The following is a 48,892-nucleotide window of genomic DNA, read 5'->3' as shown; positions in this document are numbered from 1 at the left end:
AAGTTGATTCGGTATACAATCACGATATCTGCTTTCTTACCCACTTCAAGAGAACCTATTTGGTCTTCCATATGGAGGGCTTTTGCGCCGCCTAATGTCGCCATCTCAATGACTTGTTCAGGGATCATAATGGTGCGGTCTGAGTGCTTTAAGCGTTGCATGTTTGCTGCGTAGCTTAATGTGCGCATGATATCGACTTGGTTAGAGCTCATTGGACCGTCGGTTCCTAAGCCAATTCGCATGTCGGCACGATACATCTCCCATGCAGGTGCGATTCCCGTCGCGCCTTTAGCGTTTGCCATTGGATTGTATGAGATACCCGCGTCAGCTTGCTTGAGAAGCTTTTGGTCATTTTCTGAAAGGTGGATGCCGTGAGCAATCACTACGCGCTCGTCTAGCACACCGATTTCATCCATGTATTCAACTGGCGATGTCGCTTTGGTTTCATCTTTGATGCGCTTTTCTTCATTAGGGAATTCAGCAACGTGAATCAGCACCGGCACATCGTATTGAGCAGACAGTTTATTGATTTCTTGGAGCTTATCTTTGCTCACGGTGTACACTGCATGTGGCGCATAAGCAGGCGTGATTAGCTCATCGTTTTTGTATTGTTCGATAAAGCCTTTGGCGTATTCAATGCCGCCATAAGGTTCTTTGGCATCGACCACAGGGAACTTAATCACGGTTTCACCGAGCACAGCGCGTAAGCCGACTTCTTTGGTTGCCTTTGCCATTTCGTCCATGTGGTAGTACATATCGGCGTAAGTTGTCACACCGCTTTGTGCCAATTCGATAGAGCCAAGCTTGGTTGCATTGTAAATCAGTTCACGGCTTAGCTTTTCAGCTTCTAGAGGGAAGAAGTAAGCGAACAAGCGGTTCGAGATGCCCTCTTCGCCTAAGCCACGAAACGCAATCATAGGGAGGTGGTTATGAGCATTGACCATGCCCGGCATAACAATCCCGTCTTGAGCATCAATCACCTTTTCAGCGCGGTATTGAGTGATCAAACCCTCGTTACCGACTGCGATGATTTGGTCGTTTTTCACCACTACGACACCGTCTTCAATGACATCCATTTCTGAATTGATCGTTAGAACCTGTCCGTTGGTGATGATCAGATCGGCGTTGTATGTTTGCGTCGCGACCGTCGAACCACAGCCTGCCAGTAGAACTGCGCTGATGGTGCATGCCAAGCTTTTGAGCGTCATTGCTAAACCTATATGTTGTGCGTGTAATATTGTTAGCAGGTTAGTCTTTTCCTTTAGAAAAAAGAGCACCGCTAAATTTTTGCGACACTATAACCTTACCTTTAAATAAAATGGCATACCTAATCGAGCCGAATTCAAGATAAATGAGTTATTGCACAACAGGTCACAAAATCGTGCTTCACGAACCTTTGTGATTAGCTTTGAGCTCAGCTTGTGAACTGCTCTTCGCTCGTTCAGCCGAACCTTTAGAAAAGAATAGCGCATACATCGAAGGAATCACCAACAGTACGACAGGCAACGAGAACAGCAAACCATAACCTAATGTGAGCGACATTGGCCCCATAAACACGTCCGTTCCGCCTAACCCATAGGCTAGAGGAAGCAAGCCAGCAACCGTGGTCAGTGATGTCATCACAATCGGGCGCAGGCGACTGACCGCGGCTTGAGTCACTGCATCTATTGCCTCTAAATCTTCGGTTCTTAGCTCGTTGATTCGGTTAATTAGCACTAATGAGTTATTCACCACCACGCCAGTCATGCCGAGAACACCAATCAAACCAAACAAAGACATCGGCTGCATGTGAACCACGAGTGCCATCAATGACGCCATAATCGCAAACGGGATAACCGCCATAATCAGCAGTGGTTGCAACAGTGAATTGAACATCACCGCCAACACGAAATAGATCGCCACCATTGCCGCGGGGAACACCACCATAAAGCCACTCATGGTTTCGTTGGTGCTTTCTGCTTCGCCGCCAACGCTGATGGTCACGTTCGATGGGTATTGACCATTGAGCTCTGTGACTAGCTCATCGGATAACGCGACAGGGCTAATGATCTCGTCAGATAAAGCCGCTGATACCGTCACTTCACGCTCCCCGTTGTAATGTTTAATCAGACGCGGAATTCCTATCTGTTCAACCGTTGCCAATCGACTGAGCGGTACTTGCTGCCCATCTGCGGTGTAGATTTTAGTCGTTTTCAGTTTCTCGATATCGCGGAATTGCTCGTCCAATACCACACGAATATCGACCTCTTGATCGCCAAGCCAAGTGGATGTCACGCTGTTACCATCAAAGCCGACTCGCAGTGCATTCGATAAGTCACTCACCGTTAAGTTGTATTTCGCCAGCCAGTGATATTGAGGAACGATATTCAGCTGAGGATCTTTCAGTGCCTCACTGTGATTGACGCTTGTCACTCCTTGGTAATCTTCTAGCCAAGCCATCACCAAATCCACGGTTTGATTGCGTTCGCTCTCGGTTCCGCCAAGAACTCGAACCTCGACAGGCTCACCGGGAGGCGGACCACCAGCATCAATTGAGAACTTAATAAACATACCTTCAGACACCACTTTCAACTCTTCATTAAGTGCCGCAATAATCTGTTCTGCTGAACGGCTGCGCTGGTCAAAGTTCGTTAAATTAATGACGCCTTGCGACACTGGTGATGAGTAAACCAATTCATAGCTAACCAGCTCCGTTTCTGGCAGAGATTCGACCGCTTGCTCTATCGACAGATGGGCTTCTCGCACCTTGCTTAGCGGCGTGCCTGCCTTCACTTCGGTGTACACCTCAATGTATTTACCCGCTTCTGTTGGGAAGATATCCACTTTCAACGAAGACACCAAAAAGCCAGAAACGGCGAAGCCAACCAACGCCAATCCAATCACTGACTTCTTATAGTTCAGGGCGAAATTGAGCAGCGAACGATAGTGGTTCGCTATCCATTCAAATCGATCCTTTTCTTGAGATTTTTGGTTGCTCTCTTTTGCAGAAGCCAAGTGTGCAGGCAGTGTGAGCGTACATTCAATGAATGAGAACACGAGCGCTGCGATTACGGTAATCGGAATCACGGCAACCGCCTTGCCCATAGTGCCCGGAATAAACATCATCGGGATAAACACTAAAGCAGTGGTTACTAAGCTCGCCATCAATGGCTTGATCACCTTTAGCGTCCCCGACACCGCAGCATCGACACCTTTTTTACCCGCTTCTTTTTCTTGAAAAATACTTTCTGCGATGATCACCGAATCATCAACGATAATACCGATCACCAACAACAGTGCAGCCAATGTGATGCTGTCTAAATTCAGCCCCATAATCGGCAAAACGATCATCACACCGAACACACAAAACGGGATAGAAACCGACACCCAAAAGGCGACACGTCGTTGCAGAATCATACTCAAGATCAGCAAAACCAACACCAAACCGATTGCACCATTAGTTGCTACAATCGAGAACTTCTCGCTCATGTCTTTACCAAGGTCGAGGCTGGTCTGGAAGATGAATTGATCGCCAACGCGTTCGCTTTCTTTGGCTAACAAAGCCTTGATACTGTCGATGGTAGCAGTCACATCGGCGCTGCCACTGTTTGTGATTGAGAAAATCACCGCCGGTTTCCCGCTCAAAACAGGATCTTCAGTTGCGCGCGCAAAGGTATCAATCACCGTTGCCACATCAGACACACGCACAACCTGACCAGAATCCAGCGCCTTGATTACGATGTCAGAAATATCACCGGTCGAGGCCACTTTGGTCATGGTGACGATCTTCTGCTCTTGACTCCACGACTCTACAAAACCACCCGATTGCGACAAATTGTGTTGCTCTATCGCGGTACTGACGTCATTGAAGGCAACTTGGTAACGACGTGCTTTTTCCGGGTCAACTTCAACCCAAAACTCTCGATCGTTAAACCCAGAAAGCTTGATAGCACCAACGCCACCAAGGTTGTTGATTCTCTTTTCTAGCTGATACGCGTAGTGCTGCAATGAAGCGGGATCGGTGTTGCTGTCTGATAAGCTCACGCCAAAATGGTACACATCCAAAGAAGAGGTTTTCTGCTGAGTCACAACTGGTGGCGCATCTATATCTTTCGGTAGGTTTCCGACTCTATCGACCGCCTGCTGAATATCTCGCAAGATCACCGCTGCGTCTTCACCGGGTAAATATTCGACCTCAATGAAAGATCGCCCTTCTGATGATTCAGATGAAAAATAGGCAATGCCATCCACTGAGCGAAGTTCTTTCTCTATCGGGTTGGTGATGTTGAGTTCAATGTCTTGAGCCGTTGCACCGGGATAGATGGTTTCAATTTCCGCCGTGTCCATTGCAACATCGGGATACTCTTGTAAATTGAGCTGAATTAACGACATAACACCCGTCAGCAACACCATTACCGTAATAATTCGAGCTAAGAATTGACGATTCGCGAAGTATGCTAAAAAGTTCATCTCTACTGCCCTTTACCTTGATTCGAGTTCGCTGTTGCTTGAGCCGTTGTGATATTTTTCACCGCAAGATCTGTCGAGGCGTACACCGACATACCCGGCTTAAATTGATGCCCTTGGTTGGTGATCTCAACCAAGACTGGGTAGGTCAGATTTTGCATCTCGACACCAATGCGCTGCACGTTCGCTTCCATCTTGAGTTCTGGGTTGGTTTCAGACCACACCACCACTTCCTGGCCTACCGTGAAATGCTTTAAGTCATACTCACTCGCCATGAATGACAAGGTGACTTTATCGATATTAACTACCTCATAGAGCAAATCACCTTCACTCACCCAAGCGCCTGATTGCGCAGGTTTGTTAGAGATATAGCCCGAGATAAGAGACTCAATTTGCGTATTTTCGAGATCAACTTGAGATTGTTGATAGTCAATTTGAGCAACAGAAACAGCCGCTTTGGCACTAAGAAACTCGGCACGTGCTGTATCTAACTCTCCTATTGAAAGGCTGTTCTTTTTGATGAGTGCTTGATAGCGGTTATAGGTTGCTTTCCGTAATGCAAGATCCGCTTCTGCAAGCGCAAGATTGGCCTTCGCTTTGTTAACACTAAACTTAAAATCATCGACTTTAATTTGAGCAAGTAGTTGCCGTTGGTTTACAGCATCTCCCACTTCAAGGTTATTCATCTCAACAACGCCAGGCACCTCAGCCACAATACTGTGTTTGTTCAACCCTTGAACATGGCCGATCAGCTCTGTTGCTTGAGCTGTTGATACTTGAGTTGTAAAAACTCCGAGAAGTGCTGCAAGCGCGATGATTTTAGTTTTCATAATTCGACCCTCACCTATTGATGCGATCTATTATTGAACTGACTTTGTCGAATTAAAGTCAAAGTCGATGCTAGATTTATAAAGAATTTGATGAAATTTCATTTTTTTGATTAACGCTATCCATTAGAGATAAGTTCGACATGATTTTAGGTTGGCTACATTTTGGGTAGGGGCAGGTCTTTGGATCGGATAGATACTTGAACGCAGTCGTATTTTGGTTGTTGAAGACAATATCGAACGACAAGGCATTATTGCCGACTTCTAAAGGTCACTCTTCCATAAAGCAACGCATACAAAAAAGGACATCGAGTGACGTCCTTATTTTTATGAAATTGAGTTCGACTAGCTAACTAAGCTTTTCCTTTCACACCACAGCCTTTAATCACTAGCTGCGTGATGAATTCAGCGGCATCGGCATAGTCTTTATCATCGAGCTGGTCTTTCTGCATCACGCTGCAAATCTGCCAGCCAAAATCGGCGTAGGTTTGAGTGGCCGCCCAAATGGTGAACATCAAGTGATGAGCGGGAACATCGTCCATTAAGCCTTGCGCCGACCATGTCGAGAACTTATCAAGAATCATCTGGGATTGCTTATACAGCTCGTCACCAATCTCTTTCGGCAACACTTTCGCGCCAGACATCACTTCATTGGCAAACACTTTAGAGGCGTGCGGATGATCGCGAGAAATAATCAGCTTGGTTTGAATATATTGAGATAGGGCCTCAACAGGATCGCTGAGCTCTTCAATTGGACGAGATGCTTCTAGTAAAGGCTGAGTGACGGTTTCAAGCACAGCGTTGTAGAGCTTATCTTTAGAGCTGAAATAATAGAATACATTAGGCTTGGGAATGTCGGCCGCTTTCGCGATATCGGCCATTTTTGTTGCAGCATAACCATGAGTGGCGAATTGTTCACACGCGACTTCGATGATTAAATCTTGATTCTTTTGTCTGATCCTAGACATATTGCATCCTTTACAGCTCGTTACTGAAATCATAGTAATCAACGTGCTTCATTAGTCCAGAAGATAATTTCAGAACTCAAGGTCACCGCATTGATAACAATAAAATGGCCGCTCTATTTGTTAAGAAGCGACCATTCCATACTGTGTTTTTGAACTGTTCAAATTAAAGAATCAATATTGCGCGGAAGTCATTCACATTGGTCAACGTCGGGCCCGTGGTAAGAAGCACATCGAGTTGTTTGAAGAAATCGTAGCTGTTGTTCGCATCGAGATAGTCTTGCGCTTTAAGCGACAGGCTCGAACCTTGTTGCCATGTTTGAGGTGTGATCCACGCGCCCGCATTGTCTTCCACGCCATCAATTCCGTCGGTATCAGCAGCCAATGCGAATATGTTGTCTTGGCCCTTAAGCTCGTTATATAGGCTCAACAAGAACTCACAGTTACGCCCACCGCGACCATTGCCTTTAACGGTTACCGTGGTTTCGCCGCCAGAAAGTATCACGCAAGGCGTCTCAAATGGGTGCTTGTGGTTGGCGACTTGCTTAGCTAGCGCAGCGTGAACTTTCGCGACATCTCGCGCCTCTCCCTCTATACAATCACTCAACACATAAGCGGGAATACCTAAGCCTTCAGCCTCTGCCGCAGCGGATTCCAATGCCGACATCGGGGTGGCGATAATATGGTGTTCGGCGTTTTTCCAGCACTCATCATCCGGTTTCACGGTTTCTGACTCTGGGTTGTTCAACCATTCAAATGCCGAAGGTGGTGTTTCAATTCGATAGCGTTCCAGTATTGCCATAGCATCAAAGCGAGTGGTGGTGTCTGGCACGGTCGGGCCCGATGCAATCACACTGATGTCATCGCCCGGCACATCTGAAATCGCCAAAGAGACCACTCTTGCTGGGTAAGCAGCTTTCGCTAATCGCCCACCTTTGATAGAAGATAAATGCTTACGAACGCAGTTCATCTCATCAATGGCGGCGCCCGATTTAAGCAACGCTTTATTGATTTGTTGCTTCTCTGCCAAACTGATATCGTCACCGGGCAAGCTTAGTAATGCAGAGCCACCGCCTGACAGTAGGCAAATAACCGTGTCGTCAGCGCTCAAGCCACTCACCAATTGCAGCATACGTTGGCTCACTTCTAAGCCCATCGCATCTGGCACGGGGTGCGCAGCTTCAATCACTTCGATATGTTCGCAAGGGGCGGTGTGCTCATAACGAGTCACCACCAAGCCTTCAAGGTCACGCAGTGCAAGGTCTTGTTGTTTCTTTGCCTGCCAAACCGCTTCAAGCTCTGCAGCCATTGATGCGGCCGCTTTTCCTGCTCCTATCACCACAGTACGCCCGGCTTGATTAGCAGAACGATAAAAAATGTCTTGAGGAAGAAAAGGTTCGATGTGATTTTTAGGTAGCGCCTGATTAACAGCACTTGAGAAAAGGGTTTGCAGAAACTGCTTAGCATCAATGTCCATCAGCCACTCCTTAGTTGACGGAGAAAAAAAGAACCCCGATACAAGGCCAAAGGGTGCCTGCTAAGATCAAGTTGGAAAGGAACAACTTCAACCTCTGCCTCGTATCAGGAACGCGTATAAAAGGAGACGAAACTACGCGATTTATAAACAAACTGTTGGGCTACGAATCGATAGCAGCCCTAATTAATTAACGGATAATCGGTTGATTGACTAACCACTAAACGGACAAACCGTTAACTAGATTAACGAATCGAGTGGTCAGAACGTTTCTCAATCGCTTGGATAAGCGCAGAGTGGTCCCAACCTTCGCCACCCATTTCGGCACACTCGCCAAACAACTCTTGAGCGTTAGCCGTATTAGGTAGTGCAACCCCTAGCTCTTGTGCGCCCGTTAGCGCTAAGTTGAGGTCTTTTTGGTGAAGTGAGATTCTAAAGCCCGGGTCGAATGTGCCTTCAACCATACGCTCACCGTGCACTTCCAATATCTTAGAGTTAGCAAAGCCACCTAATAGCGCTTGACGAACTCGTGCTGGATCAGCACCAGCTTTTGAAGCGAAGACTAACGCCTCAGACACGGCTTCGATATTCAGAGCAACGATGATTTGGTTTGCGACCTTACAGGTTTGACCTGCACCGTTATCACCCACCAGCGTGATGTTCTTACCCATGATTTCAAATAGCGGACGTGCTTTGTCAAAGGCGTCTTGCTCACCGCCCACCATGATAGTCAGCGCTGCATTAATAGCGCCTACTTCGCCACCTGATACCGGTGCATCAAGGTATGAAGCACCACCTTCATTGATTCGCGCTGCAATTGCTTTGGTCGCGATTGGCGAGATCGAACTCATGTCGATAACCAGTTTCCCCGTTGCGCCACCCGCCGTTAGGCCTTTCTCGACGCCGTTGTCACCAAACAGGACATCTTCAACTTGTGGTGTATTCGGCACCATTAAGATAACGATATCTGCTGCTTCAGCCGCTTCCGCTGGTGAATGACAGACCGTTGCGCCCGCTGCCACAAGGTCGGCAGGTGCTGCATTAAAGTGATCCGACAGAATCAAATCGTGACCTGCTTTTTGAAGGTTACTCGCCATAGGTTTACCCATGATGCCAGTTCCGATAAATGCAATTTTAGACATGTTGTTCTCCTTAACGTTTGAGGGTTACCAGACTCAATTAACGGTACTGGTGCAGCCAACCAAGGCCTTCTGTCGTTGTTGTTTTTGGCTTGTATTCGCAGCCAACCCAGCCTTGATAGCCAAGCTCATCAAGATAATTGAGCACGAATGGGTAGTTGATTTCGCCAGTACCCGGTTCGTGTCGGCCTGGATTATCCGCCAGTTGCACGTGTGCGATTTGGCCAATATTTTGTTGCATGGTCGGCGTAAGATCGCCTTCCATAATTTGCATGTGATAAATATCGTATTGGATAGAAAGGTTATCGCTCCCTACCTCTTTGATGATCGCTTTGGCTTGCTCAGTCGTGTTCAAGAAGAAGCCCGGAATATCGCGAGTATTGATTGCTTCAATCACTAAGCAGATGCCTTCTGCTGCTAGCGCGTTCGCCGCGTAATGCAGGTTAATCACAAACGCCGATTGCGCGTCTTGTTGGGTCACACCTTGCGGAACAATCCCCGCCAAGCAATTCACTTGAGTACAACCGAGCGCTTTTGCGTAAGCGATGGCTTTAGGTACACCCGCTTGAAACTCTTCAACTCGCGCTGGGTCGACCGCGATACCACGGTCGCCAGCGTCCCAATCACCCGCAGGCAGGTTAAATAGCACTTGCTCTAGGTTATTAGCGTCGAGCTTGGCTTTGATTGCCTGAGCATCAAAGGCGTAAGGGAAAAGGTATTCCACACCTTGAAAGCCCGCTTCTGCGGCGGCTTCAAAGCGGTCCATAAAATCAACTTCCGTGAATAACATTGACAAGTTTGCTGCAAATTTTGCCATGACTCTGTCCTTATTCTTTATTTTTGAAAATCTGGTTATTTGTAGTAGAGCCTCGCTATATTGGAGGCTTTTCCGTAGAGCTAAGCCTCAGCTCTACGGATACACATGACTTAATGATTACTTGTACGCCAGCGCAGTTGGAGCATCGCCGCGGCTTTCGGCAAGTGGCTCAAATTCGTTGATGGCATTGATCTCTACGCCCATCGCAATGTTGGTTACTCGCTCAAGAATCAGCTCAACGACCACTGGCACCTTGTGCTTGTTCATCAGCTCTTTGGCTTGCTCAAACGCTGCCGCAATTTGCTCTGGTTCACGAACTCGAATTGCCTTACAACCTAGGCCTTCAACAACGGCAACATGGTCAACACCGTAGCCTTCAAGCTCTGGTGCATTCTGGTTATCGAACGCCAGTTGTACACAATAGTCGATATCAAATTGGCGCTGTGCTTGACGAATCAAACCTAAGTAGGAGTTGTTCACCAACACATGAATGTATGGCAAGTTGAACTGAGCACCTACCGCCAGTTCTTCAATCATGAATTGGAAATCGTAATCACCAGAGATAGCAACAATATCGCGATTTGGATCGGCTGCTCGTACACCTAATGCGGCTGGTGTTGTCCAACCCAATGGGCCAGCCTGACCACAGTTGATCCAGTTACGCGGCTTATAAACATGCAGGAACTGAGCGGCGGCGATTTGCGACAAACCAATGGTGCTCACATAGCAAGTATCACGACCAAATGCCTTGTTCATCTCTTCATAAACACGCATTGGTTTCATTGGTGCTTCATCGAAATTGGTTTTACGCAGCATGGTCGATTTGCGTTCCTGACACTCACTAGCCCAAGCATTTCGGTTCGGCAACTTGCCAGCGTCACGCCACTCCTGCGCCACTTCAACCATTAGCTCTAGTGCTGCTTTCGCATCAGAGACAATGCCTAAATCTGGGCAGAACACGCGGCCGATTTGAGTCGGTTCAATGTCCACATGTACGAACTTGCGGCCTTCAGTGTAAACATCCACAGAACCGGTATGACGGTTAGCCCAGCGGTTACCCACACCAAACACAAAGTCAGAGTTGAGCATGGTTTCGTTACCGTAACGGTGGGAAGTTTGTAGCCCCACCATGCCCGCCATTAAGTCATGATCATCCGGGATCGATCCCCAACCCATTAAGGTTGGAATCACAGGAACACCAGTGATCTCGGCAAACTGTTGCAACAATTCGGACGCGCCAGCGTTAATCACGCCACCACCCGATACAATCAACGGTTTTTCCGATTGAGACATCATAGTTAACGCTTTCTCAACCTGCGCGCGAGTTGCTTGTGGTTTGTAAGGTTCTAGCGGTTCATAGGTATCGATATCAAATTCAATTTCAGCCAGCTGAACATCAATCGGTAGATCAATCAGGATTGGACCCGGGCGACCCGAACGCATCAAATGAAAGGCTTTTTGGAATGCGCGTGGCACTTGTGCAGGTTCCAGCACCGTGGTTGCCCACTTAGTCACTGGTTTAGCGATAGATTCAATGTCGACCGCTTGGAAATCCTCTTTATGAAGACGAGCACGTGGCGCTTGGCCTGTGATGCATAGAATTGGAATCGAATCTGCAGTCGCAGAATAAAGACCCGTGATCATGTCCGTTCCCGCAGGACCAGAAGTACCAATACACACACCTATATTGCCTTGATTAGTGCGCGTGTACCCTTCAGCCATATGGGATGCACCCTCTACGTGACGAGCTAAGACGTGGTCGATTCCTCCGAGCTTTTTCATAGCCGCATACATAGGATTAATTGCTGCGCCGGGAACACCAAATGCGATGTCTACACCTTCACGTTTAAGCACCTCTACCGCTGCTTCAATCGCTTTCATAATTGCCATTCGAACCTCCAGTTCAGATTGTATACAATTAAACTAACTTTTGTGTACTATGAACCATCCTCGCCATTTATCAACCCCAAAATGAAACAATTTAGTTACATACCGCTGCCATTCTGAGTAAGCACCCACCCTGAAAAGCTTACAATTCATTGCTTTACATAAAATATCTTTACGTGAAAATAAATCACAAAAAGATCAAATGATAAATAAATGTTAAATACCCTTTGCTTGTTTACAATTTATGCAATATAAATATCCTTAAAAAGAGCATTTTGTATACAAAGTGACATCGTATTGTTCAAAGGAGACAACAATGATGAATGACGTAAAAGAGAGAGAAGAAGTACAGTGTATGCAGGTACTCGGGAATATGGACAACTCCGAGTACAAAGAGATCTTGTCTAAAGATGCATTAAAATTCTTAGAAGCTCTCGTCAATAAGTTTGGAGATCGCCGTCATGCCCTGCTAAGTGACCGCGACACAAAACAAGCTCAGTATGACGAGGGAGAGCTACCCAATTTCAGAAAAGACACCATTTCCATTCGTCAGAATAAAGAGTGGAAGGTGGCAACGCCTCCACCAGAACTGCTTGATCGCCGCGTAGAGATCACCGGGCCTATCGAAAGAAAAATGGTGATCAACGCGCTAAACTCAGGCGCGAAAGTCTTCATGTGTTGCTTTGAGGATGCGTCTTCCCCGACTTGGGCCAATATGGTCGAAGGGCAAATCAACCTAAGAGACGCTAACCTTGGCACCATTAGTTATTTCGATGAGAAGAAACAGAAGCGTTACCAATTAAACGACGATCCTGCACTGCTGATCGCTCGCCCACGAGGGATCCACCTTCCTGAGCAATCCATCCAATTCAACAATCAGCCTATCGGCGGTTGCTTGATGGACTTCGCCTTGTACTTTTTCCACAACTATCAATCACGAGCACAACAAGGTTTAGGGGTTTACTACTACATTCCCAAGCTTGAGAGCATGGAAGAAGCACAGTGGTGGGACGATATTTTCAGCTTCACCGAAAACTATTTCCACGTACCCAAAGGCACCATTCGTGCGACGGTTTTGATTGAGACACTTCCAGCCGTATTCCAAATGGAAGAGATCTTGTACGCAATGCGTGATCATATCGTAGCGATGAACTGTGGCCGTTGGGATTACATCTTCAGCTACATCAAAACGCTGAAGAACCATAAAGACCGCATCCTGCCAGATCGTCACGGGATCGGCATGGACCAAGAATTCCTTAACGCCTACAGCCAACTGTTGGTACGCACTTGTCACGCTCGCGGCGCACTGGCGATGGGTGGTATGTCTGCCTTTATTCCAGCAAAAGATCCGCAAGAAATGGCGCGTGTGACCGCCAAGGTTATCGAAGATAAACAAAGAGAATCTCAAAACGGACATGATGGAACATGGGTTGCGCACCCTGCGCTGGTTGATTTGGCAATGTCGATCTTTGATAAGCACTTAGATGGCAAAGTAAACCAAATGGATTTCCAAAGCCCAGAGCATGTGATCAATGCAGACTCGTTGCTAAAGCCTTGTGAGGGCAGTCGCGACGAAGCAGGAGTACGTAAGAATATACGCATCGCGCTGTATTACATCGAAGCTTGGATTCAAGGCTACGGCTGTGTGCCTATCTACGGCCTTATGGAAGATGCCGCGACTGCTGAGATCTCGAGAGCCAATATCTGGCAGTGGATCCACCACGGTGTCACGCTTGATGACGGCCAAACCTTTACCAAATCACTATTCCACTCTTGGCTTTACCAGGAGTTAGACACGATAAAACATGAAGTCGGAGACTCGCGCTACGCAGCAGGTCGATTTGAAGAGACAGCTGATCTTTTCTATCAACTTTCTACAGCCGAAGAGTTCGCCGCCTTCCTAACTTTACCCAGCTATGGGCTATTACAAGAGTCCAGTTAGGACTCTTGTACCGAACTGAATCAGTCAATGATGCTCACCAACAAGAGTCATGATTGGCTGACTTAGCTTGGTACACGGCCCCTTGAAAAACTAGGAGATAACATGGGAAGTTTGACTCTACAACAAGCGTTAACCATTATTGATGGTACCTTACAAGCAGGAAACAAGATCCACACAGAACCTTTGACGGTCGCCGTCTTAGACAGCGGTGGCAAGCTGATTTCTCTGCAACGTCAAGACGGCTCTAGCATGATGCGACCAGACATCGCGATCGCTAAAGCGTGGGGAGCACTCGCTCTGGGCTGTTCCTCTAGAAAACTCGCCCAAGATGCTGACAACCGACCAGCATTTATCTCTGCCGTAAACGTACTCGCACACGGAAACATGGTGCCAGTACCAGGGGGCCTACTGATTCGAGACAAAGATAAAACGGTACTTGGTGCGATTGGGGTCAGCGGTGACATCTCAGACATCGACGAGAGCTGCGCCATTAATGGCATTGGCTGCGCAGAATTGTTTAGCGACGAGATGCTCCAAGCTTAATTCGCCAATTCGCTGTACTTGAAGTTCTTAGACAGGAACAAAAAAACCGAAGCGATTAGGCTTCGGTTTTTATTGAATCTAAAGGAAGATCTGCAAGACTACTCGTACGCACTCAACCATGTTTTCAGAAGTTGGTTGGTGTTCTTCTTCTGACTCGCAGACAATGATTTAACCAGTTTTTTCTGCATTTCGACATGTTCAGTCATCATTTGGTCAATCAGAATAAGACCATCTTTGGTTAACTGCACACTCACGCTGCGTCTGTCTTCTTTGCTGTGTTCACGGCTGATCAGCCCTTTGGCTTCTAGCTTATCAAGGCGATTAGTCATCGCGCCAGATGTCAGCATCATGGATCCAATCAGTTCTGATGGCGTCAGTCGGTAAGGCTTTCCAGAACGTCGCAACGTCGCCAACACATCAAACTCACCCAACTTCATATCGTATTTTTTATGAAGCTCGGCAACTTGCGTCTCCATATACTTGGCAATACGCATAATCCGACCCATCATTGCCATAGGCTCAGTTTCTAGTTCGGGCTTTTCCTTTGCCCATTGCTCTACTACGCGGTCGATAGCATCCATTTGCAATCTCGCTCCGTTGTTAGTCTGATTACTTCAAACTAGTTTAACATAAAGATACTTTACAACCACTAGTTCTCAGTATACAGTTCACACAATAGTTATCTTAACGTAAAGATATTTTAAATGAACATATTATTAGCAATGATCCCCGCGTTCTTTTGGGGAACAACCTATGCAGTGACGCAATTTACGCTACAGGAGTGGCCACCATTATTATTGGGTGCTTTGCGTGCGTTGCCTGCTGGTTTGTTATTGCTAGCAGTAAAGCCAACACTGCCTAAAAAAGGCGAGTGGCAGATCATTTTCACACTGGGCCTTATCAATATTGCGACCTTCTTTGGCTTAATCTTCGTAATGGCGCTAACGCTGCCTTCGGCAATCTCTGGCGTGGGTATGATCTCTGTGCCTGTGTTCGCGATGATCTTCCACTGGGTAGTGAAAAAACAGCGCCCACATCTGATTCAAGCCCTTTCAGGTATTGGCTTGAGCACCTTAGCGTGGGTACTCTTTAACCCAAGCCAAATTGCTCTGAACCCAATAGGTTTAGGCGCAATGTTCGCCGCGATCATGTGTATCGTTATCGGCAGCAGCATTACCAAGTCACTGGGTAACCGCATGCACTGGTGGAAGGTACTCACGTGGCAACTGATTTTGGGTGGTACGATTTTGTCTGTCGCGTCTGGCGTTCATGCATTCATCGACCCGCAGCCTTATGTTAACGCTGTCACTCATTTCGATACTCGTAATGCTATGGGACTCGTGTGGGTGATTGGGCTAAACACTGCACTGGGTTACGGCATGTATGTGTGGTTGCTACAACGTATGTCGGTGGTTGATTTCACCTTCGGTGGCATTGCAAACCCAGTAGCCGGCATCGTGACCGGTATGGTGTTGATGGGTGAATCATTCACTGCAGTACAATACTCGCTAATGACTGGCATGATAGTGATGTCGCTGCTTCCACAACTTATTCTGGCAGTAAGGCAGCCCAAACAAGTTAAGCCTGTTACGCAATAAATACTATCTCTTAAACGTATTGATCAAAAACGCGCCTCATTGTAGGCGCGTTTTTTGTAGCTATGCTGATAGCAATAACCCAACAGCCATTCTCGTGAGTTGATTACTTCCTGAGCAAAATTAGACCTCACAAAGAATAATGACTTTACTTAAACTATCTAAAGTGAATTTATTTTCTATAAAATAATTATATTAGAGATTTAATTTCCACATAAAACGTAAATTAGAGATAAAAAGACAAAACTTTTCTCCGACTACCTTTCTATACTGTGCCACGTCATTAAGGCGCTACAAGCCTATGATTTAAAATAATTATTAATGAGTAGTCACCATGAATTCGAAGTCGCTAACTATCTTGCTTTTTGTCTCTGTTTGCTTAATTTGGGGAACCACTTGGTTCGCTATGGAAGTAGCATTGCATTCTATTCCACCTATTTTTGCTACTGCGTTGCGCTTTTTACTTGCAGCCCCTCTGCTTGCGGTATTGGCGAAAGCCTTCAACCAACCACTGCTGTTCCCTAAAGGTAAGCGCCAATGGCTGCTTATTGTGGCACTGATGTATTTTGCTATTCCGTTCACTTTGATGATCTATGGTGAGCAATACATCTCTTCTGGTCTAGCGTCGATCATCTTCGCCAACATGCCCGTAGCAGTAATGCTGATGTCGGGTTTATTCTTAGGTCTACGATTAGCGAAACATCAAATCTTTGGTTTGGTCACAGCTGTTGTGAGCCTATGTTTAATCCTTGGCAATGAAATGCAAATGGGTGGTGATGACTACCTTATTGGCACGGTTTGCTTAGGCCTTGCTGTTGCGATTCACGCTGTTATGTATGTGCTGGTTCAAAAGCACTGCAAAGGTATTGAAGTACTGACCTACAACGCCGTACCAAGCTTAATTGCCTCCCTATTCTTGTTCGCAGTTTCTGCAATGGGTGAAAGCGTTAATGTTGAATCCTTCACTTGGGATTCAATCTCAGCCGTGGTTTACCTAGGTTTTGTGGCGAGTGTTGGCGGCATTGTGGCTTACTTTAAATTAGGACAGGTTTCGACGCCGTTCCAAGCGTCTATCTGCTTCTTAATCTTCCCAGTGGTTGCGCTACTGATCTCTTGCTACATCAATGGTGAGGTTCTATCTGAACAATCTCTGCTTATGATGATCCCTCTACTTTGTGGCATCTTGCTGACCAAGGCACCGAAGGGAATCTTCAAGCTACGCTCTTCTTTGAAAACAGTAAGTAGCAACTAGGCTAAGCTAATAATCTGTCGATATAACCCTAGGGCTCACAATGAGTCTCTAGGGTTTTATTTAGTTACGACTCCGACTTAAACTTCTCTCTCACTTCCACCGCATATACTTCAGTCTATTCCAACATGAGCACTGGTTCACTGCTCATATCAAATAGCCAATACGCATCAATCGAATGACTTAAAAGTCACTATCGACTACATTAGAAACGCCGAGAACAACGGCTCTAGTCTTAATTGCACCGTCTGTCTTCAACCAAGGAATGTCATGAGAACTCCCATCAAACACATGCGCCTGATTAAAGGTCAACCTTGCAGGGTTGAGGAACTGACTAACAGCGACGACGCGTTCTTAGAACCGCACAGACATGAATACTGGGAGTTGGTGTGGTGCGTGGATAGCTTAGGCAGTCAGAGCATTGATTTTGTAGACTATGACAACAAGGTTGGACGTATTTTTACCATCGCTCCGGGTCAAGTTCACCGATCTGAACTAGTAGGAGAAAGCGCTCGTTTGCTGGTGTTTACCCCAGGCTTTGTCAAAACCAACCATCGCAACACACAGCTGGTCGATACCGTTTTTGCCATGCATCAAAGTCGCCCTCCCTACTTAGATTGCAGTGAAGAAGGCAACCGCTACCTACTGCCTATTTTCACTATGATTAAAGAGGAGTGTGCACGAGAAGAGAGCGACTGGGATTTGGTAGAATCCCTCATGAATAGCTTTTTGCGCTACATATTACGTTTCGCCAGCCAATCATCATTGAAAGGCGAAGTACGCGACAGCCGAGTAAACCAAGTAGTCGATTTGATTGAGCAACACTACACCACCCACAAGAGTTGTGAGTTTTATGCTCAAGCACTGTCGATAACTAACAAACGCATCAATGAGATCGTGAAGGCTGAACGAGGCAAAACGGTCACCCAACTGATCCACGATCGAATCATCTTGGAAGCGAATCGAGAGTTGATCTTTTCGACCAAGACAATTAAAACTATCGCCTTTGAACTTGGCTTCGAAGACCCAGCCTATTTCAGCCGTTTTTACCGAGGGCAGATGAAAGAGTCCCCAGCAGAGTTTCGAACTCGATGTGCAGATAGTGCAACATAATAAGCAGATCATCCCTTTTTAGAACCCAGTTAAGTTCGGATAATGCTCCCTCTTTATTTCATCCAATTTGGTTAAATCCAATTTGTTGGGAGCTAACTCCAGTGGCCATCAACCTAAAAACCGATCCAATATCTAAATCCTTTTATCAATACCTTTGGCCAGCGCTAACCGGCATGGTGATCAAGTCTTTTTTCATCATGGGAGATGCTTGGTTCGTCGGACGCGGTGTTGGCCCTGATGGGCTTGGTGCTATCGCGCTAACCATCCCTGCTTTTTCTATATTTACCGCTATCGCGATGATGGTGGGTATTGGCGGCTCGGCTCTTATGTCGATTGAAGTCGGCAAAGGCAATTCGACGTCGGGTCAAACTCTCTTTAGCCAATCGATGCTGAGTACCGCCGTACTTAGCACCATCTCAGTCAGCATCGCTCTGTATTTTCTGGACGACATTATTGCGTTGATGGGCGCTTCTGGATACATGGCTGAACTGACTCACGATTACCTGTCTGTGATGCTGCCATTCTTTGTTTTGTACTCGTTAGCTTGGGTCATGTCGTGCTTTGTTCGTAATGACACCAACCCAAAACTGGCGACTTACGCGATGTCGATAGGTGCCGTGGTCAACCTAGTGTTGGACTACTTCTTCGTCTTGAAATGGGGCTGGGGAATGAAAGGGGCAGCCTACGGTACAGCCATTGCACAAGGTGTCATCGCTTGTATTTTATTAAGCCACTTTGTACGTAAACAAGGCACCTTGGAACTGAGCTTAAAAGGGATTGGTTTTAACAAACTGCCAAGTATTCTAAAAATAGGCACGCCGACTTTCTTCATTGAAGTGACCGCAGCGATGACAATTTTATTGTTCAACTATGTGTTGCTGCATCAGTTTGGTGAGAATCACATTATCGCCTATGGCTTAACCGCAAACATCGGGGTATTTGCGTTGTTTGTGATGGTCGGAATCGCTCAAGCCTGCCAGCCAATCATCAGCTTTAATCATGGTGCTAATCAGCCAAACCGCATCGAAGCAATTTTTCGTTTAGGTTTAAAAAGTGCAATAGGTAGCGGCTTGGTGTTTATGATTATTGTGTACCTGTGTGCGCCTCAAATCGCAGCTCTATATTTAGGTGATTCGAGTGATTTGATTGGGCTAGCTGCAACCGCCTTAACGTTCTTTTTCTTTGCTGTACCACTAATGGGAGTCAACTTGGTGATCGCCAACCTGTTTCAGGCAACGGCGAAGCCTAAGCAAGCAACACTAATCTCTCTTGGTCGTGGTTTTGTCTTCGTCGCATTAGGCATCGTCATCTTACCTAAGCTATTCCCAGAACAAGGGATTTGGGCAAGTATTCTGTTCGCCGAGACCCTAACCGCGATAGTCAGCCTCAGCATGTTACGCAGCTACAGGAAACGCTTTACAGGCTCTTTAGAAAAACAGGTGGCCTAGGAAGTAATCCGTTTAAAGATACTGCTTCTTGACCATCAAATAGCACATACAAAAAAGCTCCAATAGCGATATTGGAGCTTTTTATTTGCCTCTATCTAGCGTTAACGCCAGCTAAACATTCGCACTTCATTGCCTTCTTCAGGTGTCTTAGGAATGTTTAAAGACAACGCCAAAGAAACCGCCGCCATCGCAGCACCGATGTAGAAAACCGTTGCAGGGGACGATAACCAAATCACACCAAACACGACCGGAATAACAACCGCGGCTATATGGTTGATGGTGAAAGAGACACCAGCGGTTGATGCCATGTCTGCAGGGTCTGCGATTTTCTGGAAGTAAGTTTTGATCGCCAGCGCCAATGCAAAGAACAGGTGATCGATCACGTAAAGTGCCGCCGCCCATTCCGCGCTTTGCACCAAACCATAACCGACAAATACACCGATCAAGCCAACATACTCGAAGATCAACGCTTTACGCTCGCCAACCACACCGATAAATCGACCAATGCGCTTCGCAAACAAGAAGTTAAATAGGTAGTTAACTAAGAACAACAATGTGACGTCGGCAGCCGAATAACCGAACTTCTCTACCATCAAGAAGCCTGCAAATACGGTGAAAATTTGTCGTCTCGCGCCGCTCATAAACGTTAGCGCGTAGTAGAGCCAGTAACGCTTACGCAGTACCAACTTCTTATTCTGTGGCGTCTTGGTCTGAAACTCAGGGAAGCCAAAGGTCATCACCAAAACCAGAATAAAACCAATACCACCAGTGATGCCGTACACCCAAGCAAAATCGAGCTTTAGCTGTTCTAGCATCACCCAGATAGATCCGTAAGTGATTAAGGATGCCAGTGCGCCGACGGAGATCATCTTACCTAGCATCTCAGGCGCTTCTTCTTTACTCAGCCATTGCAGTGACAAAGACTGCTTCAGCGTTTCAAAATAGTGGAAACCCGTCGACATCAAAATAGTGGTAAGCAAAAGGCCTGTCAGTGAAGGGAACAGACCCGTAATCGCGGTGCCCACAGTGAGCATCGCTAACGATATCAACATGAAGCGTTGCTCACGAATGAATGCCAACACAAACACCACGGTAAACGCTAAGAAGCCCGGAATCTCACGCACACTTTGCAGCAAGCCAATATCCGCACCATCAAAGTTCGCTTTCTCAACCACGAAGTTATTAAGCAAAGCCATCCAGCTCGAAAACGCGATAGGTACAACAATCGAAATCAGTAATAAAAAGTTTTGCGGCGTTTTCCAGCTCGCGGTTCTATCGAACATTGACGGACTCCTGTTCGTCTAATTGAGTGAGCACTCGTAAGGTCAACTGCTCAGTATAAGGGTTAATCTTCCAATGCTCTGGGCTCCAGCCTTTTACGAAACGTTGGAAATCGGCCCACGCCACGTAAAACATTGGTCGCCATGCAGCTTCTACCTCATCGAACGAAAGGTGTGGCTGATAGTACTCTAATGCTTCTTTCAAGTGTTGGAAGTAAGTGTCTAAGACTTGTGATTCAAGCTCTGCGCAATCTTGCGGCCTAATCGCGCTGCTCATAAATAGCGCTAGATCTTTCATCGCACAGCCGTGGCCCACATATTGGAAATCGACCGCAGCTGCGCGCTCGCTTTCCGAATCAAAACAAAAATTAGCGAGCTTGGCATCGCCATGGACTAAGGTTTGATATGGACACTCTCTTAATAAACGGTCGATGTGCTTGGCTTGGTTCTTCAATGGTAAATCAGCCAAGGCATTGAGCTCATCAGGGCGAGTATCTAAATGCCAGTAAGTACCTATTTCCCATAATAATGCAGACTGATCTTGGTCGATATTGATGTGCTTTGCGTGAAAGTTAGCAAGCCATTTAAGGCAAGCATCGCGTTGTTTTTGCTCTTCTCGTGTGTAACTAGATGCCTGATAGTCAGAAGCAGCAAGCACATCAAACTGAGAGGTTAACGGAAAACCAATATCCGCTAAGTCTTGCATCACAATTAGCCACTCATTCTCTTCTAGTTCACATTGCAGCCCAACAGGTACAGAGCAGCGCTCGTCCCATTGTTGGGTGAACGACTGATACCAAGCTGTTTCCACTTGGTAAGAGTGTACCTTTCGTTGGTGAGAGAGTTTGGTGTTCCAGCCTCTGGGGTGTTCGGCTTTATCTGGCAACGCGACATGTTTAACAATCACACTCTTGAGTTCAGCACGGCTTGCTTGAGAAAAGACCAAGCGAACTAACTCGCCATATCCACCCCATAGGCGTTGAATCACTTGGACATCAAATCCTTGATGACAACCCAATGAGGTCGCTATTTTTTGATAAAGCTGATTTTCTCTTGAGCTTGCTGTAGCTTGAGCTCGATTATTCGACGATATTGATTGAGACATATTACTCGTTGTTATGCTTTATCGGATAGAAGATGTGACCACTGTGGCTGCCTATTCATGTAGTGAACCACATAGCTACAAACCGGCACAATTTTGAAGCCCGCTTGTTCGATTTCAGGCAATACCGACTCCATCATCACCTTACCAAAGCCCTTGCCTTGCAGTTCATCTGGAATGCGTGTCGACGTGATATGTAGTACATCTCCGTCCTTTTGATACTTAACGACCGCGAACTGGTTGGGTTCTAGCTCTACTGTGATCTGTTTCACTTCTTGATCCCATTTTACTGCCTGCATTCTCAACTCCTGCAAATAATTGATACGACAAACAATAAAAGTTTGAAGTATGAGTTCCTTGTAATAGACTAACGCAAGTGCATATAAATAAAACTAAGTACTTACAAACACAGCAAATAATTCAGTGCAATCGGCTTAATATAAAATCAGCAATGATAAAAGGCACTCTATAAATCTATGTGAGTACGTCCACTAAATCTAGCACGTAATAACCCCTTGTTAGCAAGTTACCAGTATAACTAACAGACGCATGTTGGCGCATGGAGAACTATAATGAACGCACCCCTGAAGAAGCCTTTGGAGCATAATCAGGCACTTCAAGACCCTCGTAATCGCACCGTTTCCACCATCAATAGCACTGATGCATTGGCCATGATTGAGCACGGCAGTGAGCTGACATTAAATGTCTCGACTCCCGTTGGCACGAAGTTTCTCGCCACCACCAAGTTTATCGGAACGCACAGTGATAACTGTATTGTGGTTGAGGTTCCCGAGGTATCCAATGAAGATCTGAACTTTTTCTTTCAAGAAGGTTTTTGGATGACTGCTCGTGCGTATTCTCTACGAGGTGAAGGCGCGCTTATCCACTTTAGAAGCCAAATTCACCATAAAATTGGTGAACCCTTCCCTATTCTGGTGCTTTCGACACCAAGCACGATGCAAGTGACTCAGCTACGTAAAGAGACACGCTATGAAGTGAATCTGGCTTCAAGAATCATCTTCAACGACCAGCGAGCAAACTGTGAGATAAGAGACTTATCGAAAAGTGGTTGTCGTTTCGTGACCTCACCGACCTCTCGTGCGATTCAGATTGCCGATCGAGTGTCTATTGAGATAACCCCTGAGAACTACAACGGCCCACTGATTCCGCCACTGCGAGGCATCGTCTGTAACCTACAGAAATCGACGCACTACGCTCGATACGGTGTTGAATTTGATGATATTGGCCGAGCTAACGCCAAACACTTATTGGCAAAACTGAAGTTCGATGGCACCAAGCTCTGCTTGCGAAACGGGTAACGCCTTTTAAGACGCGACTTTCACCGAATACGGCAAGCAGACCAAATACAAATAGCTCACTGGCAAACCAAATCGTAACCAACAAAAAAGCCATCGACTCTAGAATCGATGGCTTTTGCGTTTTGGCTGTTTGTTTATTTGTTTAGCTATCTAGATATTCAAACTATTTGCGCAGTGCGTTCAGTTTAGCTTGGGCGATACCAAAGATAGTATCAATTGGATAGCTACCCTCATCACTTGCTTCACCAGCGGCTTTGCCTGTGAACAGTTCAATCGCCTCTGTTACATGGTCAATCGCCCAGATATTAAACTCGCCCTTTTCAACCGCTTTCACGATATCGCTGCGCAGCATCAAGTTGTGAACATTAGAACGTGGGATGATCACCCCTTGTTCGTTTGAACGCCCTTTGATTTCACACACATCAAAGAAACCTTCAATTTTCTCGTTCACACCACCAATAGGCTGAGACTCTCCAAATTGGTTCATCGAGCCTGTAATCGCGATATCTTGACGGTTTGGCTGCTTAGAAAACGCTGACACCACCGCACAGAACTCGGCCATACTCGCACTGTCACCATCGACGCCACCATACGATTGCTCGAAGGTGATGTTAGTGGTGAGCGGGACTTTGGCTGTCTTACCAAATACGGAAGAAAGGTAAGCTGACAAGATCATCACCCCTTTCGAGTGAATGCTGCCACCTAGGTCTACGTTTCTTTCAATATCAATCACTTCACCATCACCGTAAGCGGTGGTTGCCGTGATTCGGTTCGGCGCACCAAACATATGATCCGTCGTGCTGAGTACAGACAGCGCATTCACTTGCCCAACCGCTTGACCATCAACATGGATTAGCGTGGTGCCGTTAGTGAAGGTTTCCATCACACTGTCTTGCAGTCGTCCGACACGCATCTGTTGGTTAGATAACGCTTGGTCGACGTGCGTCGCACGAATCAGGTTCGATTTTGAGCCTCTCGCCACGTAGTTTGACTCACGAAGCAGATTCGCAATGTGTGCCGAGTGCAGAGACAATTTACTTTGGTCACCCGCCTGACGAGAGCTGTGCTCAATGATGCGAGCGATCGCTTTGCGGTCACAGTGCAGCATGTTGTTGTCGTGCACGATGCTCGAAATAAAGCGCGCGTAATGCATTTCAGAATCGGGAGTACGCTTCATCTCATCTTCGAAATCGGCTGTCACACGGAACAGTTCACCAAACTCTGCATCGTAGTGTTGCAGCAGTTGGTACGTTCGGTAATCGCCAAACAGGATGATCTTAACGTCCAATGGAATCGGTTCTGGATCAAGCGATACCGCGCCCGTTAAGGTCACCTCTTTTTCTAATGAAGTGAAGCTCAATTGACGTGAACGCAGCGCTCGTTTCAAGCCTTCCCAAACGTACGGTTGCTCAAGCACCTTCACTGCGTCCATCAGCAATACGCCGCCGTTGGCTCTGTGTAAGCTACCTGCGCGAATCAATGAGAAGTCAGTAAATACGGTGCCCTTGAACGTTGCCGTTTCTACATAGCCAAACAGAGAGTGATAATTTGGATTCTCTTCCACCACGATCGGCAGAGTCTCCTCCTTTTGGCTCACAATCACGTTAACCTTGTAGCGACGCGGCATTTTCTTATCCAAAGAGGCCGTTGCAACTTCTGCTTGCTCCGTGCTCTCTTCTAAGAAGATGTCAGCGTTGTCGACAATGTCTTTACGCAGTGCCGTTAGGTACTTTTTGATGTCTGGATATTGGCTGTAATCCTTCTTCAATTGCTTGATGAAGTGAGTGATCACGTCTCGCGCCGTATCATCATTCAGCTTTTGAATTTTCTCAGTGTACGTCTCTTCAAGTTCCGTCAGTTCACGAGAGATGGTTCGTAGGCCGACTTCCAATCCATCAATAGTTTTATCAAATTGATCTTGTTCTTCCGGCGAAAGCAGATCGAAGCTCTCTTCGGTATGAAGATCATCACCATTCATGGCCACAAACTGGTAATCACCCTGAGTGGTGATCGTCAGGTTGATGCCCTTGTCTTTCGCTTCTTGGCTAATGCTTTCTAAAGCGGCTTGTTGCTTAGCTGCTAATTGGTTTTTAAGCCTGTCAGCACGGCTAAAGTACATCTCGTTATCAAACGCTAGAGGCATACCTTTCAGCAGTTTTCGCATCAATTTTTCAATATCTTGCTTTAAGCTGCTGCCAACACCACGCGGCAATTTCAGTACCTTAGGTGTACGAATATCTTCAAAGTTCGCGATATAACACCAATCAAAAAGCTCCTGCACTTCTTGAGGGTGACGGTTCAGATAGCGCAAGATCATGGTGCGTTTACCCAGACCATTTCGCCCTATCGCATAAATGTTGTAACCCTTTTCCTTGATTGACATCGCGAACTCAACGGCTTTTTGTGCCCGTTCCTGCCCGACGATTTCGTCAATTGGAGCCAGTTCTTTGGTCGACTTACATGGTAGCTTGTCTAAATCCGCTACCTGATACAGCTGTTCTGTATTGAGTCTTTGCATCGCCATCGCCGCCTCCTTAGTCCTTCATTACTTGGGTGTAGATAAAATCAGTGTAGATGTAATTTCCTACAAATTTAGTGACTTACGCTACACAGCCGTTCAACTGAACAAATAACACACAATTTAAGCCATTTTTAGGAATAGCTCGTTATTTAATTCACCAACTTAACATGTGAATGATTTTAATTTGCAATTGATAATAAATATCATTAATATTTTCGGATACTATAAATTGAGGATGTGGATATGGAAATTGAACGATGCTGGATGCACTACCTAAAAGCTGAGCAGTTAATGGAACAAGGTCACTGGCCTGAAGCACAGCGCCTGTATGGTGATGTTCTAACCTCACTTCCTCATCACATCCAAGATGCAGCATACCAAAGTGATATTAAGCCTTGCCAATTTGCCTGCCTGCTTGCCGGGTTGAGAGACGCGAGCGTCGCTCAATCAGAGATACTCAACCGATTAGGTCAGCACCAACAAGCCTTCGATACCTTGAATCAATCTTACGCTCTGATGCAATTTATCTCTCTTGAGAACACTGAGCTGATTCAACGTACCTTTGGGTTATTAGAAAAGCAGAGCGAAGATTTGCTCAATCACCTGATCGCTTTTTGCAGCGCTCAGCGTAGTTCGCATTGGATGCTCGAACTAGAACAAATTCAACGTGCTCATCACCATTTTGGGCAACTTAAAACAACGTCAGAAGTTCAATCTTCACCTAATGTCTTAAATTGATAAGGATATATCATGTCGGACCGGGCCATACTTAAAGTCAATAACCTCTCCGTTAGCTTCACAACCAATGATGGAATCATTGATGCGGTCAAAAAGGTTAACTTTACCCTTAACTCAAGCGAAACCTTGGCCATTGTTGGTGAATCAGGTTCAGGGAAATCCGTCTCTTCCAACGCGCTGATGCGTTTGCTGCCAGATAACGCGATTATTGATCAGCAATCAGACATCGAGTTTGAGGGACAATCGATTCTTGGAAAAACTGAGCGAGAAATGCAGTCGATTCGTGGCGATAGAATCGGCATGATATTTCAGGAGCCGATGACCTCTCTCAATCCTTACCTTCGTGTTGGCATTCAAGTGGCAGAAGCCATTATGTGTCATCGCAAGGTATCGAAATCAAAAGCAAAAAAGCGCGTACTAGAGCTCTTCAACCTGGTTCATTTACCAATGCCAGATCAGACTTACAGCAAGTACCCGCATGAGTTTTCTGGCGGTCAACTACAGCGAATCATGATTGCGATGGCGCTGATCAATGAACCAGATATTCTGATTGCAGACGAACCTACAACAGCATTAGACGTGACCGTTCAGGCTGAAGTACTCTCTCTTATCAAAGAGATACAAGGCAAAATGGGCATGGCGATTCTGTTCATCACCCACGATTTAGGTGTGGTGAAACACTTTGCTGACCGCGTGCTGGTGATGTGTAAAGGTGAGTTGGTCGAAGAAGGACTTACTCAAGAACTCTTCGATAGCCCTAAACACGATTACACACGCATGCTGATTAACTCAATTCCGAAAGGCGCGAAGGTCCCTGTTGAAGCATCTGCTCCCGAACTGCTTTGTGCAGAAGATATTCGCGTGAAGTTCTTGATCAAATCTCACTTTATCAAAAGTAAGAACCAGTATTTCGAAGCGGTTAAAGGCATTTCGTTGAAACTGAAACAGGGCGAAACCTTGGGCATTGTGGGCGAGTCTGGTTCCGGTAAATCAACCCTTGGACGCGCATTGATCGGATTGCTGCCAAGTAGTGGGCGTATTGTCTACAAAGGCCAAGACGTCAGCTTATTGACCGATAAAGAGCGTCACAAGCTTAAGAAAGATGTTCAGATGGTGTTCCAAGACCCTTATGGTTCTTTATCACCACGTATGACGGTTGGGGAGATCATCACCGAAGGCTTAACGGTGCATCAACCTCATCTAACCAAGAAAGAGAGATTAGAAAGAGCGCGCAAAGCGTTGATTGAAGTTCGTTTAGAGCCAAACTCAATTAACCGCTACCCGCACGAATTCTCAGGTGGACAAAGACAACGTATTGCGATTGCTCGCGCGCTGATTCTTGAACCCTCTTTCATTTTGCTGGATGAACCAACTTCGGCACTCGATCGCTCAGTCCAACTGACCGTGATTGACCTACTCAAAGACATTCAAGCCAAGCACAATATCGGCTTCTTGTTCATCAGCCACGACCTTTCGGTAGTGAAAGCACTGTCGGATCGTGTATTGGTGATGCAGAAGGGTGAAGTGATGGAAGAAGGGTCTGCAGAAGAGATTTTCAATGCGCCGAAAAACGACTACACCAAGAAACTGATCGCAGCGTCATTCGACTTAGAAAATAAATCGAAAAAAAATGCCGCATAAAGGGAACTAATCAACATTAACAGCGTCTTATAAGTACATTCTGAATAATCTCCTAATGGATTGTACTCTAGAATGGATATAGCAAAACTGGTTTGGCCGCCAAAAGAAAAATGTCGCATGGATGCGACATTTTTCGTTTCTGAAGGGAAATAATTCATCTTGAAATATCATTCCCTGTCATCAAATCGCTTCATTACACACTATCGATACAAAGACTTAGTCGACTCTCTGACAATTAAATCAATCGGTGGTAATCGAGCTTCATGCCTCTCGCCAGATAACAAGTTCAAGATCGACTGAGCACACACCTCGCCAATCTCTTCAATTGGCTGCCTTAACGTTGTTAACGCGGGTGTGAAATACTTCGACGTTGGCAAGTCATCAAACCCAATCACTGACACATCTTCTGGCACTTTATAACCGTGATCGTGTAGCGCCTTAATCGCCCCGTAAGCGGTTTGGTCGTTGGCTGCGAACAAAGCGGAGAAATGAACCTTAGATTCAATCAACTCTACCGTTTTCTCATAACCAGACTCACTGCTGAAGTCACCTTGTTTGACGAGTTTTGGCATCACTTTAATGCCAGCCTCTTGAAGGGCTTTCTTGTAACCTTCAAAGCGACTTCCCGCATCCGGTTGGCTTGAAAGCCCCTTGATGTGAGCAATGTTCACATGTCCTTGTTGCAGCAAGTGCAGAGTCGCCATATAGCCACCCAGCACATTATCGATATTGATCGAGCGAACGTTATCCTCAACGATGTCGTAACCCACCGCGACAATCGGAATGTCTTGAGCGTACTTGGCGATGTCGTCTTTGGTAATACTGCCCGTCACGATGATCATGCCATCCACATTACTTTTAGCCAGGTACTCCAACGCGTGTATCTCGAGCTTTTTTTGCCAGTGCCCCGTCGCGATCACCAGTGAGTAGCCTTGAGCTATCAGGGTTTTCTCCATGTCGTTGAGGATGCGACTGGTATAAGGGCTGTCAGGGTGTTGCACCAATACACCAATCGTCAATGAACGGCGGTTGATGTTCTCCTGCATTTGAAAGTTAGGTTTGTAGCCAGTGTCTTTGATTGCTTGCTCGATGTTCTGACTTTTATCATCCGACACATAAGTGGTTCGATTAAGAAAACGAGAAACCGTGCTTGGGGAAACACCAGCAAGTCTCGCTACATCGTATACGGTGGTTTTTTTAGTTTTAGTGCGCATTTCGATACCCTAATCCAGTGACATTTGGGGAGCCCGAAAGCCCCCCTCCTATTTCAACCTGCATACCACTGCTTTTGTTGAAACTCATGTCATTTAGTTAATACATGTAGGCGAAAATCATCCCCGGTCTGAAATAACGGCCTGCGGTATATTTCAACCCAGTGCTCAATAGCCATTTATGAAGAACGATGGCTTGCTCCGATGAGATTTCGCCTTGCAGCATACTAACAAATTTATCACTGTCTTTAGTCAGTCTAGGACTCACTCGACCGTCAGATAGCACACACTTTTGTAATTTAAGAGCAGAAAGCCAGTTTTTCGCATCATTTTGTGACAATTTAAAAGATTCTGAAAGATCTTCCTCGTCAAATGAGACTGAGCAGTTGAACCCTTCTGGCGCTGCAAATGGAATTTTTGAATAGTCATACAACGCGGTATACACAGTATCCATCAATGTCTCCGCTTGCTGAGATTTACCCGCCAGGCTCAAGGCTGTCGCGACACTAAATTGCACGCCAATCCACACATCTTGCGCTTGGAACGCTTCATGCGGTGAACCATCAGCCAGTGTCATGTTCGCAACCCCAAGCTTAGGGCTATTGATCTCAAAGTTGTGCTTATAAACATAATCTAGGGCGCGTTGGATATTCTCTTGCGGGAAAATGCCTTCTAGTCCGATTAACTTTAAGTAGCTGTCAGCCAATAGAGCATCGCCAAAGCTGTTGTCTGAATCAGGTACTAAATCTAAGTAGTCTTGTGTAAAGGCTTGTGGCGCAGTCTCGCTCAATAAGCGCTTCTTAGAGACTCTTTGAGACACCTTGCTGATGCTGATTGAAGTATCTGTTTCATTGAGATACTCATTAAGAATGTTCTTATCGGCAACCGTATCGCCAGTCAGTGAAAGCCCTAATGCTTCTAAGTCTTTGTAGCCCAGACCTGTTAAATGCTTAGCTTGAACGGGCGTGACGAAGAAGTGGTAGTAACCCTCTTTGTCATCCCACAAGCTTTGCTCAACTGTTGCTAACGCCTTTTTCGAACGCGTTAAGTAACCACTAGCTAGTTCGCTTTCGCCCATCAATTGTGCAAGCTCACTCGCGGCTTGTAGGCCAGCAACCCAAAGGCTCGCACAGTAAATAGAGATGCCGTGAGACGCGAGGTTATCAAAGGTATCGTCGGTGCCTCGGGTTAGTGGTAAATCATCGCCTTCAGCAATCAAGTTCGATAAGAAATCGATGCTCTCAGTGACAGCCTGCCAGCACTCTTCAACCACCGAGATATCTTGTGTCTTTTGATAGTGGCGGTACACCATAAGAATGTATTTCGGCGCCAAGTCCTTCCACTCTTTCACGTTGTGCCAGCTGTAAGCATCAGGCTGGATGTCGAATGGGCTACCCAAGTCGTGGATTACCGCGCCTCGAATGGCACGTACGCCTTGGTACTTGTCATCAATCAATTCTGCATTAGGCGTCGCTTCGTATTCCCAGTATCGGCGCTCGGTAAAGTCTTCGGCCAAAATAGCTTTCGAGAACTCTTTCATCACGCAGCCATCAAGCTCTGGCAGCAAGTAAAGCAGAGAGAATGAGCCGTAGAAATACACATCCAGAGAGTTAAAGAATGGGTAATCAACACACTCTTTCACTAGGAACTTATCTTCTTTATCCCATACCGTTGATTCGGCTAGGAAAGACAATGAATTCATCGCCATCGTCGCATAGCGCAGTGCCGATTCAGGCTGTGAAATTTTGCGTTGAGCTTGCTCTAAGAAGGCCGTTTGTTGCGCGACGATCTGTTGCTCAATGGTTTCGAGTTTTGGCAACATGTCTTCTAACATAGGCAGAGCCGGTTGCGTTTGCGGGTAGAATTGCGTGTAAGCCTTGTCTGAATGCCAGCCATTAAGCATGACTTTGCTGTGAGCCATCACTTGAGCAAAACGCAGATCAACAGACTCACCCGCTTCCAATTCAACCTGAACCACAACCAATGCGCTCAACGCTTCACGCCCTGTGTAAATTCCTGTTTGGAATTCAGCGTTGGTACGGCCTGTTTTCAGTGCGAACTCTGTTTGTTCCGCTGTCTTAGAGGTATAAAGCGTTGGCTTGACAGAAATCGAAACCTTGCCAGATTCTGTCAGTTGATTATCCGCTTGAACACCAAACACCACTTCACCTTCAATATCGCTTTGATAAGGCGATTGGCTGGTCAGTTGAACACCCGTAAAGCTACGACTTTCACCCTTTAAGTTAACCGTTTGATGCTGCTGAGCAATTGGGTTTTGAGACAAGGTACACGCCGAATCTTGAATGCCATCACGACCTTTTTGATAGGTTGAGCCAATCAAGTTTTGTAGCGGCTGAGCAAGCGTAATCACACGTGTTTGCGATGAATCATTGGTTAATTCAAAGTGATTCCAGTGCATAGGCAAAGAACACAGTCGTTTGTCCTCTTTAACGATCGGAGAGACTACCTTACGCTTTATTTTAATATCATCGAAACTACTATATTTATATTCAGCCAATGGATATAAAGCTTGATATTCTATATCCCTACCATTAACACTACCTGTATCATTATTTTCACCCGCAGTAAGTGATAATAATCTCGTTGTGTCATTAATTAATAAACCATTAAAGAAATCCAAGGCGACATATAATTGACAAATAATCGACGATGAATCTTCTTCAATCAATAATTTAGTCTTATTTGAAAACTCAACGTTCCACTTTATAAAGTTAGATTTATTATCTTGGTAGAAGTGACCATTTTTCAATGCCGCGCGAATGTGGTTAATCGCATTCGACATTTCTGAGCTTTCAATCTTCTTACCATCAAACAAAGCAGGATAGAAGTTTAGGTGAACACTCAGCTCTTGCTCATCAATGACTTGTAGCGTGTCGATGGTTGGTACATCCATCACCGACGCATAAAAATCATTAAAATTAACCACTTGCTCTGAGCAATCAACAAATATACCTGGAATAAAACTGAAGTTCGGTGTGTTACCATTTGGCGTCAGTGTAAATGTGTTACCAATCCCGCCTACCGCCATGCCAGTGTTTTCTGGCGTAGTGGAAATTGGCGTGTACCAAGGTTGAATAAATTCAACTGCATCACCTTTTTTGCAAAGGTGTTCTGAATTTCCTGAATAGCTTGTATATGGAATTTTATTATTCATTTTAAAACCGCCATTGAATATTTTTTTCTTCTTGTTAATATCTTTTTAAAATGGAGACATCAACATGTTTAAAATTATAAATGAAAAATTTGGAAATATTGACTCAGTCACATTAATAAACCACCAACATGGTATAGAACTTCAAATAATCAATGGATTTGGCGCTGTTATAAATAAATATATTGTCAACAACAGTCCATTCTCTTTTATTTGTGGTTATCAGAATTATGATGAACTGATCAACCAACATCCGTTCTTTTCCCGCAGTGCTAAATTATTCCCTTTTCCAAACCGTTTAAACTTAGGTCGTTACAGTTTCGATGACCAAAACCATCAACTCCCAGCTAACTTTCCTTGGTCTGATCACGCCGTACATGGCCTGCTCTACAACCAACCGTTTTCAATCACAAACAGCGTAGTTACTGAAGAATCCGCCAGTGTGACGTTGCAGTATCAAACGTCATCATTGCATCCTGCTTTCCCGTTTTCTTTCAGCCTTGATGTCACCTTCGCAATCGACGTTACGGGCAAGCTTACCTCTTCAACAATCGTCTCTAACCTTGGCGATTCAGCCTTCCCATTCGGTGATGCTTGGCACCCTTACTTTTCACTCGGTACGGAACTGGCACAATGCGAACTTTCCATGTCACCGTGTTCCGAAGTCATACATGTGAACGATCTACCCAATGGGGAGAAGCGCGCCTTTGACTGTTTGTCTTTGGGTGGTTCACTCACCAATCAAAGCTTGAATCACTGCTTCGAATTTGATCCCAAAACAACCAATCAACTTACGTTTACACGCTCAGATTTGTCTGCCGCGATTCACTATCAACAAGATGCGAGCTACCCATTCGTTCAGCTATACACGCCCACGAGTGAGCAAAGTATTGCAATAGAACCAATGACCTGCCCTGCTGATGCATTCAATAACCAGATAGGCTTGTTGACGCTTAGCCCGAACCAATCTCAGACCTTCATTTGGCAATGCCAAGCCAGCTATCAACCACAGTGATGCAACCAAAATAAAGCGACACTAAAGAGAAACCAAAAAGCAATAAAGGGCGCATAACGCGCCCTTCTCTTTGTTAACCTAAAACCACCTCGATGATGTGCTCACCAGAGGTAAACACTGGCGCTTTATTACCTGAAATCAGGTCACCATTGACCTTCATTTCAACCACACCCTTACACACGTTATTCGGGTTAGTGACATGAATATGATAAGTCGCACCACGGAACTGACGACATACTTTGAACTCAGGCCACTCAGCCGGAATACATGGGTCCACCAGCAAGCCATCCACTTCAGGGCGAACACCCAGAATCCATTGCGTACCCGCAACGTATGTCCAAGATGAAGTACCTGAAAGCCATGCATTTCGGCCTAAACCAAACTGCTTATGTTCATCACCCAAAATGTTTTGTGGGTAGCAGTATGGTTCAGATTCAAAGGTATCAATGTCGTCGTTCTTAGAAGCAGGATTAATCTGACGGTAGTACTCGTAAGCACGTTCACCGTTACCCATTTTCGCTTCTGCGATCATCACCCATGGGTTTGAATGCAAGAAGATACCGCCGTTCTCTTTCGCACCTGGTGGGTATGTTGATACGCCACCTAGCTGTGGATCAAAACCGTTGTAGCCCGGTGTTGAAAGCTTGATGCCATTGGTGGTGTTTAGTTTGTTGTAAACCGAGTCTAGCGCTTGCGTTGCACGCTCTTGTGTTGCGAAACCAGAGATCACAGGCCAGCTTTGACCGTTGGTGTAAATCTGCCCTTGCTCGTTTTTATGAGAGCCGATTGGTAAACCTTGCTCATCAAAGTAACGAACAAACCACTCCCCATCCCAACCACACTCATTCACCGTGCTCTGCATCTGTTGGTACTGATCTTTAAACTTAGCCGTCAGTTGCGCTTCGCCACGCAGTTCACACAAGTCCAACATGTCGAGCAATGCTTTGCCGTACATGTTAGCCACCATCATCGACTCAGCACCGGTTGGCAGGTTCACCGTGTCATTCCAGTCAGCAAAACCTAGTAACGGTAGGCCGTGCTCACCAGTATTGGTGTAGGTAAATTCAATCGCGCGGCACAGGTGGTTCCAAACCGTTCCCGTTTCAACTGGGTTGCCCGCTTTGTCTTTTTGATAGAACGGGATCTCTTTATTCAAGAAGTCTGCATTACCCGTTTCTTTCACATATTGCGTCACCGCGTAGATGATCCACAGGTGATCATCGCCGTAATAGTCAGGGCGATCTTCCTCTTCACGAGAGTCACCCGCGTTCGCTTCCATCGTTGATGGGAAGAACTGGTGCATCGCAGAACCGTTAGTGTTCTGAACAGACAATAGACGCTCAATGAACTCACGCGCCTCTTCTGGCATGTGAGTAATCACGCCCAACGTATCTTGCGAAGAGTCACGGAAACCGATACCTCGAGCCCCATAACCAAGCTGGTAAAGAGACAGGTAACGAGACCAGTTTTTGGTTGTGTGACACTGACGTGGGTTATGTACGTTCAACATCGAGTTCATCGCAGGATCTGGCGTTTCAACCTGAACCGCTTGTAGGTAGCCATCCCAGTGTTCAGCCAGTTCAGCGAAAGCCGAGTCAACCACTTGGTGGTCGCGATATTTAGCTAATAGAGGCAATGCTACTTCGAGGCTCTCTTCTTGTGCGATTTGTACAACCGTGCGTTCTGTCTGCTCTGGAGATAACCAACCAAGGCGAAGGTTAAGTGCACCAATGTTGTCGCCACGCAAACACTCGGTGTTGCCTAATTCATCATTGTTTAGTGCTTCTGGCGCTGCCCATGTACCGTAGCCCAAATTGCCTAAGAACGATTGGCGGTCACCATCAAAAGACGTCGCTGGACGATCCGCTGTCATCAGATTCACCGCGTAATCGCGCTTCATGAAAGCATACTGCTCAAGCACGGTATGACCCGACTCTTGTTGGTGCGCTTTAAGCGTCATAGTTTGTGGAACCCAATCGGCATTCAGTAGTTGCTTAAGTGCATCGAAGTGCGTGAATTCGTATACAGGCACCACATCAACGTGCAGCGCTTTATCTGAAATGTTGGTGACCTTGATGTCTTGCAGCAGTACTTGGTCAGCTTTTGGTACGAAGAAGGTCGCTTCACAACGCACACCAAACGCTTCCGCAATGATGGTGGTGTAAGACAAACCGGTGTGGTTTTCAAACTTATCAAGAGGCTTCAGAGTCGGTGTGTAAAAAGGTGAGAACACCTCTACGTTGCCCGCTTCATCACGTACTTTTAGGTAAAGGGTCGAGCCTTTAAAATCAGAGTTTGGCAGTTGTGCAATGTACTTAGTGATACGGTTGAGTGCAGGATCGCCCTTACACAACAATACGCCGCCGTTGCTATCTACAATGCCACCGAAATCTAATGTGCCCACATAGTTACACCATTTGATCGGTGTACACGGTGTGGTTGCTACGTATTCTTTGTTTTTATCGTCAAAATATCCGAATTTCATCATCACTATCCCTAGCCCCTCCCAAATCAGGATGTAGCGCGCCTCGCGATATGAACAACAAAGCCTAGCAAATTGCGCACAACTGTAAATGCTCAAAATGATAGGCTTAGATAGTGTTTAAAGAATGTTTAACTTTGTGGCCAGCCAACTGGGTAGTTAAGAATCTCATCAAAGTCTGTTAGCGCTTCAACTTCTTTCTTCATGGTGCGCTGCCTATCGTGGATAGCAAAACCAAGTTCGCTAATAGCAATCTTCACCTGTTTCAATTCTTCAAGTGTCATACCTTCATGATCTACATTGTTAGCATCAGTCCAGTACGGGGGCATCACAGCTGTCAGTAGCGTTGAATCGATACGTAAACGAGCACTAGGCCCTGAATCCCACTCACTATCAAGGGCATCGACCGTTTGAAATTCATCACCTTCTAAAGCTGTACGCCAACTGTTTATCTCAGCACGCTTTGCATTTGCTGCTTTTTCTTTGCTCGCAACCCAATCACTACCAACAAAGTCATGGTAAGGGGTTGGTGACTCTTTAAGTGTGTATTCATCAGTCACCAAAGTCTTATCATCAAACTCTTTATGAATATTAGTTTGCTTATGATAAGCCGTAACTGCTTTGTACTTGTCTAACACCTGCCATTCGCCGTCTTTTACATTAGCTTTTAAATCTTGTGTGCTAGGGTCATATGACGGAAGAGGAGCTAGCAAAGCACATTGCGGCACTAGAGGTATGTCATATCCTGCTGGAACACTAAGTGCAGTTGAGTGTGTGTATAGTAATGTGCTTGGATGATAATGGTGTGCTGCTTGATTCATCTGATACCTCTATGCTGGGATTTTTCCACGTTCAATACAAATGTTAATGTGCCCTGACTTTGGTCTTGCTTCAGCTCCGCCTTCCGATGTAGTACTCCAATTTGCAGGTCCGCTTGCTGACAATATGATGCCAGTGGAACCCCCTGATGCCGCTATGGAAGTTGGTGCTGATATCGCGTGATTATGGGCTTTATTTTGAGACTCCAAGGTCTCACCCAAAGCCACACCAGAAGGATTACCACGCGCGAAATGTCCCAAGTACCAGTTAGGAAGACTAAACGTAGTCGAACCATCTCCATCACCGTAATACATCGCATATTGCTCTGGACTGGCATCTTTAGTTGCTTGAGCAATAACAAGTCCACTGGTTGAAGCATGAGCCCACAGCACATCATCTACTGTTCTCGAAACAATGGAACCATCAGCCTTCAATAACCAATCAGGGATTTGTGAAGAGTGGATTTCGGCCTTTTGACCGACTCGATATTGAAGAGAATTAACCGCCGAAGCTTCAAGTAGTTTCTGAAGGTGATCGAACTTATCTGGGTCAAACGCAACCCCCTTAGCCGATAACGCAGTCTGAAACTCACGAATCACTGCATTAAACCAATCTTGCCCTGGATAGCTTGGTGCGCCATTGTCATTGCTCTCACTGAAGTATCCAGCCGTACCAACTCTTGGCTTGAGTGGTGGGACGTTCTCGACCTGAGAGCCATTATTGAGATAGTGCATTACACGCTCTCCTCATAGATGAATTCATAGTACTTACCGCCTAACTTGAACTGGTTTAGCGTACATTCCAGAATAGCGGCGGTTTGAGATACTAACGGGGTTAAACAATCGTCTAGGCACGTTGCGTAAGCTTGTGTAATGCCTTTGACGCGAATACGTAATAAGTGGCGGTACTTCTCTTCATAGAGCGGATAAGTACAACCACGTAAACAGTGGTGAGGGAAGATTTCTTCTACCTCGATATCAAAGCCCAAATCAGCACCAAGCTTGTCGATGTTCCATGCTTGTAAACCACCTTTACGGTGATACTTTTCAACTACAGCCGCACGGCGTGATTCAAACGCTTGGTTTTGAACTTGGCACTCTGGAAGCCCTAAATACTCTGCCCATTCGTCTAGTAGTTGCTGAGTAGTTTCAGGGCGCATTTCTAACAGTAAACTGTCTGCGCTAACCTCTACCGCTTCTAGTCTTGGTGCATAGCCTGCCGCGTATTTATGAAGGTCTAGAGATGCTGAACGCTGCCACAAGATACCTCGTGGCATTTGCGCCATGATTGAGTTTGTCCATTGCTCTACAGAGTGGCCCATGTGATCACTCCAAGCTCATGTAACTCATTCGATGCAGCAGGAACATCAGCATTCAGATCTAGCGAATAGTCTTCAATACCTGGTACTGAACCTATAGCGGTGCGCACTGCACTTACAAGCAGCGTACTAGCGGGGCTTAACGTTTTAAAATAGCTGTTGATACTGGTCTGCACACTGGCGCGAAGCTCTGTGTTATCTGGGGTGATATTGATGTCTAAATCAGTCACTTTCAGCGTTAACGGAATAGGCACTGGCTCGATGCCAGCAGGGCGACCAACGTCACTGCCAGTTGCTGGGTCTTTATGGCGATAAATGTAATCAGACATCGCTTGTTGGTCGGTGACATTAGGCAGAATATCGGTACGGCCATCAAAGACAAACGCATAGCCAACCGTCGAGCCGCCTTGATAGGCATCGATAGCCCATGCACGCGTGACACCAGCCACTTCACGGCACCATGCCACGTAGTCATGCACCGCACCGCCCATAGGTGGATTACGCTTACGAAACAACAAACGCTCAAGCACTTCAGCAACGGATTCTATTTCCGCACCACCTGAAATTTCACCTGTCACACCATTAGGTTGAATACCTGGCACGGTAGACACTAACGTCAGCGTTTCACCTGCCGCGAGATTACCCGCTGCGCCTGATTCTTCCGCTTCTACTTCCACCAAAACGCTGCCACTGTCTGGAGCATTAGATAGCGTCACTCGATATAAGCGGCCATCAGAATGCGTCATCACAGTACCAACGGGAATAGGCACACTACCTGTAAAAGTAACGGGGCCAGCGGCATTCGTTGCAAGCTTTTGAATCACGCCTTCATAGCGTGCTGCATCGATGATGGTCTGGTCTTCAGATTCAGTGGAAGGGATGATTTGACGCACGATCCAAGATTGGTAATCGTAGAGATCACGAACGCTGCCACTCACAGAAGAGTTAAGCGCTTGCTCAATACCAAACTTAGGTAAAACCTCATCTAATGAGGCTTCAATATCGATTAAACCGCTTTCAATAAGCTGGCGTAGCGTAGGAACGTTAAACGGCACGTTGCGCCTCCCATCGTTTCATAACGGTCAGTGAGATGACTTCGTTGTCTGGTTTGGTGATATTGATAGACAAGGCAAGGGTTTGAAAACGAGGAATAGAGCCAATCACAGACACGCTTTTTGCCATCTGGCCATCACCGCTATCAACCAACATCCAAGCCAGTGCATCCTCTGCGTATTTCACCGCACGATTGCGCACATCAGTAGTCAGTTTTTCACGGTAAAGCAACCAAAGTTTAGAGCCCCATGGTGCATCGTAAAACGTGTCACCAGGCCAGCCTCTAAAGTCGTTTGAATCGTCGGGTAAGCGGTCTGAAGTATCGGCGCGTGCATCGGTAAACAACGAGATCAAAACGAGGGCTGAAACTGTGTCATCTGCGACACTTCCGCCCTCGATAATGATTCCTGTGTTTTTCATCATGTCGAACACGATGCTCACGCTCATAGTTAACCCACTGGTGCTGAAGTATTCCTGTTCTCTGCATCTTTGTGGAAGTGGCCAAGGTAGCTAAAGCCGCCTGCGGTTAAATCTAAACCGCTAACAACGCTGGCAGATGTAATGCCGCCAGTAGCAAAAATACCAAGGTCTGTAGATATCCCACCTGTCACATGCAAAGGGCCTTGAATCAATGTTTCAGGGGAAATAATAGTAAAGGAATTAGCGGCTTCAAAAATAACGTCGGTTGCTGTAACAACCACCTTGCCATCTTTGGTTAAGCGGATTTTATGACCTTCCAAATGGTAGAGGAAAACGTCACCGCTTTCACCCTTTGGACGATATTTTTTATCTTCGACGGCCACAGCAACCAAGTTACCTAGATTTCCACCAATAGCCGCAAGAATGGCTTCAGAGCCTATAGGTGGGAACGAACTGCAACCGTAATTTTGAAAGCGCTCGATGTCATCCGCAGATTCTTCAGAATGAAGCTGCACCTGAATATTCTGACGCTGTAAGTCTTCCACAACTCCAGAAACTAACGCACGGGTAACCATGCCAGTGATACGGCGTTTGATTGGTGAAAGTAACTTCTCGACATGTCTCATTGTAATCATTCGGCTTGTCCTTGAGCTTTCTTCCAAGAGTATTTTAAAGAGGTATTCTTTGCAGCTTCCGCGGGTATATCAAAAGACTCAGGCTTAACCACACTAATCACAGCAATACGACCTGAAACATCTTCGCTAAACATGATCGAGGAAATCAGCATCTCTTCATCCAAACCCACAATCTCATCTTGAACTGGCACTACCGTATTGAAGTTCCATAGCTTGCCCGTTTGCGGGATTCGCCACCCTGTCACCGTGTACTCTGCACCATTAGATATAGCAATGCTACGTTGGCGTTCCCATTGCCCACGTTTGGCTGCACCTTCCGCTGTGGTCACTTCTTCATTAACAATAATCATCGGGCGATAACGTGTAATATCTGCATCGCTAACATTCGCCTCAATACCACCTACCGAAATAGCATCATCTGAATCAAAGCCACCAAATGCAGGGCCGACGGCTTTTATTTTGTAATAGCTAAAACGCTGACGCCAGCTGAAGCGACCACGCGCAGCTTTCACATTCTCACCAAGGATTAAAGACACACCCGCACGCTCTGTACTTCTACGCACGATCACAAGGTTGCCAAACGTGTCACTGGTTAGCAGCACACCACGCTGACGCGCTAGACGAGCAAGCAGCTCATGTGGTGTTTCACCTTGCTCGATTTGAATACGAGGGAACGCCGCGCCCACATCGGTATTCACGATCACTTTGATACCGAAAGGCTTACACACCACGTTAGCAATCTGGGTTAACGTTTGGTTGTTGAACTGCCCTGAAGGGTAGTCAATCGAGCAATCCACTAGGTCAGCGGTTTTGTCTCGACCACTCACCGATATCATCACCTGGTTTGCATCGTAGCTAGGCACCCAATCATCCACATAGCCCGTAATCACGCGCTCACCACCAATTTCAATCACACAAGGCTGACCTTGCTGAATCGGCTCCATAAAGGCTTTGTATTTATCATCAGAGCCTTGCCACTTCCAAGTCAGTTCTAAATCAAATGAACCAGACATCGCATTGATTGAGCGAGTCACGCTGACCTTAGTCCAGCCACCGTAAACATTGCCGCCAGCTTTCAATACAATTTCATCTAACTGCGTTGTCATGAACTAATCACCTCAATGGAATCTGAAGGCAAGATAAAAGACGGATTAGAAAGACCATTACGACGCACTATGCTCTGGCGCGTTTCAGTGTCGCCGTTCTCTTGCCATGCCACCAAAGAAACAGGCACCGTACTGGTGGGCGTGTAAATACTTAACTGAGGCAAAAGCTCGGCTCTTGCTCTGGTATCAGCCAGCACCGCTTGACGTAGCACACGAAACTGACGCCACACAGCAGAGTCACCAAGTTCAACGGCATTTGCAGAAAGCTCCGCTAACTCATTGGCAATGTCATACCCCATCTTCTTGTACTGCTCACCCGTTAATACGGCTTTACGGTCAGCACCTGAAAGGCTATTAATCGACTCATCGGTATCAATCAAATCAACACCAATATCGGCGTCACCCATTGCAGAAGCCTTAGATACAGTTGCTGAATTCATAATCAAGCGCTTGTACGCATCGGCATTATTTAGCACGGCTTGTTGCTTCACAGGGTTAGCCACACTAGGCACCGAACTTGCGAAGCCATCAGCGCTATCGATGTTACGGCTTAAACCACCAGTAACAGCCAGTTCAGCTCGCATACCATCCCAACGGTTTTGCACGTTCTGGTAAACATCGAGGGCGCGAATAGGGTCAGTGACCACGCCTTTCACGTCTTCCAACAGGCCCATGGTTTCACGCGCTAATTCACCAGGGTAGGCTAATAGGTTGCCAATGGAATCTTTGGTGCGCATAAGGCGATCTGTCCACTCACGCAGCTCACTAGGTAGTGATGGCAAACCACGAGTGAATTCATCCAAGTCATCTAAGAACTGATCAACCATATCGCCCACACCTTCCGTGGCCGTCTCATCAAATTCTTTCTCAAAGGCATCATTAGCCGCATCTTGTGACTTGGTTGATTCACCTTGCACCTGGCTTGCGGTATCGCGCTTTGAATTCGGGAATAGGTTTTCACCTTGCTCAAACACCTCAAAGCTAAACGTGGCTAAACCGTCTGTTTTATTGACTAACTTAAAGCTGCCTTTGCCAACCTGAACCTTACGAACGCCAAACCAAGGGTGAATCAGTTCACACGGCCCTGGTGTATTAATCGCTTCAATGATTTGTTGTAGTTTCTCAAAGTAGCCATCACCCACAGTGCGGCCATTAATCATTTCTTGTTGAAGCACTTTACCGTTATCTTCGGTATAGCCTTGTTCACGCTTAGGGTAAGCATGAGGGATAGCACGGCGACCAAAGTCACCACTTGCATCATCTAGGAAAAATTCAACACCCCGAATAGAGGCGGTTAAACGATCTTCAAATGCCATTTAAAGCCCCTTTAATTTGTACCCGTATCTGGGTCGATAGTAATACCAGAAGCCGCATAAGTTGGCGTAACCTTAATGCGTTCATCTGACACCTCAATTTTTAAATTAACATTGCCAGTAGGCGCTTGCCCTGCCAATTCAAAAGCTGACTGAGGTCTCTTAAATGCTTCATTGAATCGAGCGGTTGCATCGGTAACGTTTGGCGGTGGTGTTTTCTTATTACTTTCTTGACCAAAATCCAATGTTGGAAACATAGGGTTTTTAGGATCATAATCTTTTGCACTACCTAACAACGTCATAACAGCCAACGGGCTTAATGCCATAGCTGCGCTACCTACTTTCTTAATGCTCGATTTGGTTTTTGAACCTTTACCGCCTTTACCACCAGAAGCTTCAATGTCTCCGCCTAAACCACCCATGCCGCCACTTGGCATATTTATGACATAAACAGGCATTGCACCTAACTTCTCTGCAACTTTCCCAGCTTTTCCTCCAGAACTTTTACCAATAAGCCCAGCAGCACCTTTCAACAATGGAGCTCCAATTCTGATCGCTTTATTCAAGGCATAAACTGAAGCTAAAATCTTAGCCAAATTCCCATAGCCACCAACGGCCTCACTGATTGCTGAAGCTCCATTACCGATAGCACGCAATACTGGAAGTAGCTCTTGCCCGACATCTTTTACTGCACCAGCAAAATCAGCAGCAGCTCTAAAAGCGTCAACTAGGTCTGTACCTACCGTTTGAACAAGCTCGTCATACTCACCTGTTTCTTTCATTTCATCGAGCATCGATAAAAAAGTGCCAAGCTCATCTTTCAGTACATCAAACGCACCGCTTTCCATTACGTCTTTTTGGAAAACAGACCAATGATCGCCCATATTTGAGACCATGCCGTTCCACGTCTCCATTTGCTTCTTCGCAGAGCCTTCAGACGCTTTACCCATCTCCTCGATCAAGCGCTTGATAGTGTCACGACCTAATTCCCCCTTAGACGCCATGTCTTGAAGTTGAGCAGCTGTTAGACCTAGGCCATTGTTATGACCAAGTTCTTTAGAAACCTTGTTTAAGTAGTCCCAAACTGGAACGCCACGCTCTAGCAACTGAAGCGCTTCTTCACCTTGCAGTTTTCCTTTAGTCCAGGCTTGCCCAAGAGCTGTAGCAATTCCATCTACAGATTCAGCAGTCCCACCCATCATTGAGGCTTGGTCAGCGATAGCTTGCATTGTTCCATCCATAGGATCGAGACCGAAAGCCTTAAGCTTCACAAACGATTGAGTGACTTCATTTACTGCATAAGGGGTATTTTGAGTAAAGTCCTCAATCCACTCTAGAGCTTTCGCTCCGCCTTCCTCTGAGCCTTGCAGCTTATTAAGCATCACTTGGTAACGCTCAAACTCCGCGGCCGTTTTAATAAAGGTTCTTTCAAAGGCAAAAGCCACCGCACCCGCGCCAACAATGGTACGGTTACCAAAAGTGTCTATACCTTTACTTGCAGATTTAGCGGACTGTTCCATCATATTGAATGCACTTTGGCTTTTTTTACCAAGTGTGGATATTGACTGTGAATATTTACTCGCCTTAGAAGCTAGGTTGCCTTGTAAATTAAGAACAATATCGGTTTCAAGTTTTTTAGCCATGCTCTGTTCCTTCAATAAGCGGCGGTAGCATTTCAAAAATATGACGTATAGGAAGGGATTTTAAATCGCTGACTGGATACCTTGCCCCCATGTTAAGGAGCAAGGTTCTAAGTGGTTTAGTCAGCGACTTCAGATCGCCCCCGCGATTCGAGAGCCTCCGTCACTTCTTCTGGAACCATTACAGCATCCAGTTCAGAAGCTTTTAATTGAATAAGGTTAAAATCATCTTGTGATAACTTGAGCAACTCTTTTGCAGAGAATGGCCCTTGAACCTTTCCAATAAATCCCACTTGGCGACAAAGTAACTCCATCCCCATTTGAACATTACTGGTATAAGCGTATGGACGCCCCTCAATCAGCCCAAGCTTTTCAGAAGCTAATTGAGCGTCAAAAACGTCTCTAGGGGTAAGCTCTCGAAGGCCCACTTCAAACCCAGTAGTTTCTCCAGACTTAAGTCCATCTTTAAGATCAAAAGTGAGAACGGCCATTAGATTCTCTCCGCTGGGTTGCCTTCGAACGTGCCAGTGATATCACCAGAGTCACTTAACTGGAAAGGGGCTTGTGGTGATGCACCTGTAATCATGTAGTCAACACCGTTGTCGCCTTCCCATGTTAGCGTTGCGTCTGTGATGCTATTGATTTCCACCACATCGACATCTTCATCTGCCGCAATCACTACCGCTACTGTCGCGGCAACGAACTCTTTCGACTTACCCCAAATACGGTTTGGACCAGGGTGAGATACATGATTGTAACCACCTGGGTTCAAAGTTGAACCCTTCTTTGTTTTGAGTTGTTTGCTGTTAGCACGAACAACAACTTGACCAAGGATTTGTCCCATGGTGCGTACTCCCTATTAAAGTTTGAACTGCATTAGTGCGGCGAAGATACGGAACTGATTCACAATGTCCGGCTTGAACACACAGTTCAAACGGTTCTGATCACTTGTGTCTCGATACACTTCCAACGTCTCTTTGAAACCATCGAAGTCTTCCATCAAACCACTTGGTACCCAGTCAGTATTGGCAAGCTCTAACACGGCATTGCGCATAATCTTTGGTGTCACCACTGGCTGACCAGGGTCAAGGCGATCAAGCACATCGTCACCTGCCAACTTATGGCGAGGGAATCGGTTAGTCACCATGGTTCGAAGTGAGTAACGCAAGTAACCCAATGTCGCTGGTGTCGTGATATCGAGGTAACTTGGGTCTGGGTCGCCATACACGTTCTCACGGTACATTGACACTTCACGCTCAATTGCAATTTCATTACCTGGCGTAACGGAATAGGTTGCAATGCCATCGTGCAGAAGCAGGTTGCGTTCGGTCATGTCCCACTGTGCGGTTTTAGCCGGTGGCAGCAAACTGGTTAGCACTAACGTTTGAAGTGGGCGGGCAGGGTCAATACCAAGCGAGTAAGACGCACGGCCTGCATAAGCGGCAGCGAATTCCCAAGGCGAGTTTGGCGAACTGTTCGTACCCATACACGTAAACAAGAAGTCATTACGCGCAGAGCCAAACGCACCCGTCTCAGCAAAGGTGCCACGGAACGCGGTATAAGCAATGCCTTCTATCATCTTGAGTGGGCCCCAACGATTAATCAGCTCGTCACGTAGGTCATTCATTGATTGGGTATCGTTAAATGGCATCACGTAATGGTTGTACCATTCGTTCGGAATCGCCGCGATAACAGCGCTCATGTCTGGCGTTCCTGCACCGCCTGTCATGGCAGTAATCGCAATAGTCACGCCACTAGGCAAAAACTCACCGTCGTAGTAGTTGTAACGGATATCGATATCATCGCCCGTAATACCTGTCCATTTACACGTCAGCTCTACAATATCTGTCTCAGCTGTTTTCAAAGCAGCAGTAACAGGCAGGTTGGTATCAGCATTCACCTTAGCAATGATGGCCGTCGCAATAGAATCAGCATCGTCAGTGTCTTTCACCGTTACCTGCACGCTTTCGCCAGCAATCAATAACGCGATCACACCTGCCTTAACCGTGGTTGCCGTAACAGCAATCTCACCCTTAGCCGCACTTGCTGCTAAGTCAGCCACACCCAATGCATACACGTCTGTATATTCATTGGTTTTGCGGAACTTCTTAAGCGAACGAGAAAGCATTGAACCTTTACCATAAAGGTCATCCATTTGGCTTTCACTTGTGGTAATACGATTCAGCGTAAGTGCGTCAGCACTGCCCGTTGCCAGCTGTTGGCCAAGTACTAATACTTTTTGAGCCAAAGCGGGTGTGCCTGAATTCGCTTCGCTGTTGTCGATCTCGATATAAACGAGTGGTACTCGAATATCGTTAGGAATAGAGCCCAATGACATGCTTATTCTCCTTCAGTTTTAGAGGTTGTAGCCTTGGCTTCTTTCGCCAGCGCTTTCTTTTGTTGCTCGATGGCATCGGCTTTTTCTTTTGCCAGTGCCGCCTTGGCTGCATCCCAATCTTTTTGAGGGACTAGCACCACGTCGCCATCATTAATTCTTCGAACCCAGTAGCCTGTGCGTTCGACTTCTTCACCAGCTGCGTTAACAAAACCACCTTCAGGTTTGCGTACTGGCACTTCGGCGTTCTTGGGTTTAATGGGGATCAGATTCTTTTTTAACGACATGATTAAGTCCTATATTTTTGTCACGGTTTATTGAGGCAGCTTCACTTCACCATCAATGGTGGGTGCGCCATCTGCGATTTCACCTTTCAAACCAAAGGTAATGAAGTCATCTAACGTACTGAGATCAATCTCTTCATCTAAGTACCATTGCTGCGACCAAGTGACCGACCAGATAGCAATACCAAGCTTGTCAATTTCACCGCTGTATAAATTGTCACTGCGTACGTTTTCAACGCGACCATAGGCCGTTGGCAGTGCGCTTCTATCCACCAGTTCACGCACCAATTTTCCTGCGACCACTTCGGCACGTAGGTCTTTTTCGTAACCGAACTGGTCAGTGGTAAGCACATAGGCCACCAGGTTAACGTTACCAATTAAGCGATTACCCACAGTTTCATATTGCGGAACACGTAGGGCAGCAATACGAACGCCACCGTCACGATTCGACATCCAGCGCTTAATATCATCCGCCTTGTCAAAGCGGCCAATGTGGCACTCAACGGTTTGGATCTTTTCTATTTCACGCACACCACCTTCAAGCTTTGGCTTAAGGTACTGAACGATTTCATTCACGGCCCAAACGGTAGAACCACTGGTGGTAAAGTCGGGTCTAGACATTCATTAACTCCTTCCAGAAGTTACCGATAACCGTATACACATCCGCTTGGTTGTCGGTACTTAACCCTAAAAATTCTCGCTGCGGTATGTTCATCATACGAGTGAAAGACGAGATGAATTGAGTTCTCTGAGGAATCGCTTTACCAAAGGCTTGTGTGATAAGGCGCGTATGAGCAGACACTTGAACCGGACCAGAAAATCCATCTTGATGAACGCCAGCGTAAGCCAATGGTGATCCAACTCGAACTTGGTTTCGTTCCACTTGGAAAGTAATTGAGTCTCGCAAGTCTCCTTCACCAACCAATAGGGATTGGTTTCCATGTCGAGTCTTCGCATAACTGCTAGACCAATCATCCCAACGCTGACCATCAGGTGACGTTTTCTCATCGGCAATTCTTCTCGTAGTTTGGTTTTCTACAACACTCCCTAAACTATCCAAAAGTTCCATTTTGTGCTTTGGGTCGCTTAGGGTTTCAAGCAGCTGTTGATAGCGCTCAAGCTCTTGCGTTCCCGTCACTTGAACACCAATCGACATTACAAGACGCCTCTCAAACTGTTGCGAGTGAACTGACGCTCGTTCTCTTGAATCAGCTCAACCTTGCCCACACTGCTTTCGCTTGGGGCTTCGATGGTTGGCAAACCAAGTTCGCGCTTGCCATTGGCAATTTCACGCAGGGTTTCAAGCTGCATCTTGTAGCGCTCTTCTAGTAGGTTCGTGGCCTGTTGGTCACGGTCGGCTAACCAGTAGAACGCAATAGTGATGGCAACCTTATTCAACATGCCTGGCACAGTCGGCAGTGGCAGAACATAACGACGACCTAAGAAAGAGTTAATCTCTTCATCAGCTTGGTCTAATGCCTGGTTAATCCAAACATCGTTGAGTTCGCCTGTGGTGCGGTCTACCGCAAAGTTCCACAGCATCTGCTCATCACGATCAAGTAGGTCTTGTTTGGTTGCGTAAGTTGCCATCGTATTTACTACCTTTTAAAAACGTTATTGCTGCATGTCTTGAAGATCGAGTACGTCTTCAAGCTCAACAACTTCGACCGTTAGGTGCGGCTCGTCGTGTACGCGCTTCGCCTTTTCAGGAGAGAGGAACACCACGCACTCTGGTTCATGATCTTTCGCATGAACTCGCGCAGACGCATCCGGCTCTTGTTCCACCACAAGCACCAGCTTTTCTTGGAGACGATGGAACTGAACGCCTGAGCGCCAAAACCCAGCATCTGATTTAGCGCATACTTTGAAAGCGCCAAGAATACCGATAGCGTCAACGCCATCCCCAGGATGAACCACATCATCTTTCTTTGAATCCACTTGTACAATTTGATCACCTTTGCTTTTGTCGGCTTCTAATTTAGCTTTAGCTTCAGCTTCCGCCTTAGCTTCGGCTTCTAATTTTGCTTTAGCTTCAGCTTCCGC

42 protein-coding genes and 1 pseudogene are annotated in these 48,892 nt (G+C 46.3%); 10 read left to right on the top strand and 33 right to left on the bottom strand.

The window, feature by feature from the left end:
• The 8 genes from AB4484_RS13275 to gcl form a co-directional block, all read right to left on the bottom strand.
• Window positions 1-1,208: amidohydrolase (locus AB4484_RS13275; protein ID WP_372078629.1), on the bottom strand; the 1,208-nt coding region annotated here is incomplete at its 3' end.
• A 178-nt stretch (window positions 1,209-1,386) separates the two neighbouring features.
• A complete protein-coding gene (locus AB4484_RS13270; protein ID WP_372078627.1) occupies window positions 1,387-4,449 on the bottom strand; it encodes an efflux RND transporter permease subunit in 3,063 nt (1,020 codons plus the stop codon).
• A gap of 2 nt (window positions 4,450-4,451) precedes the next feature.
• Entirely contained in the window at window positions 4,452-5,276 is an 825-nt protein-coding gene (locus tag AB4484_RS13265) for an efflux RND transporter periplasmic adaptor subunit (protein ID WP_372078625.1), read from the bottom strand.
• A 350-nt stretch (window positions 5,277-5,626) separates the two neighbouring features.
• Entirely contained in the window at window positions 5,627-6,241 is a 615-nt protein-coding gene (locus AB4484_RS13260; protein WP_050647496.1) for a TetR/AcrR family transcriptional regulator, read from the bottom strand.
• 163 nt (window positions 6,242-6,404) lie between these two features.
• On the bottom strand, window positions 6,405-7,715 hold the full coding sequence (locus AB4484_RS13255; protein ID WP_372078623.1) for a glycerate kinase: 1,311 nt from the start codon (window positions 7,713-7,715) through the stop codon (window positions 6,405-6,407).
• Window positions 7,716-7,957: 242 nt separating this feature from the next.
• Window positions 7,958-8,854: a 2-hydroxy-3-oxopropionate reductase gene (locus tag AB4484_RS13250; RefSeq protein WP_102556181.1), complete on the bottom strand. Its 897-nt coding sequence runs from the start codon at window positions 8,852-8,854 to the stop codon at window positions 7,958-7,960.
• 37 nt (window positions 8,855-8,891) lie between these two features.
• Entirely contained in the window at window positions 8,892-9,668 is a 777-nt protein-coding gene (gene hyi, locus AB4484_RS13245) for a hydroxypyruvate isomerase (RefSeq protein ID WP_046223038.1), read from the bottom strand.
• 117 nt (window positions 9,669-9,785) lie between these two features.
• Window positions 9,786-11,558, bottom strand: coding sequence for a glyoxylate carboligase (gcl, locus tag AB4484_RS13240; RefSeq protein ID WP_102575673.1), 1,773 nt, complete (start codon window positions 11,556-11,558; stop codon window positions 9,786-9,788).
• A 313-nt stretch (window positions 11,559-11,871) separates the two neighbouring features.
• Between gcl and aceB the strand changes: the two genes are divergently transcribed.
• Both aceB and AB4484_RS13230 read left to right on the top strand, forming a co-directional pair.
• On the top strand, window positions 11,872-13,497 hold the full coding sequence (gene aceB, locus AB4484_RS13235; protein WP_065584809.1) for a malate synthase A: 1,626 nt from the start codon (window positions 11,872-11,874) through the stop codon (window positions 13,495-13,497).
• 102 nt (window positions 13,498-13,599) lie between these two features.
• Window positions 13,600-14,040 (top strand): heme-binding protein, encoded by a 441-nt coding sequence (locus tag AB4484_RS13230; protein ID WP_004732837.1) that lies wholly within the window; start codon window positions 13,600-13,602, stop codon window positions 14,038-14,040.
• Window positions 14,041-14,138: 98 nt separating this feature from the next.
• On the opposite strand, the gene AB4484_RS13225 is transcribed toward AB4484_RS13230, so the two are convergent.
• Complete coding sequence (locus AB4484_RS13225) at window positions 14,139-14,621, bottom strand: MarR family winged helix-turn-helix transcriptional regulator (protein ID WP_017054932.1); 483 nt, start codon at window positions 14,619-14,621, stop codon at window positions 14,139-14,141.
• A gap of 123 nt (window positions 14,622-14,744) precedes the next feature.
• Between AB4484_RS13225 and AB4484_RS13220 the strand changes: the two genes are divergently transcribed.
• The 4 genes from AB4484_RS13220 (at window position 14,745) to AB4484_RS13205 (ending at window position 19,445) form a co-directional block, all read left to right on the top strand.
• On the top strand, window positions 14,745-15,638 hold the full coding sequence (locus tag AB4484_RS13220; RefSeq protein WP_372078620.1) for a DMT family transporter: 894 nt from the start codon (window positions 14,745-14,747) through the stop codon (window positions 15,636-15,638).
• A 331-nt stretch (window positions 15,639-15,969) separates the two neighbouring features.
• Window positions 15,970-16,887, top strand: a complete 918-nt coding sequence (locus AB4484_RS13215; protein ID WP_372078618.1) for a DMT family transporter — start codon at window positions 15,970-15,972, stop codon at window positions 16,885-16,887.
• Between the two features lie 267 nt (window positions 16,888-17,154).
• Window positions 17,155-17,997: a helix-turn-helix domain-containing protein gene (locus tag AB4484_RS13210; protein WP_372078616.1), complete on the top strand. Its 843-nt coding sequence runs from the start codon at window positions 17,155-17,157 to the stop codon at window positions 17,995-17,997.
• 101 nt (window positions 17,998-18,098) lie between these two features.
• A complete protein-coding gene (locus tag AB4484_RS13205) occupies window positions 18,099-19,445 on the top strand; it encodes an MATE family efflux transporter (protein WP_372078614.1) in 1,347 nt (448 codons plus the stop codon).
• Between the two features lie 101 nt (window positions 19,446-19,546).
• Here the strand turns inward: AB4484_RS13205 and AB4484_RS13200 are convergent, their stop codons facing one another.
• Genes AB4484_RS13200 through AB4484_RS13190 form a run of 3 tightly spaced genes read right to left on the bottom strand, consistent with a single transcriptional unit; the run spans window position 19,547 to window position 22,126 of the window.
• A complete protein-coding gene (locus AB4484_RS13200) occupies window positions 19,547-20,728 on the bottom strand; it encodes an MFS transporter (RefSeq protein WP_050632535.1) in 1,182 nt (393 codons plus the stop codon).
• Entirely contained in the window at window positions 20,718-21,830 is a 1,113-nt protein-coding gene (locus AB4484_RS13195) for a phosphotransferase (protein ID WP_372078612.1), read from the bottom strand. Before AB4484_RS13195 ends, AB4484_RS13200 begins: the two co-directional genes overlap by 11 nt.
• A gap of 11 nt (window positions 21,831-21,841) precedes the next feature.
• Complete coding sequence (locus tag AB4484_RS13190) at window positions 21,842-22,126, bottom strand: GNAT family N-acetyltransferase (protein ID WP_372078610.1); 285 nt, start codon at window positions 22,124-22,126, stop codon at window positions 21,842-21,844.
• A 273-nt stretch (window positions 22,127-22,399) separates the two neighbouring features.
• Here AB4484_RS13190 and AB4484_RS13185 point away from each other — a divergent pair, with 273 nt between their 5' ends.
• Window positions 22,400-23,146, top strand: coding sequence for a flagellar brake protein (locus AB4484_RS13185; RefSeq protein ID WP_017065025.1), 747 nt, complete (start codon window positions 22,400-22,402; stop codon window positions 23,144-23,146).
• Window positions 23,147-23,309: 163 nt separating this feature from the next.
• On the opposite strand, the gene AB4484_RS13180 is transcribed toward AB4484_RS13185, so the two are convergent.
• Window positions 23,310-25,670: a Lon protease family protein gene (locus AB4484_RS13180; protein ID WP_372078607.1), complete on the bottom strand. Its 2,361-nt coding sequence runs from the start codon at window positions 25,668-25,670 to the stop codon at window positions 23,310-23,312.
• Between the two features lie 240 nt (window positions 25,671-25,910).
• Here AB4484_RS13180 and AB4484_RS13175 point away from each other — a divergent pair, with 240 nt between their 5' ends.
• Complete coding sequence (locus tag AB4484_RS13175) at window positions 25,911-26,405, top strand: hypothetical protein (RefSeq protein WP_029235272.1); 495 nt, start codon at window positions 25,911-25,913, stop codon at window positions 26,403-26,405.
• A gap of 12 nt (window positions 26,406-26,417) precedes the next feature.
• Window positions 26,418-28,046, top strand: coding sequence for an ABC transporter ATP-binding protein (locus tag AB4484_RS13170; RefSeq protein WP_372078606.1), 1,629 nt, complete (start codon window positions 26,418-26,420; stop codon window positions 28,044-28,046).
• 200 nt (window positions 28,047-28,246) lie between these two features.
• Here the strand turns inward: AB4484_RS13170 and AB4484_RS13165 are convergent, their stop codons facing one another.
• Window positions 28,247-29,260, bottom strand: coding sequence for a LacI family DNA-binding transcriptional regulator (locus AB4484_RS13165; RefSeq protein WP_048611919.1), 1,014 nt, complete (start codon window positions 29,258-29,260; stop codon window positions 28,247-28,249).
• A gap of 97 nt (window positions 29,261-29,357) precedes the next feature.
• On the bottom strand, window positions 29,358-32,432 hold the full coding sequence (locus tag AB4484_RS13160; RefSeq protein ID WP_372078604.1) for a GH116 family glycosyl hydrolase: 3,075 nt from the start codon (window positions 32,430-32,432) through the stop codon (window positions 29,358-29,360).
• Between the two features lie 64 nt (window positions 32,433-32,496).
• On the opposite strand from AB4484_RS13160, the gene AB4484_RS13155 reads away from it, so the two are divergent.
• Window positions 32,497-33,444, top strand: coding sequence for an aldose 1-epimerase (locus AB4484_RS13155; protein ID WP_372078602.1), 948 nt, complete (start codon window positions 32,497-32,499; stop codon window positions 33,442-33,444).
• A 73-nt stretch (window positions 33,445-33,517) separates the two neighbouring features.
• Here AB4484_RS13155 and AB4484_RS13150 read toward each other — a convergent pair whose 3' ends face one another.
• From AB4484_RS13150 to AB4484_RS13065, 18 genes and pseudogenes are all read right to left on the bottom strand, one after another.
• Window positions 33,518-35,932 (bottom strand): GH36-type glycosyl hydrolase domain-containing protein, encoded by a 2,415-nt coding sequence (locus AB4484_RS13150; RefSeq protein ID WP_372078600.1) that lies wholly within the window; start codon window positions 35,930-35,932, stop codon window positions 33,518-33,520.
• A gap of 125 nt (window positions 35,933-36,057) precedes the next feature.
• Window positions 36,058-36,747 carry a DUF4376 domain-containing protein gene (locus AB4484_RS13145; RefSeq protein ID WP_372078599.1) on the bottom strand — a complete coding sequence of 230 codons (690 nt, stop codon included), beginning with the start codon at window positions 36,745-36,747 and terminating at the stop codon, window positions 36,058-36,060.
• 9 nt (window positions 36,748-36,756) lie between these two features.
• On the bottom strand, window positions 36,757-37,479 hold the full coding sequence (locus tag AB4484_RS13140) for a hypothetical protein (protein WP_372078598.1): 723 nt from the start codon (window positions 37,477-37,479) through the stop codon (window positions 36,757-36,759).
• A complete protein-coding gene (locus AB4484_RS13135) occupies window positions 37,479-38,066 on the bottom strand; it encodes a YmfQ family protein (RefSeq protein WP_372078597.1) in 588 nt (195 codons plus the stop codon). Before AB4484_RS13135 ends, AB4484_RS13140 begins: the two co-directional genes overlap by 1 nt.
• On the bottom strand, window positions 38,051-39,118 hold the full coding sequence (locus AB4484_RS13130; RefSeq protein ID WP_102554409.1) for a baseplate J/gp47 family protein: 1,068 nt from the start codon (window positions 39,116-39,118) through the stop codon (window positions 38,051-38,053). The genes AB4484_RS13135 and AB4484_RS13130 overlap by 16 nt, the downstream gene beginning before the upstream one ends.
• Window positions 39,108-39,563, bottom strand: coding sequence for a phage GP46 family protein (locus AB4484_RS13125; RefSeq protein WP_372078595.1), 456 nt, complete (start codon window positions 39,561-39,563; stop codon window positions 39,108-39,110). The genes AB4484_RS13130 and AB4484_RS13125 overlap by 11 nt, the downstream gene beginning before the upstream one ends.
• Before the next feature lie 2 nt (window positions 39,564-39,565).
• Window positions 39,566-40,171, bottom strand: a complete 606-nt coding sequence (locus tag AB4484_RS13120; RefSeq protein WP_372078593.1) for a phage baseplate assembly protein V — start codon at window positions 40,169-40,171, stop codon at window positions 39,566-39,568.
• Window positions 40,168-41,277: a phage baseplate assembly protein gene (locus tag AB4484_RS13115; RefSeq protein ID WP_372078591.1), complete on the bottom strand. Its 1,110-nt coding sequence runs from the start codon at window positions 41,275-41,277 to the stop codon at window positions 40,168-40,170. Before AB4484_RS13115 ends, AB4484_RS13120 begins: the two co-directional genes overlap by 4 nt.
• Window positions 41,274-42,593, bottom strand: a complete 1,320-nt coding sequence (locus AB4484_RS13110; protein ID WP_372078589.1) for a DNA circularization protein — start codon at window positions 42,591-42,593, stop codon at window positions 41,274-41,276. Before AB4484_RS13110 ends, AB4484_RS13115 begins: the two co-directional genes overlap by 4 nt.
• Window positions 42,594-43,222: 629 nt before the next feature.
• A pseudogene (locus AB4484_RS13105) lies at window positions 43,223-44,113 on the bottom strand (tape measure protein); the annotation flags it as partial.
• Between the two features lie 236 nt (window positions 44,114-44,349).
• Entirely contained in the window at window positions 44,350-44,721 is a 372-nt protein-coding gene (locus AB4484_RS13100; RefSeq protein WP_372078587.1) for a phage tail assembly protein, read from the bottom strand.
• Window positions 44,721-45,074: a phage tail tube protein gene (locus tag AB4484_RS13095; RefSeq protein WP_372078585.1), complete on the bottom strand. Its 354-nt coding sequence runs from the start codon at window positions 45,072-45,074 to the stop codon at window positions 44,721-44,723. The genes AB4484_RS13100 and AB4484_RS13095 overlap by 1 nt, the downstream gene beginning before the upstream one ends.
• Before the next feature lie 15 nt (window positions 45,075-45,089).
• The gene (locus AB4484_RS13090; protein ID WP_372078583.1) at window positions 45,090-46,568 is read right to left on the bottom strand and encodes a phage tail sheath subtilisin-like domain-containing protein; all 1,479 of its coding nucleotides are present in this window, start codon (window positions 46,566-46,568) and stop codon (window positions 45,090-45,092) included.
• A 2-nt stretch (window positions 46,569-46,570) separates the two neighbouring features.
• The gene (locus AB4484_RS13085; protein WP_372078582.1) at window positions 46,571-46,852 is read right to left on the bottom strand and encodes a DUF2635 domain-containing protein; all 282 of its coding nucleotides are present in this window, start codon (window positions 46,850-46,852) and stop codon (window positions 46,571-46,573) included.
• Between the two features lie 27 nt (window positions 46,853-46,879).
• Window positions 46,880-47,470 carry a hypothetical protein gene (locus AB4484_RS13080; protein WP_372078580.1) on the bottom strand — a complete coding sequence of 197 codons (591 nt, stop codon included), beginning with the start codon at window positions 47,468-47,470 and terminating at the stop codon, window positions 46,880-46,882.
• The gene (locus tag AB4484_RS13075) at window positions 47,463-48,005 is read right to left on the bottom strand and encodes a phage virion morphogenesis protein (protein WP_372078579.1); all 543 of its coding nucleotides are present in this window, start codon (window positions 48,003-48,005) and stop codon (window positions 47,463-47,465) included. The genes AB4484_RS13080 and AB4484_RS13075 overlap by 8 nt, the downstream gene beginning before the upstream one ends.
• A complete protein-coding gene (locus AB4484_RS13070; protein ID WP_016076426.1) occupies window positions 48,005-48,439 on the bottom strand; it encodes a gp436 family protein in 435 nt (144 codons plus the stop codon). Before AB4484_RS13070 ends, AB4484_RS13075 begins: the two co-directional genes overlap by 1 nt.
• 24 nt (window positions 48,440-48,463) lie before the next feature.
• The coding region (locus AB4484_RS13065) for a hypothetical protein (protein ID WP_372078577.1) at window positions 48,464-48,892 on the bottom strand (429 nt) is incomplete at its 5' end.

Origin of the sequence: Vibrio sp. 10N.261.46.A3, assembly GCF_041472995.1 — a bacterium.
Lineage (GTDB): Bacteria > Pseudomonadota > Gammaproteobacteria > Enterobacterales > Vibrionaceae > Vibrio > Vibrio coralliirubri.
The sequence above is the reverse complement of the archived record's forward strand: the minus strand, read 5'-3'. Positions and strand labels throughout refer to the sequence as shown.

Excerpts from the sequence above, each read along its gene's own strand:
- AB4484_RS13270 (WP_372078627.1), bottom strand. The coding sequence starts at position 4,449 with ATGAACTTTTTAGCATACTTCGCGAATCGTCAATTCTTAGCTCGAATT.
- AB4484_RS13265 (WP_372078625.1), bottom strand. The coding sequence starts at position 5,276 with ATGAAAACTAAAATCATCGCGCTTGCAGCACTTCTCGGAGTTTTTACA.
- AB4484_RS13260 (WP_050647496.1), bottom strand. The coding sequence starts at position 6,241 with ATGTCTAGGATCAGACAAAAGAATCAAGATTTAATCATCGAAGTCGCG.
- AB4484_RS13255 (WP_372078623.1), bottom strand. The coding sequence starts at position 7,715 with ATGGACATTGATGCTAAGCAGTTTCTGCAAACCCTTTTCTCAAGTGCT.
- AB4484_RS13250 (WP_102556181.1), bottom strand. The coding sequence starts at position 8,854 with ATGTCTAAAATTGCATTTATCGGAACTGGCATCATGGGTAAACCTATG.
- hyi (WP_046223038.1), bottom strand. The coding sequence starts at position 9,668 with ATGGCAAAATTTGCAGCAAACTTGTCAATGTTATTCACGGAAGTTGAT.
- gcl (WP_102575673.1), bottom strand. The coding sequence starts at position 11,558 with ATGGCAATTATGAAAGCGATTGAAGCAGCGGTAGAGGTGCTTAAACGT.
- aceB (WP_065584809.1), top strand. The coding sequence starts at position 11,872 with ATGATGAATGACGTAAAAGAGAGAGAAGAAGTACAGTGTATGCAGGTA.
- AB4484_RS13230 (WP_004732837.1), top strand. The coding sequence starts at position 13,600 with ATGGGAAGTTTGACTCTACAACAAGCGTTAACCATTATTGATGGTACC.
- AB4484_RS13225 (WP_017054932.1), bottom strand. The coding sequence starts at position 14,621 with ATGGATGCTATCGACCGCGTAGTAGAGCAATGGGCAAAGGAAAAGCCC.
- AB4484_RS13220 (WP_372078620.1), top strand. The coding sequence starts at position 14,745 with ATGAACATATTATTAGCAATGATCCCCGCGTTCTTTTGGGGAACAACC.
- AB4484_RS13215 (WP_372078618.1), top strand. The coding sequence starts at position 15,970 with ATGAATTCGAAGTCGCTAACTATCTTGCTTTTTGTCTCTGTTTGCTTA.
- AB4484_RS13210 (WP_372078616.1), top strand. The coding sequence starts at position 17,155 with ATGAGAACTCCCATCAAACACATGCGCCTGATTAAAGGTCAACCTTGC.
- AB4484_RS13200 (WP_050632535.1), bottom strand. The coding sequence starts at position 20,728 with ATGTTCGATAGAACCGCGAGCTGGAAAACGCCGCAAAACTTTTTATTA.
- AB4484_RS13195 (WP_372078612.1), bottom strand. The coding sequence starts at position 21,830 with ATGTCTCAATCAATATCGTCGAATAATCGAGCTCAAGCTACAGCAAGC.
- AB4484_RS13190 (WP_372078610.1), bottom strand. The coding sequence starts at position 22,126 with ATGCAGGCAGTAAAATGGGATCAAGAAGTGAAACAGATCACAGTAGAG.
- AB4484_RS13185 (WP_017065025.1), top strand. The coding sequence starts at position 22,400 with ATGAACGCACCCCTGAAGAAGCCTTTGGAGCATAATCAGGCACTTCAA.
- AB4484_RS13180 (WP_372078607.1), bottom strand. The coding sequence starts at position 25,670 with ATGGCGATGCAAAGACTCAATACAGAACAGCTGTATCAGGTAGCGGAT.
- AB4484_RS13175 (WP_029235272.1), top strand. The coding sequence starts at position 25,911 with ATGGAAATTGAACGATGCTGGATGCACTACCTAAAAGCTGAGCAGTTA.
- AB4484_RS13170 (WP_372078606.1), top strand. The coding sequence starts at position 26,418 with ATGTCGGACCGGGCCATACTTAAAGTCAATAACCTCTCCGTTAGCTTC.
- AB4484_RS13165 (WP_048611919.1), bottom strand. The coding sequence starts at position 29,260 with ATGCGCACTAAAACTAAAAAAACCACCGTATACGATGTAGCGAGACTT.
- AB4484_RS13160 (WP_372078604.1), bottom strand. The coding sequence starts at position 32,432 with ATGAATAATAAAATTCCATATACAAGCTATTCAGGAAATTCAGAACAC.
- AB4484_RS13155 (WP_372078602.1), top strand. The coding sequence starts at position 32,497 with ATGTTTAAAATTATAAATGAAAAATTTGGAAATATTGACTCAGTCACA.
- AB4484_RS13150 (WP_372078600.1), bottom strand. The coding sequence starts at position 35,932 with ATGATGAAATTCGGATATTTTGACGATAAAAACAAAGAATACGTAGCA.
- AB4484_RS13145 (WP_372078599.1), bottom strand. The coding sequence starts at position 36,747 with ATGAATCAAGCAGCACACCATTATCATCCAAGCACATTACTATACACA.
- AB4484_RS13140 (WP_372078598.1), bottom strand. The coding sequence starts at position 37,479 with ATGCACTATCTCAATAATGGCTCTCAGGTCGAGAACGTCCCACCACTC.
- AB4484_RS13135 (WP_372078597.1), bottom strand. The coding sequence starts at position 38,066 with ATGGGCCACTCTGTAGAGCAATGGACAAACTCAATCATGGCGCAAATG.
- AB4484_RS13125 (WP_372078595.1), bottom strand. The coding sequence starts at position 39,563 with ATGAGCGTGAGCATCGTGTTCGACATGATGAAAAACACAGGAATCATT.
- AB4484_RS13120 (WP_372078593.1), bottom strand. The coding sequence starts at position 40,171 with ATGATTACAATGAGACATGTCGAGAAGTTACTTTCACCAATCAAACGC.
- AB4484_RS13115 (WP_372078591.1), bottom strand. The coding sequence starts at position 41,277 with ATGACAACGCAGTTAGATGAAATTGTATTGAAAGCTGGCGGCAATGTT.
- AB4484_RS13110 (WP_372078589.1), bottom strand. The coding sequence starts at position 42,593 with ATGGCATTTGAAGATCGTTTAACCGCCTCTATTCGGGGTGTTGAATTT.
- AB4484_RS13100 (WP_372078587.1), bottom strand. The coding sequence starts at position 44,721 with ATGGCCGTTCTCACTTTTGATCTTAAAGATGGACTTAAGTCTGGAGAA.
- AB4484_RS13095 (WP_372078585.1), bottom strand. The coding sequence starts at position 45,074 with ATGGGACAAATCCTTGGTCAAGTTGTTGTTCGTGCTAACAGCAAACAA.
- AB4484_RS13090 (WP_372078583.1), bottom strand. The coding sequence starts at position 46,568 with ATGTCATTGGGCTCTATTCCTAACGATATTCGAGTACCACTCGTTTAT.
- AB4484_RS13085 (WP_372078582.1), bottom strand. The coding sequence starts at position 46,852 with ATGTCGTTAAAAAAGAATCTGATCCCCATTAAACCCAAGAACGCCGAA.
- AB4484_RS13080 (WP_372078580.1), bottom strand. The coding sequence starts at position 47,470 with ATGTCTAGACCCGACTTTACCACCAGTGGTTCTACCGTTTGGGCCGTG.
- AB4484_RS13075 (WP_372078579.1), bottom strand. The coding sequence starts at position 48,005 with ATGTCGATTGGTGTTCAAGTGACGGGAACGCAAGAGCTTGAGCGCTAT.
- AB4484_RS13070 (WP_016076426.1), bottom strand. The coding sequence starts at position 48,439 with ATGGCAACTTACGCAACCAAACAAGACCTACTTGATCGTGATGAGCAG.